Below are 56931 nucleotides of genomic sequence, written 5' to 3'. Positions count from 1 at the left end.
CCGCATGGCGTATCCGCTTTACGAGGTGATCGCCGAATACGGGTTGCCGGCTGTCTTCCATAGCGGGCATTCGGGCATCGGCAGCGGCATGCCCGGCGGGGGCGGCTTGCGCCTCAAATACTCGGAGCCGATCCATCTGGACGACGTGGCGGCTGATTTCCCCGATATGAAGGTCGTCATTGCACATCCCTCTTGGCCCTGGCAGGACGAGGCGCTCTCGATCTGTCTGCACAAGCCGAACGTGTATATCGACTTGTCGGGATGGTCGCCGAAGTACTTCCCGCCTCAGCTGGTCCAGTATGCGAATACGCTGTTGAAAGAAAGGATGCTGTTCGCTTCGGACTTTCCGTTGATCCGCCCGGATCGCTGGCTCGAAGACTTTCAGAAGGCGGGATTCAAGCCTGAGGTGCATCCGCTGCTGCTGAAGGACAACGCGGTGAAGCTGCTGGGCCTGGGCACGGGGTCGGGTGTGTCGTCCGCGCCGGCCGCTTGATTCGCCGGTCGATCCAAGCTCAAAAAGGGGAAAATCGATGGAAGCAAAAGGCCAAGCTGCGCTCGTCACGGGCGCGGCATCGGGGCTCGGCGCACAGACGGCGCGCGCACTGGTCGCGGCGGGCGCGCGCGTCACGCTGCTCGACGTCAACGAAGCCGCATTGCATGCGCTCGTGGAAGAGTTCGGGCGGGATGCGGCGTTGGCGGCTCGCTGCGATATCACCGATGCGGCGTCGGTTGCGGCCGCACTCGATGCGGGTGAGCTCGCGCATGGTGTCGCGCGGGTTCTCGTCAACTGCGCCGGTATCGGGGGCGCGAAGCGGCTCGTGGGCCGCGACGGCAATGCGATGGCGCAGGAAGACTTCGCGCGCATCGTCAATGTCAATCTGCTCGGCACGTTCAACGTCATCCGGCTCGCGGCGGCGCGCATGACACGCACCGAGCCGCTGGCCGACGGCGAACGCGGCGTGATCGTCTGCACCGCGTCGATCGCGGCCTATGACGGCCAGATCGGGCAGGCGGCCTATGCGGCGTCGAAGGGCGGCCTCGTTTCGCTGACGTTGCCGCTGGCACGGGATCTGGCGCAATTCGGCGTGCGCGTCGTGACGATTGCACCGGGGCTCTTTCTCACGCCGCTGCTCTACGCGTTGCCCGAGGAAACCCAGCAGTCGCTCGCGCAGTCGATTCCGTTTCCGAAGCGGCTCGGCAAGCCCGAGGAATTCGCGGATCTTGCTCTGCACATCGTCGGCAATACGGCGCTCAATGGCGAAGTCATTCGGCTCGACGGCGCATTGAGGATGGCCCCGCGCTGAAGCGAAGGCGCTGACGCGAGAGGAGAAAGCGATGACGTAGAACATCCGCCGCGCGATCGTGCATCGCGCGGCGGATGTTTCATTGGTTTCGTTGGATCACGCCATCCGGACGATCGGCTTGATCGTCCTACCCTCGAGCGAATCGGCGATCGCTTCGTTGATCTGATCGAGCGTATAGAACTTGACCATGCGATCGAACGGGAACATGCCGAGCTCGTGCAAGCGGATAAGCGTGGGGATGAACGTATCGGGCGTCGATTCGCCTTCGACGATGCCCATCACGCGCCGGCCGCCGCTCATGAAATGCACCGCGTCGAGCGCGATCTCGGTGCCGGGCGCCGACGCACCGAGGATGCCGCACGTGCCGCGCGGAGCGAGGCTGTCGGCGGCTTGCCGTATCACTTTGGCGTTGCCCGTGGTATCGAGCGTGTAGTCGACGCCGTAGCCCGTCAATGCCGTCAACGCCCCGACGACGTCGTCGCGCGACGGATTCAACGTATGCGTTGCGCCGACGCTGCGCGCGAAATCGAGCCGGGCATCGTGCAGGTCGATTGCGACGATCGTCGTTGCCCCGGCCACGCGTGCGGCCATGATGGCCGATAACCCGACCGAGCCGCTGCCGAAGACGGCGAACGAAGCACCCGCCGGCACACGCAGCGCATTCATGACGGCGCCGGCACCCGTCTGCACGCCGCAGGCGAGCGGACCGAGCAGTTCGAGCGGGGCATCGGCGGACACTTTGACGACGTTGCGCTCATGACACAACGCGTGCGTGGCGAACGACGACTGACCGAAAAAGTTGCCGTGGATCGGCTCGCCGTCTTTCGAGAGTGCACGCGTGCCGTCGGTGCGGGTCCCGAAGAAATTGCGCGGGAAGAATGCGTGGCAATAGCTTTGAGCGTGCGCCGCGCACGCAGGGCAGCCTCCGCATGAATCATAGGTCATGACGACGGCATCGCCCGCCGCGACCTTGCGCACGTTGCGCCCCACGCGCTCGACGATGCCGGCGCCTTCGTGGCCGAGCACGACGGGATGCGGCGTCGGCAGCAAGCCGTCGCGCACGACGACGTCGGTATGGCAGACGCCCGTTGCGACCACGCGAACGAGGATTTCATCGTCGCGCGGCTCTTCGAGGTCGAGCGTTTCTATCGAAAGCGGGCCGCCCTTCTCGCGGACCACAGCGGCTTTGATTTTCATTGCTTGTCTCCGATTCCATATAAGACAGGGGACGAGTGTGAGCACTTGACGGGCGGCCGGCGCTGCTGCCGTTCCGCCGAAGGCGACACGCCTCAAGGCCAAGACTCAGAACGGCGTGCGCTCCGCCGCGCCCTTCACCGTCACCCATTGCCATTGCGTGTATTCGTCCGGGTCGGCCGGCCCGCCCATGCTGCCGCCGTTGCCTGAATCGCCGCGGCCGCCGAACGGGTTCACGCATTCGTCGGCCACCGTCTGGCCGTTGATGTGTAGCAGCCCGCACTTGAGCCGTTCGCCGATCGCCGTCGCGCGAGACAGGGACGTTCCGATCACGGCGCAGGACAAGCCGTACTCGGTGCGGTTAGCAAGCTCGACGGCTTCATCGTCGGTGTCGAAGGGCGTCACGACGGCCACCGGGCCGAAAATCTCTTCGTCGAACGCGCGCATGCCGGGCCGGACATTCGAGAGCACGGTCGGCTTGTAGAAGAGTCGCTCGTGGGTGCCGCCGGCTTCGAGCACGGCGCCGGCTTCGACCGATGCGCGCACGATCGAATCGACGTTCTGCAATTGCCGTGCGTTGATGAGCGGCCCGAGTGCCACCATGCCGCTGGCCGGATCGCCGATCGGCAGCGTATTGGCCTTTTCGACTAGGCGCCGCGTGAGCTCCGCGGCGATCTTGCGATGCGCGACGATGCGGCCCGTCGCCATGCAAATTTGTCCTTGATGGAAGAATGCGCCGAAGGCGGCATTGCTCGCGGCGAGATCGAGATCGGCATCGTCGAGCACGATCAGCGTGTTTTTGCCGCCCAGTTCGAGCGAGACCTTCTTGAGCAAGCGGCCGGCCAGCTCGCCGACCTTGCGGCCCGCGGCCGTGGAACCCGTGAAGGCGATCATTCGGACTTCGAGCGCCTCGACGACGGCGGCGCCCGCATCGGCATCGCCGGGCACGACTTGCAGGACGCCGGGCGGCAGGCCCGCTTCCTCGAACGCGCGGGCGATCAGGAAACCGCCGCTCACGGGTGTTTGCGGATCGGGCTTGAGTACGACGGCGTTACCCAAAGCGAGCGCCGGGGCGACGGAGCGCATCGACAGAATCAGCGGGAAGTTGAACGGCGAAATGACGCCGACGACGCCATGCGGCACGCGCCGTGCATAGCTCGTGCGTCCCGCGACGGACGGCAGCACGACGCCCTGCGGCTGCAGCGGCAGTCCCGCGGCGATATGGAGCTGCGTGGCGGCTTCGGCCACCTCGAGTTGGGCCTTGGCTGGGATGCCGCCCGTTTCTCGCGCGATGTAGCGTGCAGCTTCTTCGAGATGATGCTCGAGCGCAGCCGCCGCGCGTCGCATGATCGCGGCACGGTCGCGCGGTGGGAGCGCCGCCCATGCCGGCTGGGCGGCGGCGGCGGCTCGAGCGGCGCGCGCGACGTCGGCCGTACGCGCGAGGCCGACGTTCGTGAGCCGGTTGCCCGTCGCGGGCTCGATGACGTCGCGCGTCTCGCCGGCGCTATACCAGCTTCCGTCCGTCCCTCCGAACAGGCGGCCCGTCCAAGCGTCGTGGTCGATGAGCGGATTGCGAGGAGTGTCAGCCATATCCGATGTCTCCGTGTTTGAAATCGTTTGGGTTGCTGCGAGCAAGGCCGCATTTTTTTCCCGTGCGCTTCATGCGGGCGTGGTGCATGCCGATGCCGACGCTGCGGTGTAGGTCGTCGCTACGCTGCCGCAGAAAGTTATAGCACATAACAAATATGTCGACTATCGATTTCGTCGGGAGGGCTCCGGCATGGGGCGATACGCGCGGCGGATGGCGAGAACGGAAGCCGGCCGCGTTTTTCGGTCGTAGTCGTTTACCCGAATCTTCTCGTCACGGAGCTGGCATTCCGTGGATCGATGTATACAATCTAATGCATTCAGGTCGGGACGCGGCTTCGTTTGCGGTGATTGAATTTGCAAAATACACCGTATTTTGCGCTGAAAATGCACGGATCGACGGTGCGAGTATCCGTCACGCTACAAATCCACGATCTGATTTGTATACAATGAGGAGGATGCCGATGTTCTTGAAGAACGCATGGTATGTGGCCTGCACGCCCGACGAGATCGCGGGCAAGCCGCTGGGACGACGCATTTGCAACGAGCGCATGGTCTTTTTTCGCGGGCCGGATGGCGCCGTGACGGCGCTCGAGGATTTTTGCCCGCATCGCGGCGCGCCGCTGTCGCTCGGGTTCGTGCGTGACGGCCAATTGGTTTGCGGGTATCACGGCTTGACGGTCGATGCCGCCGGCAAGTGCGCGTCCATGCCTTGCCAGCGCGTAGGCGGCTTTCCGGCCACGCGCCGTTTTCCCGCTGTCGAACGGTACGGCTTCATCTGGGTTTGGCCCGGCGATGCAGCGCTTGCCGATCCCGACAAAATCCATCCGCTCGAATGGGCCGATCACCCGGAATGGGCGTATGGCGGCGGGCTCTATCACATCGCGTGCGATTACCGGCTCATGATCGACAATCTGATGGACCTCACGCACGAGACGTACGTCCATGCGTCGAGCATCGGCCAGGCCGAGATCGAAGAGTCCGCGCCGCAGACGAAAGTCGAGGGCGACACCGTCGTGACGAGCCGCTTCATGGAAAACATCATGCCGCCGCCGTTTTGGGCAGCGGCGCTGCGCGGCAACGGACTGGCGGACGACGTTCCCTGCGATCGCTGGCAGATCTGCCGCTTCACCCCGCCGAGCCACGTCATGATCGAGGTCGGCGTCGCACACGCAGGCCACGGCGGCTATCACGCCGATCCGCGCTACAAGGCGTCGAGCATCGTCGTCGACTTCATCACGCCCGAGACCGAGACGTCGATCTGGTATTTCTGGGGGATGGCGCGCAATTTCCGCCCCGACGATCACGAACTCACGGCGCGAATCCGCGAGGGACAAGGCAAAATCTTTTCGGAAGACCTGGCTATGCTCGAGGCCCAGCAGCGCAACTTGCTCGACTATCCCGAACGCAATCTCCTGAAACTGAACATCGACGCCGGCGGCGTGCAGTCGCGCCGCGTGCTCGAGCGCTTGATTGCGCAGAGCCAACTGCCTGTCGGCGCCGTGTCCGCTGCGCCGTGAGATCGATCATGCAAGTCAGAATCTCACGCAAATTTGCCGCGGCCACCGATATTTTCGCGTTCGAGCTCGTGCACCCGGACGGCGCACCGCTGCCCGCGTTCAGCGCCGGCGCCCACATCGACGTCACGCTTCCCAATGGGCTCGTCCGGCAGTATTCGCTCTGCAACGACCCGCTCGATACGCATCGCTACGTCATCGCGGTTCTGCGCGATGCGAATTCGCGAGGCGGGTCGATCGCGATGCACGCGCTGGAAGCGGGCGGCCTGCTCGAGATCAGCGAGCCGAAGAATCATTTTCCGCTGCACGGGGAGGCACGTCACTCGCTGCTGCTCGCGGGCGGGATCGGCGTGACGCCGATCATGTCGATGGCCGAGACGCTCAGTTGTGCGGGGGCGTCGTTCGAGATGCACTATTGCACGCGCAGCGCGGCGCGCACCGCGTTTCGCGACCGGCTGGCCGACGCTCGGTTTGCGCAAAGCGTTCATCTATACTTCGACGATGCGCAGGACGGCGGGCGATTGCAACTCGACGCACTGCTCGCGCGGGCTAGCCGCGATACGCATCTCTATGTATGCGGTCCGTCGGGCTTCATCGCTGCGGCGATGGAAGCCGCCAAGGCGGCCGGCTGGGACGATGCGAACGTGCATCGCGAGTTCTTTGCGGCGGCCCCGGCGCAAGGCGGCGCGGGGGCGTTTCAGGTGAAGCTGTCGAGCACGGGCCGTGTGATCGACGTCGCGCCCGACGTGACGGTGATAGCCGCGCTCGCGCAAGCGGGCGTCGAGGTGCCCACTTCTTGCGAGCAGGGCGTGTGCGGCACCTGTTTGACGCGCGTGTTGTCGGGCGAGCCCGATCATCGCGACGTCTACTTGCTCGACGAAGAGAAATCCGCCAACGATCGGTTCTTGCCGTGTTGCTCCCGGTCGAAGTCGCCCATGCTGGTGCTGGACCTTTGACGTCCGTGCTGGCCTAAAGGCAACGCCGCCTTGCGCGCTAGCCTCCCTTCGTTCTCGGCGCGAGTGATGAAGGGGGGCCGCTCGAGCAAGCGTTGAAGGATTTGCACGAGGATGGGAATGGAGTCATACGACGGAACATCGGGCGATCCCGGCGCATCGTCAGGCGCGTCGCAAACGGTCAAGGCGCAATTGGGGCTGCGAGAGCTGATTCTCGCAGGCGAATTGGCGCCCGGCGCGCGCATCACCGAACTATGGGCCGTGGACCGCCTGGGCATGTCGCGCACGCCCGTGCGCGCGGCGCTGATGCGGCTGCAGGACGAGGGGTTGCTCGACGCCGTGCCGTCGGGTGGCTATGCGGTGCGCTCGTTCAGCAGCACGGAAATCTACGATGCGATCGAGTTGCGCGGCACGCTCGAGGGGATGGCTGCGCGGCTCGCCGCCGAGCGAGGCGTGAACCGCGCACTGATGGCCGAGCTGCACGCATGCGTCGCCGAAATCGATGCGCTGCTGGCCGCGCCGAAGATGGGCGAGGCGAAGTTTTCGCGCTACGTCGAGCTCAACGAGCGGTTTCACCGTTTGCTCGCGTCGGCTTGCAACAGCGGTGTCGTCGAAAGGCAGCTCGCCAAGGTCATGGCGTTGCCGTTCGCCTCGCCGAGCGGGTTCGTCGAGGTGCAGTCCGTGGCACGCGACGCCTATCAGGTACTCGTCGTGGCGCAGGCGCAGCATCGATCGGTACTCGATGCGATCGAGCGCCGCGAAGGCGCGCGCGCCGAAGCGCTGATGCGCGAGCACGCGCGGATCGCGCATCGCAACTTGGAAAACGCGTTGACGAACCAGGCCGCCCGCTCGCGTCTGTTCGGCGCCAAGCTGATTCGCGAGGAAGCAGCGCCCGATTGAGGTGCTGTGCTAGACGACGGCGGGGCCCTACGGCTGCGCGTCTTCCTCCCGGAAAATCCGATCGGCGAGATGGAAAGCCGAATTGGCCGCCGGCACGCCGCAATAAATGGCAGTCTGGAGCAGCACTTCCTTGATTTCGTCGCGCGTGACGCCGTTGTTTTTTGCCGCGCGTAAATGCAGCGCCAATTCCTCGCCGCGGTTGAGCGCCACCATCATCGCGATGGTCAGCAGGCTGCGCGTGTGACGCGGCAAGCCTTCGCGCGTCCAAATCTCGCCCCACGCATAGCGCGTGATGAAACCCTGGAACTCTTCCGTCAGCGCCGTGCGATTCGCGAGCGAGCGGTCGACGTGTGTGTCGCCGAGCACCGCGCGGCGCACCTGCATGCCTGCTTCATAACGTTCGTCGTCTGTCATTCTCTCGTTTCCTAGTCACCGGTCAATTCAGATTCGGATGAGCGCAAGCTCACGAGCGCGCCGCGCGATAGCCCTCTAGGACCGCATCGACGAACTGCCGTGCCTGGCCGCTGTAACGGGCGGGATCGAAGAGCCCGTCGAGTTGCTCGTTGCTGAGCACGCGCGTAACGTCGGGATCGTCGCCGAGCACTTCGCGCAAGGCGCGACCGCTGGCTACTGCTTCGCGCGCCGCATGTTCGACGAGTTCGTGCGCCCGCAGGCGCCCGATGGATGCGCCAAGCGCGAGCATCACTGCTTCGCCGAGGATCAAGCCGCGCGTCATCCCGAGATTTTCGGCGAGCCTTGTAGTATCGACATCGAGCCCGGCCGCGATTTCGGTGATGTTCGCGAGCGCGCCCGCGCACAGCCGCGCGATGTCGGGCAGCGTCTCCCATTCGGCCTGCCAGCCGCCGAGCGCGCGCTCATGCTCCTGCACCATCGCGGAAAGCATCGTCGCGACGAGTCCGGGCACGCGAGCCGCGGCCGTCAACGCGGCGGCGCAGCCGACGGGATTGCGCTTGTGCGGCATCGTCGACGAGCCGCCTTTACCCGATGCGGACGGCTCGGCCAATTCGCCGACTTCGGTTTGCATCTGCAGCGAGACGTCGCGCGCGATCTTGCCGAGCGTGCCCGTCAATAAGCCCAGCACGGTCGCGGCTTCGGTCACGCGGTCGCGCTGCGTGTGCCAGGGGACGCTCGGCAGCGGTAGCGATAGGTCGCTCGCGAGCGCTCGCGCGACCGCGGGCGCCGCATCGCCGAGGCTGGCGAGCGTGCCTGCGGCCCCGCCGAACTGCAAGGCCAGGGCACGCGTGCGCAGTTGGGCGATCCGCGTGCGATGCCGCTCGAGCGCGTCGAGCCATTGCGCGAATTTCAGCCCCAGCGTAATCGGCAGGGCTTGCTGCAGCCACGTGCGCCCGATCATGGGCGTATCGCGGTAGGCCTCTGCCTGGCGCGCCAGCACGTCGCAAAGCGCATCGACACCTGCAGCGATTTGATCCAGCGCGTCGCGCAGTTGAAGCACCATCCCGCTGTCGATGATGTCTTGGCTCGTCGCGCCCCAATGCACGTATTTGGCGGCGTCGGCGGCGTGCTCTGCGACACGCGCCGTCAACTGCTTGACGAGCGGGATGGCCAGATTGCCGGCGCTCGCTGCCGCGGCTGTTAGCGCTTCGGCATCGAGCCGATCTGCCCGGCATGCCGCCTCTATGGGCGCCACCGCATCGGCCGGAATGACACCGGCAGCCGCCAGCGCGCGCGCGAGCGCCGCTTCGACGTCGAGCATCCGCTGCACCATGGACGTCGGCGCGAAGACGGCGAGCATCGCATCGGTCGAGGTCAGCCGGTCGTTGAGTCGTCCTTCATACGCGAACATGAGTGCGAGCTTCGAAGAGGAGAGGGAAAGCGATGTTGTTCGATAATCGCACAAGAGCGTGAATATCGAACGCATCGACGTAGATCGTATGCGCAGGCCGGGGCACGGGTCAAGCGCGCGATGGCCCGTGCACACGCATCATTGAGCCATCGTCGGCGGTCAACGCGAATGTCATACACGCCATGTCCCGCATCGTGCCGTGCGGGCGCCCCGCGTCGGGTGCGGATCTTCGGTCGTCGGCCGGTGCGATGCGCTGCTTCAGCGGGGCCGCCGCCGGCTAGTCGAGCGCGCGTTCGGTTGCGCGTGCCATAGGTCGGCATGCGTCAACTCACGCAAAATCTCGGCCAGTGCCTCGACCTGCGCCGAAGGTTCGCCCGCGCTGCGTCGCAGGAGCCCCACGGGCTCCTCCGCGTTCGCCATCTGCAGCGGCAACCGAGCGAGCTCGCCGCGGGTGAGGTCGTCGCGCGCCGCGAACTCGGGCGTGATCCAGATCGCGTTGGAGCGGCGCGTCAGCAAGCGGGCGACGGACACGGATAGCGTTTCCGTGCAGTTGCCCGGCACGCGCAGCGCGTGCGCATCGAAGAAGGCATCGGTATGAAGCCGCGGCACCGTCCCTGCGGGCGCGACGACGAGCGGGTGCGCGAGCACCGCCTGCGGCGAGACGGGGGGCGCGCCGAGCAACGGATGGCGCGGCTGCACGGCCATGACGAGCGGCTCGGCGTAGAGCAGCTCGAACGAGAGGCCCTGCATGGCCGAAGGGTCCGCCATGCGGCCGACCACGCAATCGAGATGCCCGGCCTTCAGCGCGGAAAGCAGCGCTTGATTCGTCGCGGTATGGAGGCGCACGCCCGTTTGCGGCTCACGCTCGCGCAGCCGCAGCAGCGCATCGGGCAAGACGCCGCTCGCCACCGTGGGCAGCGCGCCGAGCGCGAGTATCTGGACCGGAGGCGCGACGCTGCCTTGCAAAGCGCCCGCAGCCGATTCCATGGCGTGTTCGACGCCGACCGCATAGCGCAGGAAGTGCTCGCCGGCGGGCGTCAAGCGGGCGCCGTGCCGACCGCGTTCGACGAGACGGACGTTCGCGAGCGATTCGAGCTCGGCGAGCGTTTTCGAAACGGCGGGCTGAGTCAGATTCAACTGCTGCGCGGCACGGCCGAGATGACGCTCCCGCGCGACCGCGAGAAAACAACTGACGTGGCGAAAGCTGATTCGGGTTTCCATTACCGCAGGTTATGGAACGGCGGAACAGAAGTCAATTTACGCGCGCGCCCGTGCACCATAGAGTGGTCGCTGACAACATCGGCCCTTGCATGAACCGCCCTTGCAGTGCCGAACCTATTTATTCTTGGAGGAGCGCATCGATCATGTCAGACATGCCGACGGCCGGTTCCGGCCGCATCTATGGCGATTTCGCCCAGCGCGAGACGGCCATGCATCCGCCGGCCTACACGCCGGGCTACAAGACGAGCGTGCTGCGCTCGCCGCGCAACGCGCTCATTTCGACGTTGAACACGTTGTCGGAACGGACGGGGCCGGTGTTCAGCGCAGACGAATTGGGACCGCTCGACAACGACCTCATCCTGAACTTCGCGAAGGACGGCTTGCCGATCGGGGAGCGTATCGTCGTGCACGGCTACGTGCGCGACGAGTTCGGACGCCCCGTGCCGAATGCGCTCGTCGAGGTGTGGCAAGCGAACGCGGGCGGCCGCTACCGGCACCACAACGACAAGTACATCGCCCCGATCGATCCGAACTTCGGCGGCTGCGGACGCATGCTGACCGATGAAAACGGCTACTACGTCTATCGAACGATCAAGCCCGGCCCCTATCCTTGGCGCAATCGGATCAACGATTGGCGGCCGTCGCACATCCATTATTCGCTGAGCGGCGACGGATGGGCGCAGCGGCTCATCACGCAGATGTATTTCGAGGGCGATCCGCTCATCGCCCAATGCCCGATCATCAAGACGCTGCCGAGCGAGGAGCAGGTGCGTGGATTGATCGCCCTGCAGGACCCCGGCAACAACATCGCGCTCGATAGCCGCTGCTACCGCTTCGACATCACGCTGCGCGGCCGGCGCATGACTTATTTCGAGCCGACGAAGCCTGGAGACAAATGACATGACGAATCGCGCGATTTTTTCTCCGGTTGCAGCGTTCGGCCCCGTGCGGCTGCCAGAAACCGCTTCGCAGACGGGCGGCCCCTACGTGCATATCGGCCTTGCGCCGAAGCAGGCCGGCTTCGACATCTTCGAAAACAATTTCGGCCATGAGCTTGCCAACGCGCAGACGCGGGGCGAACGCATCGCGATCGAGGGCCGCGTGTTCGACGGCTCGGGCACGCTCGTGCGCGACGTGCTCGTCGAGATCTGGCAAGCCAACGCCGACGGCAAATACGCGCATCCCGGCGATAGCCGCGACCTGCCGATCGACCCGTCGTTTCGCGGCTGGGGGCGCGCGGGCGCCGATTTCGAAACGGGCGTGTTCCGCTTCGACACGATCAAGCCGGGCCGCGTGCCGGGGCCTGCCGGCGTGCTGCAAGCGCCGCACGTTTGCCTCGTGCTGTTCGCGCGCGGCATCAACGTCGGGTTGCATACGCGGCTTTATTTCGGCGACGAGCCCGAGGCCAACCTGCGCGATCCGGTCTTGGCCGGAATCGAGTGGGAAGTGCGGCGTCGAACGATGATCGCGCCGCGCACCGAGCGCGGCGGCGTGCCCGTCTACTCGCTCGACATCCGCTTGCAGGACACGCCCGACGGCGGCCGCGAGACGGTGTTCTTCGACATCTGAGCGACGGACGGCGATCGGGGGCATCAGGGCAGGGCGGCGGGCGAACGGGAAAGTTGTTCGATAATCGCACTGATTTTCGATAATCGCCATTGACCGTCCGCGGGTGCCGCACTACATTGTTCTGCAACCGTTCAGCAACCCGAAGAGGAACGCGCTATCGCTAGCGCATCCACCGATGATCGACAAAACCGTTTCTTCGCTCGAAGCCGCCGTGTCCGGCATATCCGACGGCGCCACCGTCATGATCGGCGGCTTCGGCTCGGCCGGGCAGCCGGCGGAGCTCATCGATGCACTGATCGAACAAGGCGCGCGCGATCTGACCATCGTGAACAACAACGCCGGCAACGGCGAGATCGGCCTTGCCGCGCTGCTGAAGGCGCGGCGCGTGCGCAAGATCATTTGCTCGTTTCCGCGCCAGGCCGATTCGCAAGTGTTCGACGGCTTGTTCCGCGCCGGCGAGATCGAACTCGAACTCGTGCCGCAGGGCAATCTCGCGTTGCGGATTCAGGCGGCCGGTGCCGGACTCGGCGCGGTCTTCACGCCGACCGGTTACGGAACGCGTCTTGCCGAGGGCAAGGAGACACGCGTGATCGACGGCAAGCCGTACGTGCTCGAATACCCGATCAAGGCCGAGTTCGCGCTGATCAAAGCGCACCGCGGCGATCGCTGGGGCAATCTCGTGTATCGGAAGGCAGCGCGCAACTTCGGCCCGATCATGGCGATGGCCGCGACGACGACCATTGCGCAGGTGTCCGAGATCGTGCCGCTCGGCGCGCTCGATCCGGAAACGATCGTCACGCCGGGGATTTTTACGCAACGCGTCGTTGCCGTTCCCCAAGTAAGCGCAAACGCACGGGTCGCCTAGGAGCTTTCGATGAACAAATGGACGCGCGATCAGATCGCCCAACGTGTCGCCCGCGACATTCCCGAAGGCGCCTACGTCAATCTCGGCATCGGCTTGCCGACGAAGGTCGCCAATTATTTGCCGGCCGAAAGGGAAATTTTTCTTCATAGCGAGAACGGCTTGCTCGGGATGGGGCCGGCACCGGCGCCCGGCGAAGAAGATCCCGAGTTGATCAATGCGGGCAAAGAGCCTGTGACGCTGCTCGAGGGCGGCGCATTCTTTCATCATGGCGATTCGTTCGCGATGATGCGTGGCGGGCACCTCGACATCTGCGTGCTCGGCGCGTTTCAAGTGTCGCGCAAGGGCGATCTCGCGAACTGGCACACGGGCGCGGCCGATGCGATACCGGCTGTCGGCGGCGCCATGGATTTGGCGATCGGCGCCAAGCAAGTGTTCGTCATGATGGATCATTTGACGAAGACGGGAGAGTGCAAGCTCGTTGAGGCATGCAGCTATCCGCTGACGGGCATCGAATGCGTCGATCGCATTTATACGGACATGGCCGTGATCGACGTGACGCAGCGTGGCCTCGTCGTGACCGATATCGTTGAAGGGCTGACGTTCGACGCATTGCAGGAACTGACGCCGGTACCCTTGCTACCTGCCTGAGCGAGGAGCGTGAATCCATGGATCTGAACTACACGATGACCGGACCCGAGGGCGCTCCTGTCCTTGTGCTTTCCAATTCGCTCGGCACGACGCTCGATATGTGGGCGCCGCAAGTCGATGCGCTGTCGAAGCACTATCGCGTCCTTCGTTACGATACGCGCGGACATGGCGGTTCGTTCGTTCCGCTCGGCGCCTATACGCTCGATGAGCTGGGCCGCGACGTCATTGCCTTATTGGACGCATTGCAAATCGAGCGCGCGCACTTTTGCGGGATCTCGATGGGGGGGCTGACAGGGCAGTGGCTCGGCCGATATGCGAGCGAGCGCATCGATCGATTGATCGTGGCCAATACCGCGGCGCGTGTCGGAACGCTCGAGGGCTGGCGCGAGCGCGCGGCGCTCGTGCGGGCCCATGGCATGGCCGACGTGGCCGCCGGGGCGGCGGGGCGGTGGTTCACTGCGGATTTCGTCGCGCGCGAGCCCGGCATCGTGCAACGTTTGACGGATGGCTTGCGCGCGACGTCGGCGCAGGGCTATGCGGGTTGTTGCGATGCGTTGGCTTTGGCCGATTTGCGCGGTGAGATCGATCGGATCGCCGTGCCGACGCTCGTCGTCGCCGGCCGATGCGATCCGGTGACGACGGTGGACGATGCGCGATTCATCGCCGAACGCGTAGCTGGCGCGCATCGGGTGACGCTGGAGGCTTCGCATCTGTCCAACATCGAGGCGGCGGATGCATTCAACGCGGCCGTTCTAGCATTCCTTTCGGAAACGGGCCCGGTGCAACGCTGAGCCCCGCACCTACTCGCAATCACGATTCATGCCGCGTGCGTCAGCACGCGCACTGCAAAGCGCTCGGGTGGCCGCCCTGTCGTTGACGGGCGACGCGCCTATGGCGCTATCGACGCCAAATTCCAAACAGTTGGGAAATCTCGGGCATTAGGTCATCAGAAGGACCGTATGCTGCTTCCGAACGCTTGCAAAGTTAAAAGCGCAAGCGGACTATATAAGCCAATAAATATCCATTCGAATTGCATTCGTCTCCGGTGAGGCGAATATCGAATATCGCGAGTCGGCGAGGCGATCTCTCGCCTTGAAATTGCGGATGAGTACAGCCCTGAGTGCGAAAGCGCTGCGATTTAGGAAAAATCGCGGAGAAATTTAGCGCGCTCGTATCCCCAATGACGGTGGATGGCGAATGCCTTGCTCCGTTTCTCTCAGGACGCCCGCGAATCGCAACGATCGCAATGGAAATCCAGAAATCTGACTTTACGTGCGAGAGACAGAAAAGATGAAGCATGAATGCAAGAGCCTGCTTGTTGCCAGGCAACCGCTTTTCTTTGTCCAAAAAGATTTTCATTCGTCGAGGCGGTGGCATCGAATTGCTGCTCCGTTCTGGCGGCTCATTCCCATTGCCGCTTGGTGCCTTAGCGAATCGGCTCTTGCGTCAAATCAACAGATCACTTTTCCTACGCCAGTTTGTGCCGCCAGCCCTTGTTATTTTGCCGGCAATCCAGGCGACGGTTGGTTCAATGTGGCGGGGCAGCCGCTCAGTCTGATCGCAAACAGTGCCACTGGCGGGATCGGATTTCTCGCTCGCAACGGAGGCATCATTTCCCTGCCCGGCGGGGGACAGATCATCGGGAAGATCGGTGTTTCGACGGGCATCGGCGGGATACTTTCCGGAACGGATCTCACGCTCGTCGAGGGACAACAAGGCGTGGCTGCGGTCAGTGCCCAGGGCGGCAATCTTACGCTCAGTGGCACGACGACGATGGAATTTACCGGCACGGGGTCGATCAGCGAGTGGATATTGGGTAGCAAGGGCGGCACGATTGCGTTCAATGGTCCTGTCGACATCGCTGACATTTCGGCCGCGTTAGGGGGCGTGTACATCGGCACGGGCGACGCCAGCAACGGTCCCTCCCACATCGCTTTCAACGGCGGCGGGACGATAGAAGGGACGGCCCCCGACAGTCCCACGCTCGGCATCTTCAACTTGGCGCAGGGCTCCACGGCCACGCTGAATGCGATGTACGTCAACGTTGCGAAAAACACCAGCGGCCCTTCCTCCCGGGCGGCTGTTTTCGTGGTCAGCGGAGCTGGAAGCGATGGCACGGGACAATTCACGCTCACCGACACGACGGTGAATTTTCAGACTATCGGCGGTGGCGCAGCCTACGGCTTTCTCCTGCAGTCGGATTCCGGCGCAGCGCCTACGACGGTTTCGATGGATAACAGCTCGGTCACGATGGGCTCGTCGGGATCGGTGATCAGAGTCGAGGGGGCGAACGCCACCATCAACGTGAAGGGCGGTTCTGTTCTCACGCCTTTCGACAGCGCTGCCTCCGGCTCCCTTATCGCCGTTGGCCGGTCACCGTCGACGTCCACGAACCCGGGTGCGGGAAGCTTGACGTTCAACGCCACCGATTCGATCCTGACCGGCAACGCGCTGGCTGAAGCGCCTACCGCCAATGGCGCCAAGGCGTTGACGATGAACCTCGACGGCAGTACGTCATGGAGAGGCGACTTGGCCGTGGAAGGTGGGGCGTCGGCACAGGCCGGGCTTGCGGGAACGGCGCATTGGGCTGGCACGACCGTGGGCAACTCGGGCATCGATGTTGCGTTGCACGATGCGAGCACGTGGACAGTCACCGCCAATCCGTCCGGCCTCGAGGCGCTTTCCTTTGACGGCGGCACCGTCCAAGCCGGGGTCAATGATCTCGCTTTCTCGAGTCCCATTACGCTGGCGGGAGGTGGCGGCACATTTGATACGAATGGGTTCGACGCGAGCGTTTCGAGCGTGATTGCCGGCGCCGGGGGCTTCACCAAGACGGGCGCGGGCACGCTCGACCTGACCGCGGCCAATACCTACGCGGGTGCCACTACGATTGCCGGCAGCACGCTGGCCGTGGACGGGAGCATCGCTTCGCCCGTCACCGTGGCTGCGGCGGGCACCTTGGGCGGGAGCGGCACCATTTTCGGAAAGGTCGACAATTTCGGCGTGGTGGCGCCCGGTAACTCGAGCACGCCCGGCCAGGCGTTGACTATCACCGGTGACTACAAAGGCGAGAGCGGCAGCGCGCTGGCGCTCAAGGGGATCTTCACGGACAGCAGCGGCGCTTCGCACGTCGATCGCCTGGTCATCGATGGCGGGAACGTCAGCGGGCACACGAGCGTGTTCGTGACGACGGTGGGCGGGAACGGGGAGGAGACGCGCACGCTGGACCAGGCGATCCCAGTTGTCGTCGCGCAGGGCGGCACGACCGGCACGCAAAGTTTCGCGCTCGGCGCTCCCGCAGCGGCTGGCCCGTACGAATATCTGCTCTATCGCGGATCGGCGTGGGGAGTGAGCGACCCGGACAAAGCCAACAGTTGGTACTTGTCGTCGATCGACCCGCAAGGGACGCCCACGCCGACACCGACGTACCGCCCCGAGGTGCCGATCTTCACGGCCATGCCGGGGGTGGCGCGTCGGCTCAACATGGCGATGCTGGGCACATTCGACGAGCGAGTCGGCAACGAGGGCTTGCTGTTCGGCGATACCGGGCGGCCCAGCGCGTGGGGGCGCCTGATCCGGCAGAACACGAATGTCGCGCTCGGTGGGCCGTTGTCGCCGGATTACGACGGCTTTACCACCGGTTTGCAGACGGGGATGGATTTTTTCCGCCTTGAGCATGCAAACGGTAGTCAGGATCGCATCGGCGCTTTCTTCGCCTATGGGCAGAGCCTCGGGGAGGTCAGTGGCTTCGCGCTCGGCGAGCAGGGCTACGATGCGGGCAAGATGAACCTCAGCGCCTATTCGCTCGGCGTCAACTGGACGCATCGGCATCGGTCGGGCTGGTATACCGACGCGGTGCTGATGGGCACGAAATACGACGGGACGCCCTCCTCGAATCGAGGCATTGGTGCGAACATCAGCGGCTATGGCATCACGTTGTCGCTGGAGGGGGGATATCCGCTGCCGCTGGGCGAAACACTGACGCTCGAGCCGCAGGCGCAACTCGTCTGGCAGCATATCGGCTTGAGCGGCAGTCAAGATCGCTTTTCGAGCATCTCGTACGAAACCCCGGACGCATTCTGGGCACGCATCGGGGTCAAGCTTGCCGGATCTTTCTCCGTTGGGCGTACGGTTTTCAAGCCCTATGTGACGACCAATCTGTGGCAGGAATTCCTTGGGACGGACAAGACGATTTTTGCGCAGACGCCCCTGTCCTCTGGCGGTTCCAACGCGACCACGGCCGAAGTCACGGCGGGCCTCGTGACGCCGCTGACACAGCGCGTCGGCCTGTGGGCCAACGTCTCTTACCTCACGAGCATCGCCGGGCTTCTTCGTCGGAGTTGGCGTGTCACGGGCGGCGTGCGAGTCGTTTGGTAATGCATTGCCAGAGGGGCGCGTCGAGCGAGAGCGCGTACGCTATGTCGATGCCGCCGTGGCCGGATCGACGGATCGCATCGTGCAGCAGTTCAGTGCTGTCGTCGTAGGCCCTCGCCTGGATGCTGACGGGGCCCCGGTTTAGATATCCGCCGTCATCCGGTGAAAGTAGTCGGCCATTCCGTGTCCGGAGACCACGCAAGGTCATTCACTTGATATGTAATCAACACGCTACCCGGGTCGTGTTCGGCGTTTGCGGCATAAACACCCAATAAGCTCCTGGGGATGGTAAGTATGCCATTTTCAATGTCCCCAAACCGATGATTTCCGAGATACACGACTTTCGAAATCGGTAGCTGATTGTCATCGGCCGTGTAACCATTGAGGTACATATAAATATCTAGCACGTCATCGTCATTGATTGCTGAGGTGCCGATTGCATCACTTGCCGGTGCGTCGATGTCGACATCGATGTAGTCGTGAGATGGAATTTGGAATTGAATGGCGAAACTGCCATTTACCTTGTAAAAACTATCATTGGTCAGCTCTGTGACATCTTGTTCTTCGCCGTTTGCGTTGAGATAAATGAGATGCGGATAGTTTGGGTCGCGTATCCTCTTCGGGTCCGGCATCGCGTAAGCGGTGCCAATGGCCGTGAACTCTCCCAGGCGAGAAAGGGTCGCGTTTCCGTTTTGGTCGCAAACCAAGTACTGCATCACGTTGTCTCCTCCTACATCATCCGTGCGCATGTATCCGTAGGGGACCTCGAACCCGTGTGTGTATAGGGTTCTATATTTTTCTGACGAGTTCGTGAGCAAATACCGATTCACTACGCTATTGTCTTGGTCGCGGGTGGCCATCCAGGCTACGATGGTGTTGTCGTCATATGTACTGGATTTCGCCTTGTCTACACGCGCGGTCAGGGAGTAAACCTGTTCGTCGTCCATCGTCACGGGCTCATCTTTGAAATATGGGGCCGTATAATCTGATGACGGATTGTCTTGGATGGTGCAGAAAACGACGGATTTGGTGATGGGTCCTTCAAGGTTGTTTTTTTCGTCGAGGTCGTTTTCCGGCTCTGCGAGAATCGTGGGGAATGCCGGAGAAGCGCAGGTGGTATAGACCTCCGCTACGCCACTATTGATATCCGTGTACGTTTCAATGGCCTCGCTGCCAAGAGGGTCGCCATTCGTGTCGAAATAGTAAACGGCCTGCCGCGTGGCAGTCCATGTGACTTGCACTTGCTTCGTGGGCGGTAAGCCGGTGGTCGTATCGATCACTCGTGCCGTAAATTTGATGCAAGGCATGGTGGTCGGGTCCAATGCGGAGGGATTGCCGATCGTATTGTCGACGAAATTTTTATCGTAGGCCAAACTGATAATTTTGTTGGTCATTTTCGTTCTCTCATCACAGGGTGTCGAGCTTCCAGGGTAGTGTCGAGCTTGATCGGAGCCGTTCCGAGCGACCATTGCGACATCGGGCCGGAGGCGCTGGTTACGCGGTAGTCGGCCTGCAAGGTCCCCGGCGCGCCATAACCGGCGATATGGACTTGCGGCAAAACGAGCTTCATCGGCTTGCCCCGCATGAGCGCATCGCCGGCCGTGACCGTGTAGGACAGCGTGGCGATGTTGTTGATCGGGCGTGCCGTCAACGAATACTTCCCGGACAGATAGACGAAGAGGCTGATGACGTCGCCGGGGGTGACGTTCTTGTATGGAGGAATCATGACGCCGAGGCCGGCCACGATGTCCTTGGGTCCGATCGGAGTCGACCCGATGATGCCCGGAGCGGGAAGCGTCCGAGAAACGCCCATACGCGGGCCCGTCTGGGCCGTGCCGTAGGCTCGGAACACCTTCCTGGTTCGCTCGATGGTGCTCGTTCCGCGCTGTCTCAGATAGCAAATCGCATTGCTGGTGCGCAAGAGCGCGTAGGCGATATCGACGCCCTCGAAGAACTGGCTGGCGGGGCCGTAATAGACGACTACGCCGTTCAGAATGACCGAAACCAGATCGGTGCCGGAGACGATGTCCCAGGCGTCCGAAATATGCGCTTGGAAGGTTGGCGTATCGCTCGGCATGGGATTGAATACGCCGTTGAGCTGAACCTCCGGCAAGTTTGACTGCGCGAGGCTGTCATCGGAGGGGGCGATGCTCACTTGTGCGCTATGCGTCGAGAAGGTGCCCCCCGAGGGCGTGCCGTAGGTGGCCTGTAGCGAAAGGAGTTGAAGGTTCATCGAACCGGCTTTGAACGTCGCGACACCGCCGGAATCCGTCTTCGCGACGAACGCTGTGCCTTGCGTGGTGCTTTGCGTCTTCAGCGGCAGATTGTCTTGGCCGTACATCGCGATGTCGGCGCCATCGGGATCGGTCCATATCAGCACGTCTTTTCCGGTACGGTCGCGGCCGCTCAACAGGATTTGGCCGGTAACCACCTGATCGGGATTGCTGGGATCGACCCCCGATAGGATCGGAGGATTATGCGCAAAGGGCTTGTCGAGCATGATGCCCCGCAGACTGGGCACGTTGATCGGATCGACGAATCGCATCGATCTTTGGGCGAAATCGTAGCTTCCGGTGAAATAGTTCGGCGAACTCGCGGAGACGAGGGCCGCAACGTCGCTGCCGGTCGTACAGGTGATGTCGTTCGTCGAGTCGCCGTTGAGATCCGTCTTCGTCGGGTTGCGCCACAGGAAGTTGAACCGGTCTTGCGGATAGACTGCCCAGTAGATGTCCCGCTCCGGAAAGGGCAATCCGTCGGGCTGCTGATAGGTGGCCCGCAGGGGGTAGGAGACGCCCTCCTGATAAGCCGGCACGGTCGGTGGCGCCAAGGAGACGTTTCCCTGCGATTCCACGGCAACGAGGCGGCCGTCTTTAATGGCCACCAGCATCGTGCTCGTATCGGGCTGGAGGGTGTACGGGTTGATGGCGCGCGCCGTCACGGTAGCGATCACGAACGCTCCTGGCTCGCAACTGAATGCATTCACGGCCACGCCATTTTCATCGGTCATGGTCGGGCCGTTCGTCTGCAGTGCGATGCTACCGGCCGGTTCGACCGTCCACTGAATCGGCTGCTCGGCGAGAGCGGCGCCTTCGTTCAATCGATAGGTTGCCTCGACCAGATGCAGGAGCGGATCGGAGATCAAATCGCCATCCACGGGGCGCAATGCGATATGCGCGGTGTTCGGTGGGGGCATGCCGTACTGAAAGCTGAGCGAGGCGAGGTTGCCGATGTCTAAAAGTTCAGTGCTGTCGTTGTAGGCCCTCGCATAGACGGTGACGGGGCCTAGGTAATCATCGCCGACGGCCGTGATCGTGACCGAAGTATTGCCGTTTGAATCGGTGACGGACGGGTTGTCGCTGAATTCGAACTGACCTGACGGGAAGGCGGACCAAATTATTTTCTTGTGCTGGAAAGCATGGCCGCTGTTGGCATGCGTGTAACTCGCTGTCAGCGAGTGCGGAACGTAGGGCGTCAACGGCAACGGATCCAACGAAGTGATCGTGATGACCCCTGGGTCGCCGATTGGCTGGATGCCGCTGTTGAAAAACGCCTTGCCGAGCACTCTGTCGGGCAACCCGGATAGAGGGTTGGGAGAGGTTGCCCAGATGTTGGCCCAAAAGGAGCGATCGCTGTTGGCCCGGATTCGCACGCTGCATTTGCCGTTGCGATCCGTCGTGCTGGGATAGGGCAGCTCGAACAGGGAGTCCTTATAGGTGCTCGACAGCACATCGGCGGTCCAGTTGACAACGCGGTTCGACCATGGCGTCGATCCGTCATACTGGGTGATCGTCACGTCGACCGTATGCCAATCTTTCATCGAAAGATTCTCGCCGTCCGGGATCGACATGCTGATCCTGCCGCGCAGCGTATCAAGCGGAGGCGCACTGCCGCTGTAGAAACAGTAGGCGGTGGCGCACATATGCCAAGCGCCATCCTGTGGCGAGTAGTAGGTCCCGGTAATGCCCGCGCAGTACGCTGTCCGAGTGCTGGTGCCCGTCATCTCGGCCTTGGCTTTTCCGGCGGTCATCGAGCCCAAGGGCATCAGCTTCACTGGCGCGTAGCGAGGCTCTCGCTCCCAAGAGACCTGGTTCGTGGAGACGTTGTTGGGCGCCTCCAAGGTGAGCTGTTGCACGACACCGCTGCGGAATGGCTCTGCGCTGGACGGCGGATTCAGATAATGGGTGGCCGACTTTGCGTAGGATCCACTCGCTATTTGGTACGGATCGGAATGCCAGGTGTCCGCGCCCGCAGCGTTGGCATAGATGACGACTTGCGAGCCGGCGGGGGCCGTTGCCGTGACATACGACAGCGCCTCGCCGAAATCGTCCGCAAATGTAGTTCGGGGGCTGGTGGTCGCCGACCCTGTCGACTCGCCGGAGGAACGCGAGGCATACACCGACATCGGCATATATTTGCCGGGGGAACCGTCGCGACGCCAATACGTCACGCCCGCAAGCCGCGGCGTATCTTCCTCGAGGCGCGTAAGCGAAAGCGAGTAGTACCCTGGGCCGCCGGCTGTGGTATCGAAAGTCAGCGGTTTCGTATCGGAACATGAGTATTGCGCGCAGCTGACGGTGAGCGTGCCGGTCAGTTCGTCCGGGGCTTTTTCGGCAAGGCCGCGGCAGCGCACCCAGAATATCGCCCAGCCGTCGGCACGAGTGGTGATGGGCAATGGCGAATATTCGATTCGAGATCCGCTTCGAGAGGTGGACGTATTCACCTCGATCTTTGCGCCGGATATGCCGGTTCCGCTGTTATCGAGCAGTTGCGCGTAGACGAGCACTTCCGAATCGGCCGGCAGGATGCTGTTCGGAGCCGGGTAGCCGATCGTGAGGCGATAGGGTGCGCCGCCCGATATGGCCTCGTCGGGCGCTGCGATATGCCCGCATGTGGGCGGCGGTGCCGCTCGTTCGGGCGAGGCGGGGCAGAACATGACGGCGTGCTCGGAGCGGCAGCGCACGGTGCCGACCAGATGGGTTCTGCCATCGGGGGTTTGGACGAAGATGGGCTCGGGCTTGGCGTGCGGCTGTGGCGAGGCGATCACTTCGACGGTGGCGATGCCATCGCTATCGGTGACGGGAGAGCGGCGCTCGATGACAGGCTCCTGCCGGAACGCTGCCCATTGCAAGGGGATGAACGCTGCCGGGCTTCCGTCATCGTTCGTCACGCGAACGGCGAGCGTGAAGACTGTGCCGGCCGTCAACATATGGCCATCGGGGGCATCGAGCAGCAAGGTGATTTTCATGATCGGCGCATTCCTCGGCGCGCGCATCGCGCGCGCCGAAATAAATAGGTATGGTCAAAACCCTCGTGCATCAGCCTCGTGCGGGAAAGCAGGGATCACGGATAGTCCGTATCCGTTCCGTATTCGATGGGGTAGACGCTGTAGTCAAGCTGACCATTTCCCAAGTCGATGTAATAATCGATGTAGGAATATGCCATCTGAGACTTCGGGCCGAGCGCGTAACCGAAAATCAATGGGTAGGGCAGAACAACCTTCGTCGCCACGCCGGCCGAAATCTGAACCTGCATCGTTAGGCCCGGGGAGTCCGGGCCGCTATGCCTTTCTTGGCCGCTGAGGCCACTCTTATGGTCGTTCTTATAATAACCATTCAGATAGAACAGGACGGTGGCCGTTTTCCCGGAATATTTTCCCTGGAGTATGGGGAGATACACCCTCAGTTCGTGGTACTTGTCGATCGTATCCGTGGTGATGTTGAAGTTGGGGGACGGCGGAGCCACCTGCGCTTGATTTAGAATGCGATTGAGATTCGGAGATAGATCCGGCACGTTCCCTGCCCATTCCCCCACGCTATAGAACCTGAAGGGTGTGCTCATAGACACGCTGCCTTTCGCGTCCTGAACGAAATAGACCAGCTGATTCATGTCGGCAGGCGGGACGTTCTGGGTGATTTCCGTTAGCGGCGGCTTCAAGGCCGCGTAACCCACCGGTATCTCCGGCGGAAGCTGGGCAATCGTCGTAGTCGTGGTTGTGATCAGGCTATCGTTCATCAGGGCAAAAAATGAATCGTACTGATTTGCTTGTCTTACGTCGTCCCGAGGCTGCGCCATGAATTGGGTTTCATCCGAGCTGATATTAAGATATTCATGCCCGTTACTATCCGAGTCGATGCCGGGAACGAGGAAGCTTTTGTAGTTCGCCGTTTCTCCATCAGTTCCCGCGAAGACAACCGTCGATTGCAATGGCACGCCACTCCCCAGGACCTGGGGAGTGAGCAAATATTGATGGCTTCTGTCGTCGGCGAAATAGGCCGTCGCTTCCCCGGTCGAAGTTGCTGAAAGCGAGAATGGGATGCCGCCGTCCGTAGGCGCCTTCGTGCCCGAAGCATCCTGATAGACGTGAAGCGTGCTCGTCGCAGGCGATGTGAGCCATTGAACTTCCGCGCCTTCCACAGGATTTTCACTTGAATCGGTAACGGTTACGACCACCTTGACGATGTTCACCGCCGAGAGAATGCCATATCCGATTGACGGAGCGAATAGCTTGTCGGTGGTAAATTTGAAACTGGAAGACAGCGCTTGAAAGGAAATGGTGACTGGCGTGCTGGACTTGACCTTCACGCCGCGATACATGAGATTGGCCGTAAATTTGACGGCTTGCGCAGTCGTCGCGCGAGCCATTTGAGTTCCGGAGTTCGTGCCAACCGTGCCGTCGTCCAAAGATTGAATGACTGGTAGATCATTGTGTTCGAACACTATGCCTTTGTCGTTGGCCCACTGAACGGTGTACTGCTCCCCGGGCGTCATGCCTGTTACCGCTGCGCCGAGCGGAAAGCTGTCCGTGATGCCCCCAACGGTTGCCTTTGTGGTGATCGTGATGCCGTAAGCCATGTTTGCCTCTTTATTAACAATCGTGCGATAAAGAATGGATTAGCAATGCGGATCAAACTCGACGTTTCCTTTGATGCGCCATTCTGCTGCTCGTTGACGGTCGATTACGGAGGTATTCCCGATGTGCGTGCGCTTTCCTCGCGGCTGCGATACCGAGATAATGAAATGGGGTGCTGCGCCGGATGGTCTCCCATCGTCGCTATACTCTAGCGCATCTGGCTATTCGATTTTTTTCTAGAAAACCAGATCTTGGGAGATTGAATTGAATTCGATTACCTCGGGCATCGCAAGGGGCGCGGATATCTCGAGGGTCATGTCTTATGCAGGAACGTTCAGGCGTTTTACCCAGCAATAGGGATTTTGCTCAATCGTCTGGCGCTGCATTGGCAGGCCAGTGCTGCAGGGGGGAGCGTGCGCCCGCCGTCCGTCATCGACAGCGTTGACGCGCCGCAGCCTGCGCACTTATGCGGCGTTGCGCGCCGATTGCGCCGCCCGACGATCGGCACTGCGCTGTGCGAGGCCGGCCATCGCCCAAACCCCGAGGCCGGCGACGGCAAGCAGCGCGCCTACCCATCCCGGCGAAGTCCAGCCGAATCCACCGGCGATCGCCAGCCCGCCCAGAAATGGCCCGAGCGCATTGGCCGTGTTGAACGCCGAATGATTGAGTGCGGCGGCCAGGCTTTGCGCATCTTCGGCAACGTCCATCAAGCGGATTTGCAGCACGGTGCCGAGCGAGCCGCCTACGCCGATCAGGAAGACGTCCAGCGCGATTGTCCAGATGTTGGCGGCCGCGAGGGGGAATGCGAGCAGCGTCAAGGCGCTCCAGACGAGCAAGAGCCCTGCGGTGCGCATCACGGCGCGATCGGCGAACATCGGCACGACGATGTTGCCGATCGTCATGCCGATGCCGAACACACTTAGGACGAGCGACGCGGCGCCGATCGATGCATGCGTGACGGAAGCCAGGACGTTGGCGAGATACGTATAGACCGCGAATAGCCCGCCGAAACCGATTGCACCGATGCCGAGCGTGTACCAGACCTGCCCGCGCTGGAGGGCGCTCAGTTCGCGCAGCGGGCTTGCGCCGGCGGCTGCCGGCGTCGAGGGGGCCCATAGGCGCACACAGCTCATCGTCGCGGCACCCATCAATGCCGCGAAACCGAAGCTCCAGCGCCAGCCGAGCGCATGACCGAGCCAATTGGCGAACGGCACGCCAACGATCGTGGCGAACGTCAGCCCGAGGAACACGCGGCCTACGACGGCGGTGCGGCGGTTCGCCGGCACGAGCGAGGTTGCGACGAGTGCGGCGACGCCAAAATAAGCGCCGTGCGGCAATCCACTGATGAAACGAAAGAAGAGCATCCAGTGATAGCTCGGCGCGAGCGCACTCAGCGTGTTGCCGGCGACGAACAACGCCATCAACGCGATCAGCAGATCGCGGCGATCGAGCCGCGCGCCGAGCACGGCCAGGGCGGGGGCGCCGATCACCACCCCCAGCGCATAGGCGCTGATCACATGACCGGCTACCGGAGCACTGATGCCGAGCCCGCGGGCGAATAGCGGCAACACGCTCATCGTCGCAAATTCAGTCACGCCGATCGCGAAGCCGCCCACCGCCAAAGCGAGAATGACCCAGCCCGTTTTGCTCTTTGCCGCTTCAATCTGGTGCATTGCCGACTGCCGTAACCAAGTGGTGTTTACCCGAAAGCAGCCATTCTAGTGGCGCCGGGATAAGTTCGCTTGCAGCAACGCAGGTCCGCTTTGCGTCAGGGAGTCGACGTTTCCAACGGTGGCACCTTGGCGCCCACGTTGGCTCGCTGTCCGCTGATAGTCAGAAGCCTCGTAAATCGCCGTGTTGCGGGCGGATCACCGTAAGCGTCCATAGGCTGGCGAAATCAAGGCCCGCCGGACGACGGTGTTTCTTGCACATCAGGCGTGGGCGTCGGTGATGACCCAGCGCCTGCCGGCGGGAATCCGCCGTTTCCGTGCGGCGCCCCGTTTGCCGGCTCGCCGGAGCCAGGCGGCAAAATGGTCGGCGCCAGCTGCGGCGCCGTACCGCCCGTCGACGTTCCCGATGACGACGTTGGCGCGCCACTCGCCGGCACCCCGATCAGCGGCGGCTCGGATGCCGGCAATGGCGCCGATGCCGGCGCCGGCACGTTTGCCGAGGCCGGGGAAGCCGGTGCGGCGACGGACGCCGCCGACGAAGGCGCGGCGGACGATGCGGCAGGCGCCCTGACCGGCGGCGCATGATGCACCGGCGCGGGCGCTGCCGGCGGCTGCTTCGATCCGGACAACCACGCTATCCACGCACGCAGCTTGTCGCGGAACACGTCGAACGTGCTCGGCTGCACTTCGGTGTCGAAGCGCACGCGCGAATCGACGAGCCGCGCATGCAGCGCTCGCTGAAAGAATTCGCCGACGATCGGCAGCGCCGTATGCGCTCCATCGCTGCGGCGATTGCTGCCGAACGTCACGCGGCCGTCGTCGAATCCGACCCAGGCGCCCGCGACGAGCTGCGGATGCATCAGAATGAACCAGCCATCGGCATTGTCTTGCGTCGTGCCGGTCTTGCCCGCCACATCGGCACGGATGCCGAAGCGCGAGCGGATGCTTGCTCCGGTGCCGTGGTTGACGACGTCGCGCATGACGTCGATCAGCGTTCGGTCCGCCGCGACCGGCAGTGCTTGCTCGGGCGATGCGGCTTCGAATTGCGCGAGCACGTTGCCGTTGCGGTCGTCGATGCTCGTCACCATGCGCGGCTCGAGATAGGCGCCGTCGTTCGCGATCGTCGCATAGGCAGAGACCATTTCCTTGACCGTCACCGGGCTCGTTCCGAGCGCGAGCGAAGGGACCGGGTCGAGCGTGCTGTCGCGCACACCCATCTTTCGAGCCAAACGCGCGACGCGGTCCGGCCCGATCTGCTCGATCAACTGCGCCGTGACGCGGTTGTTCGAGTAGGCCAACGCATTGCGCAGCGTCATCGGCTTGTCGGTCGGCGGATCCTCATCGCTCGGACGCCAGATTTCGCCGCCTTTCAGGGGGATTTCGACGTTCTGATCCATGAACGTATCAGTCGGCTTCGCGCCGGCCGCGAAGGCCGCGCCGTAGACGAACGGCTTGAACGTGGAGCCGGGCTGGCGGCGCGCCTGTTGGACGTGATCGAACGGTTCGTCGGCGAAATCGCGGCTCCCCACCCACGCCTTGATTTGACCGTTGCGCGGGTCGATCGCGAGAAACCCTGCCTGCACTTCGATCTTCTGGCGGCAGAGGTCGCGCACGAAGCTGCGGTCGGCACCGAGTTGCTTCAGCGCCTGCGCGTCGGTGAGGCCTGCGCTACGCGCGCTCCGATACTCGGGCGACTCGCGCATGAATGTCTCGAACAGGTCGTTCGACGGCGAGCAGCCCGTGCGGCCGCTCCATTGCGCATTGGCGCTCGACTGCAATTGATTGGCTTGCTGCTTGACTGCCGCGGTTGCCATCGCCTGCAGGCGCGAATCGATCGTCGTATGAACGACGAGACCGTCGGAATAGATGTTGTAGCCGTTCGCATCGGCCCAGCCGATCAGCCATTTGCGCAATTGCTGCGCGAAATGCGGGGCGGGGCCGGGCGGCTCTACCTGGCGCTCGAAATCGACGGACAGCGGCTTCGCCTTCAGCTTCTCGTAGGCGGCCTGTGAGAGCTTGCCGTACTTGACCATCTGCCCGAGCACCGTGTTGCGCCGCTGCAGCGCGCGCTCGGGGTTGATCACGGGGTTGTAGTAGCTGTTGCCCTTCAACATGCCCGTGAGCGTGGCGGCTTGGAGAATATCCAGGTCGTCGGCCGATTTGTCGAAGTAGGTGCGCGCCGCCATTTCGACGCCGTACGCGTTGTAGAGGAACGGCACCGTGTTGAGGTAGGTTTCGAGAATCTGGTCCTTGCTGTAGGCCATCTCGATCTTTTCCGCCGTGATGGCTTCTTTGATCTTGCGCGTGAGCGTCGGGGCGCGGCCCACTTCGTCGGGGTATAGGTTGCGCGCGAGCTGCTGCGTGATCGTCGAGCCGCCTTGGCGGTTGCCGCCGAACGTGTGCAGGGCGGCGGACAAGGTGCGCTTCCAGTCGATCCCGTGATGCTGGTAGAAGCGATGGTCTTCCGTCGAGATCAAGGCATCGATCATGTAGGGCGAGATCTCTTTGAGCGTCACCCATTCTCGATTCGACGGCTTGAATTCGGCGAGCAGCTTGCCGTCTGCCGACAATATCTGAGCAGGCCGATCGACGCGCGCCTTGCGGATGTCGCTGATGCTCGGCGTGAACGGAATCAGCACGATCACGTACAACAGGACGAGCGCGGGTGGTGCGGCAAGCGTGAGCAGCACGCCGCGCCGCGTCGGATGGCGCATGTGGTACCAAGCGGCGGCGAGTGCGGGCTTCGCCAGTTCAGCACCGAGGCCGATCAATGCCGCGACGAGATGAAAGCATAGCGCCGCGAGCCGAGCCGCGCGGCCCGCCCATCTAATGCAAAAATCCCGTGCGGTCGTCAAAAATCGGTGCATCGCGCTGCCGTCGGCCTGTCTTGGAAAGGGTGCATGGTATCAAACAGCCGGTTGCGCCCGGTTCGCGGTTTCTCTTCTGCCCGAGGCCTAGTGCGGCGCTAACGTGCTTTGGCCCGCGGGCGTTTCTTGGCGCCGCCCGCGCGCGCCGTTTGTGCGACGGAGGACGGAGCGAGGCTCGCACCAGTCGCGGGGCCGGGGCCGCTCAGTTGCTCCATCGAAGACAGCGTCTCGGCATACGACAGAAAATGCTGGAGATAACCGGGCGACACCGCTCGCATCAGCGAGAGCGCGCGATGCATCAGGCTATGCGAATTGAGCGGGCCCGCATTGTCCGGCACCTGTTCGAGCGATTCTCGCAACTGCTTTTCGGTGTTGAACCGAGACCACGTCTCGCGGAAGTAGTCGAGCATGGGCAAGTCCGGCGAACGATCGCGCCGAAGGGGAGGCTGCACGTCGTTCGGCCCGTGGGATTCGCTTTCCGTCGCGATCGTTGGCCGGCTCGTCAGTAGGCCGACGAGCTTGGCGAGCGCGGTATGGCTCGGCGCGTTTCTCGTCGAGGTCTGGCTGGCAGGGGCCGCCGATGATCGCGCGGGATTGCCGTGGGGTGCCCCGGCTTCGACGTCGGCGTCGGTACTGGTTCCGGTAATGGTTTGGGTTTCGGGTCCGGCGTCGCGCTTGCTTTCGCTTTCACTGTCGGCGAGTTCGACCGCAGCCGCATAGTCGGCAATCCAAGCCGCGAGCCGTTCATCGAGCACGCGTCGCGCATCGCCCTCATAACGGGCCGCGCGCCGCGCCAGCGCGTCGATGAAGCGAAAGCGCATGGGGTTCACGCGGTCGGCGCCTCGTGTGCGCCATCCTTCGAGCGTCGCGCGCACGTCCGCCATGTCGGACGTGTTTTCGATACCGCCTCGCACGTCGCTACTCATGCTTTGCGGCATCGCTGGATCGTTTCGGCACCGGTGCGATTTCAACGCGGCGATTCTTCGCCCGCCCTGTCTCGTCGCCGTTCGAGCTGACCGGCTGCTGCGAGCCGAATGCGGCCGCGAACACGGATTGTGCGGGAACGCCGGCCTCGATCAGCGCGCGCGTCACAGTGAGGGCGCGCTGCGCGGACAGCTCCCAGTTGTCGGCGAAGCGCCGGTTGCCGGCGCGCACTTGGTGGTCGTCGGTGAAGCCGCTGACCATCAGAATTTCGTCGTGCGAGCGCAGATAAACGATGAGCGGACCTGCCAGCGACTTCAGCAGTTCGCGCCCTTCCGGCTGCAACTGATCGGAATTCAGCGCGAACAGCAGGGCGCCGCTGATCCCGATGCGTCCGTTCACGAGCGTGACGCGCCCAGCCGCGAGCGGGCCGGCGAGCGCCTGCTCGAGCGTCTTACGCCGCTGCGCCTCGACTTGCCGCTGCTTCACCTGGTCTTCGAGGCGTGCCGACAGTTCGAGTTGCAAGCCGATCACGCCCACCAGAATCAGCACGAAGGCACCCACGAGCACCGACATCAAGTCGGCGAAAGCGGCCCAGACCGGCGCGGTCGGCTCCGCGCCGCCGTCGATCTCGTCGCTCATGCCGTCTCGGCTCCGCTCGATGCGCGCTGCGCTGCAAGTTGCTGCAAGTCTTCGACGATCTGCTTTTGCGACAGCATGCTCAGGTCGATGACCTCGCGGGCCTGCGCCACGTAGTACGCCAGTTGCTCGTCGCTGCGCGTGAGCGACCGATCGAGCGCGGATTCGATCCGCTGCAGATGAGAGACGAGCTTTTCGTTCGATGCGCCGAATTCCATCACGGCAGCGCCGAACGCATCGCCGAGGCTCGCGACTTCGACCGCGCTGCCGGTGAGTTGCGCCGCGACGCCGCCGAGCTTGCGTGTTTCGGTATCGATCGTGTCGGCGAACTGAGAGCCGACGCGCGCGAGCAAGTCGGCCGACGTGGATACCAGTGCATCTACGGCGCCGCGCTGCTCGGTCGATGCATGGTTGACGGCATCGAGCAACGTGCCCAGCGTTTCGAGCAGGCGCGCGCGCTCGTCGAGCATCGCCGTATCGCGAACCATGCTGTCGGAGAGCTTCTGGCGCAGCTCGGCGATCACCTCGGCCGCGGCGCGCGGTGCTTCCGAGGCGGCTTGCACGAGCCGCGCGATCTCGGCGATCGTACCGGCCGCATGTGCCTCGGTTTGCGCGGCGATGTCGCGCGCGGTCCGCGCGAGCGTGTCGCAGATGGCCTGTTGGCGGGTCGCCGTGTCCTCGCCGCTTTGCCGCCAGGTATCGCCGAGCGACTTTGCCATGGCATCGACCGCGCTTGCCCATGCCTGCAGCCGCGCTTCGTCGCGGGTTGCCAGTTGCTGCTGCAGGTCTTTGTGCGATTCATCGAGCGTGCGCAGCAGCGATGCGGCGTGCTGCTCGAACGTTTCGACCGACTCGGCAAGGGCTCGTTCGTGCTGTGCCGCCAGCGCCTCGCTTGCGCATTCTTGTCGTGTCAGAGCGCTGTTCCATGCGGCGGAGACGCTGCCGACGCCGGCATCGACACGCGCCGACACGCTATCGAGCAACGCCGACGAACGTTGCTCGAACGTGCCGGTGAAGCGTTCGAGTGCCATGCGCAACTCGTCGACGAATGCTGCTTGCGCACGCTGCTGTTGCTCGAGCGCCGTGGTCCACAGGTTCGCCACGGTGGCCGTGCTGGCTTCGAAGCCGGTCGACAGACTCTCGAGCTGCTGTTGCACGGCACGCGAGACAGTCGCTCCGAGCGCCGTGACCTCGCGCGACAGCCCCTCCATCGTCGACTGCACGACGGGCTGAATCGCTGCGCTCGCACCGCGCGCGCTTTCGGCCGCGCTGTCGCGCAACGACCGGCCCACCGACGACGCGAGCGTCGTATAGGCCTTCTCGACCGCGGCATGCAGCGCTTGTTGATTCGCGAGCTGCTGCTCCTGCTGTGCGAGGCTCGTCCGTTCGATCGCGGCCATCATCGATTGCAGTCGATCGACGAGCACCGGCATGGTGTCGGCTTGGCGCTGCAGTAGCCTGAAGCTCTCCTCGCGCCGCCATGTTTGCGAATACGTGCGTAGCTTGGTGACGATGCGCTCGTCGAGTTGCCGTGCGGCCTCGAGCCGTTCATGCCGGCACAACGCCGACAGCAGCCCGAGCATCGCGGATGTCGCAACGCCGGCGATCGACGTGCCGAATGCGAAGCCCAAGCCTCTGATCGGCGCGGCCAGCGACGCGCGGATCGCCGCGAGATCCGTCGCGCTGTCGAGCGCGGCACCGGTCCCGCGCAACGTCGTCACCATGCCGAGCAGCGTGCCCAACATGCCAAGCAGCACCAGCAGCCCCACCAGATAGGGCGTCAGCGATGGTCCCGGTAACGCTGCGCGCTCGCCTTCGACGCGCAGCCGCACCGCGCCGCGCAGCGCCGGATGCAGACGTTCGAGCCACGCATCGAGGCTCGGCGGTGGTGCCGTGAGTTCTGCCACGGCCTGCACGAGGCTCGACGTGCACTGTTGGAAGCGGTGCAACTCGAGCGCGCCCGCGACGTAGCAGAGGCCGATCAACAGCGTGACCGCGAACGCGATCGGGTTGGTGATGGCATAGCCCGCGCCGATCCAGCAGACGACGCCGAGCCCGGAAAGGAAGACGAGAAGATCGAGGCGATATCTGGACATAAGGTCCTGTTAGCAGGCGCGAAGAGCCGCGCGCAGCCCTTCGACCGGTTGAAAACGAATGTCGAGCTCGGCGAACAGCACGCTTTGCATGTCCTTGCGGAACGCATCGAGCCAGGGGCCGTCCTTCACCTTTGGGGGATCGATCGCGGGCGTTGCCCGAGATGCCGCGTCCGGCACGGTGTTTTGCTGTCCGTCTTGCAGGGCGCCCGGCTCAGCTTGCGCATGCCCGTTCGTGGCCAGTTCCGCGTCGCGCAGGCGCTCGAAATGCGCAGCGAGGAGCCCCGGCACGGCGGCTAGCGCATTGTGCTCGCGCACGCCGAGCACGCGCTCCATGACCGCATCCACTTGAGCGAGCCGCGACGTCGCGCCGCCGCGCGACGCGAGCATGCCGCGCAATACGGCGCGCAGATTGCCGATCGCGGTTTCCATCTCTTCCTGTAGGGCGAGATAGCGCTGGCGAAACGCTGCGTACTCCGGTGCCACATCGGCCGCTGCATGGTCCTGACGATGGCGCGCGTGACTATGCCGCCGCTCCCGCTGCGGTGCAAGCGTGGCCTCGCGAGCGATCGCGTTGGTCAACGACGTCCGCACGCGTGCGCAGAGCGCGTCTTCGGCGTCCTCGGGCATGCGCTCGCGCGAGCAGCCGGCGGGCGCGTCGGTGCTCAGCGCGGAGGACAATGCAATTGCATCGGTCCAGCCGAGCCATTGGACCAGTCGATCGGCGAGCGGCGGCCCGGACTCCGAAAAGCGGGCGTCCGTCAGACGAGCGAGAAGGCGGATGAGTGCCGGGCCGCTGAAGGCCTGGCGCCCAGGAGCATGCACCATTGCCACGAGCAAAAAAGGCAGCAGTTTACACGCCCTGGGGGAGGGGTGGTCCACACCCCATTTAAACGGGGCAGTGGCGTCCGATGACCGTTGGCTCCCGCTAATTGGTCGGAAGGAAAGGCAGGGGGTGTCCGGCTGCGTCGGCCCACTCACCAAAGAAACGCTCCATATCTGAGCGATTCTCCCAATCCAAGACAGCGTCCGCATCGGCGCGTATCGCTGTCAGCACCTTATCTGCGGCGGGAGAGTGTGCGCCGGCCACTATCACGTAGCTTCTGAGGCCCACCGATTCCAGTTGTGTCTTCGCGTAGTGAATCGCGTAGGCCTTGCTATAGGCTGCATTCTTGTGCTGTGAGGTGACGAGATCGCGGTCGTCGGCACGCAGATCGACCGTTTGTGCGACCCGCAAGATTCCATTCTGGAGCGCGAACTCGACTTTGACGTCGGCCTCTGGGTCCGGCATGTAGTGCTCTACGACTTGGTGGTCGGGTAACGCTGCTTTGTCGTCCGCCAATATTCCAAGCAATTGAAAACGATCCCTCACATCGTAGAAGAGCCGGGAGCGGGCCTCGCGCGAGCGGCCGCGCGAAACCGGGGTCTCGCATTGGGTCGCTAAGGCAAGCTTGGCATGCTTGACGTAGTCGGCTTCCGTTTCGAACCGAAACGTTCCAAGGTGCGAAACGGCTTGGGGGCGCAGCACTCTAAGCGCTTCCAGCAGGCGAAGTGCGTCATCGCAACCAGCATCGCCGACAACCAGTGGGATGTCGTTTTCTTGGGCACGTAGTTGCTCGATACTCGCGCTCGGGGCAAGCGCTTTGATCTTACGCAAGTTGTTCGCGATATGTACCCGCACGCCTCCGGACGGCATGAATACCACTATTCCATAGTTGACATGCTCTGTCCTGTTGGGGTGCGGCTGAAACTGAAGGGTGCAGTATCGAGCGATGTACGATGTCATGGTGCTATCCCGGCTACGCGGACCAAGCGCTCATTATCCCACCATCGGCGCAGCTCATCCCGCGTGATCATGTCGAACCATTCATCTGGTGCATCGTCGACGATCGCATAGAACTCGCCGGGTTTGATGGCGGCCAGTCGCGCCTTCGCTTGGCTGAACGAGGCCGAGTCGAACTTCTTCAAGCGGCCGCGAATGATCTGTTCGATCACGACCAGGGTGCTACAGACCGGGTCGAGCGGAAGCATTCCCATCGGAATCTGATCGGCTGGCCCCGCGCGAGAGAAATCCATCGCGAGGCACATCGGCGTCTGCGCACGGCGCACGAAAAGATAATTGCCGACGTGCCGATCTGGATTGGAAAAGAATTGATCGACGGCAAAGATCGCTGAAATGTCCGAGGCGTGATCCGCAAGCAGTTCCATCGCTCGCATTGGCCCAGCGGGGCTGATTTGCTCGGCCGTGTCTTCCCAGCGCGATCCGAAAGCCAATTGTCCGTCGATGCACTCGACGACATGATATTCCGGAACCGGGATTCCACAGAGTTCGCAAAGCCGGTGGCCGATCCATTCGGAAATGGGCAGAAGCTCCCCATCTTGCACGCGCTTGATCGCGTATCTAATCCGATCCTTCGTATAGCCAATTAGTTTGAGGTCTTTGGAATCCGAGTACGGCTCCTCGTGTTCTATCGGTATCGGAAGAAAAGTACGTTGGCTCATATAAAGAATGCAGCGCAGGGGGAGCGTGCGGCGGTGATGAAGCTATCGCAAGCGTCTTGATCCAGGACGGTGTAAATGTCCGCACGTTAGCACGCCTCGATGACCGAGAGTGGTATCGATCGAAAACTAGGACCGTTGGAATGGCCTAAGTTGTGTTGCCCGCTCGGATCGCGGGACGTTCGACCGCGCGGCGATGAGCTTGGGGCGTTTAACGAGCGCTATCCACGGCAAATGCACATGGTGGAGGGTAAGCGCTGATTGTGCAGGACCGACGGTGCGGGTGATGACAGCGCCAGTTTCCTATACCGCCAAAATTCTATCGGCAATCCGGAATCAGTCCAGTTGCATCGAGGTTTTTAACCTCCAACACTCGATATCAGTCCGATGTAGCAGATAGATGTCTGGTATATCGGACGGTACGACCGAGGCCCCGCCGGTTTTCTGAAGCTTGCCACCAGGCGTCGAGGCCGACTGCCCGTCCCTGACTCTTCTTTCGCCATAAGGACTGACATGAAACTCGCCAAACGGGGCGCCCAGGCTGCCTATTTGCTCGCTGTTGCCGGGCTGCTCGCGATGATGGGCTGCACGAAGGTGTCGACGCCGGATCAAGCCGCAGCCTCTTCGTCTTCCACGCTTCAAGCCGTTCTCCAGCGCGGCACGCTGCGCGTCGGCGATTGTCTGACGTTCGCGCCGTTCGGCTTCTACGACAAGAACGGTCAGCCGGACGGCTATGACGTCGATCTCGCGAAAGAGCTTGCGAAAGAGATGGGCGTGAAGCTCGAAATCGTCAATACGACGAGTGCGAACCGCATTCCGAATCTTCAGACAAGCAAGGTCGACGTCGTCTTCTGCAACTTCACACGCAATCTCGAACGCGCGAAGGTGATCGACTTCACGACGCCATACGTCGTTGCCAGCGAGGCACTGCTCGTCAAAAAGAGTAGCGGCATTCAATCGGCAAAAGATATGGCGAATCGCACGATTGCCACCGTGAAGGGCTCGACGAACGGCGATGAAGTCCGCTCGATGGGCATTCCGGTCAAGATCCAGGAATACGACAGCTCCCAGGCCGCCATTTTGGCCGTGAAGCAAGGGCAGGCCGACGCCATGATCGAGGACAACAACTTCCTCGCCTACCAAGCCAAGCTCGACCCTGACCTCGTGGTCACGAACGAAGCACTGGTGCCGCTCGAGTACAACGCGTTCGGCGTCAAGGCCGGGGATCAGGAATGGCTCAACTATCTGAATCTGTTCCTCTTCAACATCAACGCGTCGAAGCTCAACGCGCAACTCTACAAGAAGTGGTTCGGTGTCGATCCGCACTATCCGCTGAACCCGCAGTTCTGAGGATGAAGGGTGCCGGCGCGCCGCGAACGAAGTGGAGGCTTAGATGAGTTACCAGTGGCTGACGTTGTGGGGCTATGTCCCGGAGTTCTTGCAGGCGGCCTGGCTGACGCTACAGGTAACGGTGCTTTCGTTCGCGCTCGCGGTCGTGCTCGGCTTGGCGACCGCGATCGCCGGCGCCTCGCCGATCGGTTTCATGCGGTTCATTGCCCGATGCTATGTGGAGGTCATCCGCAACACGCCCGTTCTTTTGCAGATCTTCATCGTCTTTTTCGGTCTGCCGTCGGCGGGGATTTCGCTGAACGCGTATTGGGCGGGCGTGCTTGCATTGGGGCTGAACGTCGGAGCCTATTTGTCGGAGGTGTTTCGTGCCGGCATTGCGTCGGTGCCGCGCGGACAGATCGAGGCGGCCGGCATTCTCGGCCTCGAGCCGGGGCAAATCTTCATGAGCGTGGTATTGCCGCAGGCGGCCCGCGCGGTGTACCCCGCGATCGTCAACTATCTGATTCAGCTGCTGCTCGGCACGTCGCTGCTGTCGGCCATTGCGCTGCCCGAGTTGACCGGGACGGCCACCGTCATCAATGGGCGGACGCTGCTCTACATCCAAACGTTCGCCGTGACGCTGGCCGCGTATCTCGTGCTCAGCAATGTGCTGTCTTGGCTTGCCGGTCAGCTCGGCGCGCGGGTTTTCCGCCCCCCGTTGCCGCTCCGTAAGCGCGCCCGTTTCGGCGGCTTCGCGATGCGCCGGACCAATCGGGCTTGATTGCCGCAACGGAGGAAGACCATGTCAATCGAATTGCTGAGAAGCAGCTTATCGATTCTCTTCGAGGGGCTCGTCACGACGGTGCTGCTGTCCGTGGCGTCGATCGTGGGCGGGACGCTGCTGGGCTTGATCGCAGCCGTGTTGCGCTCGTTCGGCCCGTGGGGCACGCCGCGCATCGCGCAGACGTACATCGAGCTCTTTCGCGGCACGCCGGTTTTGATCACGCTGATGTTCATCTACTTCGGCGTGTCCTACTTCGGCTACGCCATCGACGTTTTCGCGGCGGGGGCCATCGGCCTGAGCGTCTATCAGGGCGCCTATATCGCCGAGATCTTCCGCTCCGGGATCGAGGCCGTGCCCAAAGGGCAATGGGAGGTGTCGCAGATCCTCGGTCTCGGCCGCGCGCAAACGTTCGCGTTCGTCGTGTTGCCGCAAACGGGCAAGATCGTGTTGCCGCCGCTGGTCGGCCAATATCTGTCGCTCATCAAAGACACGTCGATCGTCAGCATGATCGGCATGTCCGAGCTGATGCACGGCGGCCAAGCCATCGTGGATCGGATCGGAAGGCCTGTCGAAATCTACGGGCTCGTCGCGTTAATTTACTTTGTCGTGTGCTTCCCCATTTCGCAATGGGTGCGCCACCATGATCGCAGGAGGCTGTCGTGACCGATCAAAGCCCAATCAAGCCCGTCATCTCGCTCGCGGGCGTCAGCAAGTCGTTCGGTGCGACGCATGTATTGAAGGAGATCAATCTCGAGGTGAGCCCCGGTGAAGTCGTGGTGCTCATCGGGGCCTCGGGCTCAGGCAAGAGCACGGTGCTGCGCATCATGGCCGGCTTGGAGACGACGGATTCCGGAGAGGTCTGGGTGGGAGAGGTACCGCTGCACGATGCGCGGCGCGCCAAGGAAATCCGCGGCCACGTAGGCATGGTGTTTCAGCAATTCAACTTGTTTCCGCACAAGACGGCGCTCGGCAACGTCACGCTCGCGCTGATCAAGGCGCGGCGCATGAGCCCGGCCGACGCGCGCAAACGCGGCATGGAAGCCCTCGAGCGCGTCGGTCTCGCCGATCGCGCGGAGCACTATCCGAGCCAATTGTCGGGTGGTCAGCAGCAGCGAGTGGCGATTGCGCGCGCGCTGGCGGTCGAGCCGCGCATCATGTTTTTCGACGAGGCGACCTCCGCGCTCGATCCCGAGTTGGTCGGCGAAGTCACCGAGGTCATGCGAGGGTTGGCGCGAGACGGGATGACGATGGTGGTCGTCACGCATGAGATGGGCTTCGCGCGCCAAACGGCCGACCGCGTCGTGTTCATGGACAAAGGCGTCATTGCCGAACAGGGCGACCCGGAGCATCTCTTCGTCAATCCCGCGAACGAGCGGACGCGGCAGTTCCTGCACCGCGTGCTCGATCATTGAATGCGGCGGCATTGCCGCCGTCGTGGCCGCGTCCTGCCGCGCCACGGTAAACTTCGACCGCTTGGCAAAAACTGACCGAATGAAAGCATAGACGGAGCGGATGAATGGCTGCAGCAGAATCGTCGCGGGCGAGGGGCGTGGATCGTGTCATTGCGATGTTTCGGCAATTGCATATCGCTCAACGCCCGATGAGCATGCGCGAATTGATCGAGGCGACCGGTGCGCCGCGCTCGAGCATCTACGAATTGGTCGCGATTCTTTCGGAGGCCGGGCTGCTCGAAACGACGGCGGACGGCAGCGTGTTCTTCGGACGCGAAATGCACTACTACGGGTCGGACTATTCGACGCACAACGACCTCATCAGCCGCGCGCATCAAGCGATCCTCGCATTGGTGAGGAAGTACGACGAGACGACACAGTTGTGCATGCTCGAAGGGAATAAGTATACGGTCGTGTTGTCCGAGAACAGCGCGCGGCCGTTCAACATTACGTCGGACATCGGCGTCAGGGTGCCGATTCCGTGGACCGCCACGGGACGTCTGCTGCTCGGCCATCTGAGCGCGGACGAGATCCGGGCGCTGATTCCGAGCGACGATTTCGTGCTGGACAACGGCGTGCGGATCGAGTTCGACGAATTCATGCGCGACGTGCATAGCGCAAAGGAGCACGGGTATTGCTGCACGGAAGGGCTATCGAACGCATTCAGGCTTTGCATGGCCGCGCCGATTCGCGACCGCGCGGGGTTTCCGACGGCCGCGCTTTGCTTCATGACTGCCCGCGATACGGATCCGGGTAGGCGCAGCGCCATGCTTGAGGATCTCTTGCAGTCCGCGAAGGCGCTGTCGGAAAGATGAAAAGGGGCGCCGCTAGGCGCAACCGCAACCAAAGGAGAGAGTTTGATGAAGCGTTATGGCGTAGAGGGCGGTAAGGGCACCGGCGGTCAGCACATGCCGTTCGCGCGCGCGGTGCAGGCAGACGGCTGGCTCTATGTGTCGGGTCAGACGCCGATGGAAAACGGCGAGGTCGTGAACGGCGGCATCGTCGAGCAGTCGCACAAGGCAATCCAGAATCTGTTCGCGATTCTCGAGGAAGCGGGCTATGGCGCGCAGGACGTCGTGCGTTGCGGGGTATGGCTCGACGATCCGCGCGATTTCGCATCGTTCAATAAGGTGTTCCGCGAGTACTTCGGCGAACATCCGCCCGCGCGCGCCTGCGTGGTGTCGAGCATGGTGATCGACTGCAAAGTCGAGGTCGATTGCGTCGCTTATAAGAAGCCCGCCGTTTGAGGCGGTTTGCCCGCCCACTGCGCGGCGTCCGCCCGTCGATGGGCCACGGCCGTCAGTCCTTCGTCTGCGCCTGCGCGCGTCGGCGTTGCAAAAACTTCCGCAGCGCCGGGTCGCGCTCGAGACCGATCGCCATGTCGTAGGCACCGAGCGCTTCCGCTGTGGAACCCGCACGCGCGAGCAGGTCGGCTCGCGCAGCCCAATACGGTTGATATTGCGCGAGGCGCGGATCGTTCGCGTAGGGCGCAAGCGCATCGAGCGCCGCGCGGGGGCCTTCGCATTCGGCCACTGCCAGCGCCCGGTTCACGGCAATCACCGGCGATGCCGCGATGACGAGCAGCGCGTCGTAGAGTTGCACGACCTCGTCCCAGTTCGGCCGTCGGGTCCTGCAACGGTGCACGTGCGCCGACTGCAGCGCGGCTTCCAATTGAAAGCGCCCGATTGCTTTGAAGGTGCTCGCGCGCAGCAGCAGTGCATCGGCGGCATCGATCATCGGCGCGTTCCACTGTGACGGGTCCTGCTCCGATAGCGGCACATAATCGCCCGCCGCATCGCGTCGTGCGTCGCGCCGCGCGTGCGCGAACAACATCAACGAAAGCAGGCCGAGCGCTTCCGGTTCCTGCGGCAGCAGTTCGACGAGCAACTGCGCGAGGAACAATGCTTCGCCGGCCAGATCGTGCCGCACGGTATCGCCGCCGACCGGATCGCTCCACCCTTCCGCAAATGCCGCATAGATAGCGTCGAGCACGGCTGCCAGCCGCCGCGGCAGCTCGTCGCGCTCGGGGACGCTGAACGGAACGCCCGCGTCGCGGATCTTGCCCTTTGCTCGCGCTAGGCGTTTCCCCATTGCCGCGGGCGACGTCAAGAACGCGGATGCGATCGTTTTCGCGTCGAGTCCCAGCACGACCTGCAACATCAACGGCGTGCAGATCGTCGCCTCGAGCGCGGGGTGCGTGCATGCGAAGAGCAGGGCCAAACGGCGGTCGGGCAGGGCGCTGGGATCGCGCTCGTCGATCTCGTCGGCGAGCAGCACGAATTCGGTCATCAGTTGATCGCCCACGCGCCGATGACGCGCGGCATCGATCGCACGCCGTCGCGCGACCGTCATCAGCCACGCCTCGGGATTGGCGGGGCAGCCGCGCTTGGGCCAATCGATCAGTGCGGCCGCGAAGGCGTCGGCCAGCACGTCTTCTGCCGCCGCCACGTCGCGCGTGCGCATCGCCAAGAGCGCGACGAGCTTGCCGTAGCTGCGCCGCGCCACGTCTTCGGCGACTGCCCGGGCGGTAGCGTCTGCTTCGCAGTCGCGCCCGGACATGGTCATGCGCCGGTTGGCGATTCGCAGGGAATCGTCCAGATCGGGCGGACCTCCATGACGCCGTGGCTTGCGCCCGGGCAGCGCGCCGCCCACGCGATCGCCGCATCGAGGTCGGGGGCGTCGATCAAATAGTAGCCGGCCAGTTGCTCCTTCGAATCCGAATACGGCCCGTCCAGCACGTGCGGCTTGCCGTCGACGAGCCGCACCGTGGTGGCGGTGTTCGTGTGCTGCAGCCGGTTCAGTCCGCGCACGACATCCGCGCTGCGCAACGATTCGGTATAGGCGCGATAGGCGCCGACTCTTTCTTCCCGCTCCGCGTCCGTCAGCTGGTGCCAGTCGCTTTCGTTCGAGTAGATCATCAACAGATATTGCATGCGAGCCTCCTTGGTTGGATTCCGGCGGATGCGGCGAAATCGTGCCGCCGTCACCATGACGCGCGCACGGGTGGCCAACGGACAAGCGGCGACAAAAAAATCGTCGCGCTACCTGGCGTCGTTATAGACGGTGGCGCGCGATACGCCCAGGTGCTGGGCGATCGTCTCCATCGATCGGGCCTTGCCGGCGTGCCGGCGGCCTCATGGCTCGAGGCGGGCCAACTGTCGAGGACGAGGCATGTCGCATGATGCCAGGGCTTTTTGAGGTTGACTGTTCGTATACAATTAGACACAATGTAAAGTCATCAGCCCACCGTTCAGCGATCGAACCGTCATCCCACCGACGATATGCCAACAAACGCCCAGCTCCTCCTCCTCGATCGCGACGTCGTAGCGCCGAGCCTCACCGCAGACCAGGTCATGGCGGCGGTTCGCGACGCCTTCGTCTTACATAGCCAGCGGGCGGGACGCGTATTTCCGGTCGTCCGCACGAAGCTGCAGACTGGGGGCGTGTTCGGGATCAAATCCGGCGATGTCGCCAGCCGGGACCTTTTGGGCTTCAAGGCGGCGGGATTCTGGCCGGCCAATCCGGGCCGGGGCGGCGAGCCCCATCAGGCAACGATCGCGCTGTTCGACCCCCACACGGGCCGCCCGCTCTGCATCATGGACGGCAACGCGATTACGACGGCACGCACGGGCGCCGCGGGCGGCTTGGGAATGCAGTTGCTGGCACGCCGCGAAAGCAGCAGAATCTGCGTTTTCGGCACCGGCGTGCAGGCGCGTGTCCAACTCGACTATGCGCTGAAAGTATTGCCGCATCTTCGCGAGGTGCAATATGTGACGGCCGACGGAGCGCGCTCGCCCTCGTTCGAAGCGGTATTCGAAGGCCGTTGCAGCATCGGCCCGGCGCGCGACCGCAACGATGCCGTGGCGGCCAGCGACGTCGTCATCACGGCCACCCCGGGCGGTGGTCCGCTGTTCGATGCCGTTGCCGTTCAGCCGGGCACGCACCTGACTTGCGTGGGGGCCGATACGGCCGGCAAGCGCGAGCTGCCGGCGGGCGTGTTGGAGCGCGCGCGCATCGTCGTGGACGACGTAACCCAGGCGCGCAGCATCGGCGAGTGCCAATGGGCGGCCCAGTTGCCGTGCACGGAGATCGGCGATCTTCTGGCCGCGGCGCCGGCAGCGGATCGCTCGGCAACCGACGTGACGGTATTCGACATGACCGGAATCGCGCTGCAGGATTTGACGGTTGCGCGCTTCGTGTACGAGCACGCGATCGAACAAGGGCTCGGAACGGCGGTTCCATGGCCGTGGTGAGCGACATCGACGTCGACACAAACGTCGGCATTGGCATTGGACTTGCGAAACGACCATGACTACCTACGAACTTCCCACCTATGCCGACGTCGAGGCCGCGGCGGCGCGCATCGCCGGCGTGGCCAATCGCACCCCGGTGCATACCTCGCGCACGCTGAATGAACGCGTCGGCGCCGAGGTTTTCATCAAGTGCGAGAATTTTCAGCGCATGGGCGCGTTCAAGTTCCGCGGTGCCTTCAACGCGCTGTCGAAATTTTCTCCGGCGCAGCGCAAGGCCGGCGTCGTGGCTTTCTCGTCGGGCAATCACGCGCAGGGGATCGCTCTCTCCGCAAAGATCTTGGGTATGCCGGCCACGATCGTCATGCCTCACGATGCGCCCCCGGCGAAGGTCGCTGCCACGAAAGGGTACGGCGCCCAGGTCGTGGTGTACGACCGTTATTCGGAAGACCGCGAAGCGATCGGCCGCCGTCTGGCCGATGAGCAGGGCCTCACGCTGATCCCGCCTTACGACCACCCGGACGTGCTCGCCGGGCAAGGGACAGCCGCGAAGGAACTGTTCGAGGAAGTCGGCGCGCTCGACTATCTGTTCGTGCCGCTCGGCGGCGGCGGGCTGCTCTCGGGCACGGCGCTCGCGACGCGCGCGCTCGCGCCGCAATGCGTCTTGTACGGTGTCGAGCCGGAAGCCGGGAATGACGGCCAGCGTTCGCTGCGCAGCGGCAGCATCGTCCATATCGATACGCCGAAGACCATCGCGGATGGGGCGCAGACCCAACATCTCGGCAACTACACGTTCGGCATCATCAAACGCGACGTCAACGACATCTTGACGGCGTCGGATGCCGAACTGGTGGGCGCGATGAAGTTTTTTGCGTCCCGGATGAAGATGATCGTCGAGCCGACGGGGTGCCTCGGGCTGGCCGGCGTGCTCAATTCGAAGGACGCGCTCAAGGGCAAGCGCGTCGGCGTGCTCATCAGCGGCGGCAACATCGACCTCGAGCGCTTCTGCTTGCTCGCGGCCGGGTAGGTTGCGCGAGCGGGAAACCGGGATGCGGCTCGCACGGCGCGAGGGGCCAAATCCGGCTGGGCGGCGCGCACCGGCTACAATAGCGTTTTGCGCATCGCCCGCGCCCGTTGGGGCGCGGATGCGGGGCGCGGGCTCCGGACGGCCGGTTGGCTCGATCTACTCTCCATCCTCGATTGAACGGTTTCCTTCATGAGTACTATTCTTGAAAGCCTCCCGACCGGCCAGAAGGTCGGTATCGCGTTCTCCGGCGGCCTCGATACGAGCGCCGCGCTGCACTGGATGAAGCTCAAGGGCGCCGTCCCGTATGCCTATACGGCCAATCTCGGCCAGCCTGACGAAGAGGATTACGATTCGATTCCGCGCCGTGCGCTCGAATACGGTGCCGCCGGCGCGCGGCTGATCGATTGCCGCCCGCAGCTCGTGGCCGAAGGGATCGCGGCGCTGCAGTCCGGTGCGTTCCACGTCTCGACGGCCGGCGTCACCTACTTCAACACGACGCCGCTCGGCCGCGCCGTGACGGGCACGATGCTCGTGGCGGCGATGAAGGAAGACGGCGTCAACATCTGGGGCGACGGCAGCACGTACAAGGGCAACGACATCGAGCGCTTCTATCGCTATGGCTTGCTCGTCAACCCGAACTTGAAGATCTACAAGCCGTGGCTCGATCAGCAGTTCATCGACGAACTGGGCGGTCGCGCCGAAATGTCCGAGTTCATGCGCCAATCGGGCTTCGCATACAAGATGTCGGCCGAAAAGGCGTACTCGACCGATTCGAATCTGCTCGGCGCCACGCACGAAGCGAAAGACCTCGAAAGCCTCGAGTCCGGCATCAAGATCGTCAATCCGATCATGGGTGTCGCGTTCTGGCGCGACGACGTGCAAGTCGCCAAGGAAGAAGTCACGATTCGCTTCGAGGAAGGGCGCCCCACCGCGCTGAACGGCGTCGAATACAAGGATGCCGTCGAGCTGATGCTCGAAGCGAACCGGATCGGCGGCCGGCACGGGCTCGGCATGAGCGACCAGATCGAGAACCGCATCATCGAGGCGAAGAGCCGCGGCATCTACGAAGCCCCGGGGCTCGCGCTGTTGTTCATCGCCTATGAGCGGCTCGTCACGGGCATCCACAACGAAGACACGATCGAGCAGTACCGCGACAACGGCCGCCGCCTCGGCCGCCTGCTCTATCAAGGCCGCTGGTTCGACCCGCAAGCGATCATGCTGCGCGAAACGGCGCAGCGCTGGGTCGCGCGCGCGATCACGGGCGAAGTGACGATCGAGTTGCGCCGCGGCAACGACTATTCGATCCTCAGCACGAAATCGCCCAACCTGACGTATCAGCCCGAGCGCTTGTCGATGGAGAAGGTGCAGTCGACGTTCTCGCCGCGCGATCGGATCGGTCAACTGACGATGCGCAACCTCGACATCACCGATACGCGCGAGAAGCTGCGCATCTATTCGCAAGTCGGTCTCTTGACGCCGGGCGAAGCCTCGGCGCTGCCGCAAATCAAGGGCGAAAGCGATGAGAAACATCGATAACCCGTCCCAGGATCGGGAAGTCGGCGTTGCCGATGCGACGCAGGACTCGACGCGCATCGACGACGTGCGCATCGGCGCCGTCCGTCCGCTGATTTCGCCCGCGCTGCTGCAGGACGAACTGCCGGTGCCGCAGTCGGTTCAAACGCTCGTGGAGCATGCGCGCGTCGAGATCGGCGATATCCTGCACGGCCGCAACGATCGGCTCGTCGCCGTCGTCGGCCCATGCTCGATTCACGATCACGACCAAGCGATCGAGTACGCGAATCGGCTCAAGGCCGCCGCCGACGAACTGCGGGACGACCTGCTGATCGTCATGCGCGTCTACTTCGAAAAGCCGCGCACGACGGTCGGCTGGAAGGGTTACATCAACGACCCGCGGCTCGACGGCAGTTTCCGGATCAACGAGGGGTTGCGCGCCGCGCGGCGACTGCTGCTCGACATCAACGGCATCGGCTTGCCGGCTGCGACGGAGTTTCTCGACCTGCTCGGCCCGCAGTACATCGCCGACCTCATCGCATGGGGCGCGATCGGTGCGCGCACGACGGAGAGCCAAAGCCACCGTCAGCTGGCATCGGGGTTGAGCTGCCCCATCGGCTTCAAGAACGGCACCGACGGCCGCGTGCAGATCGCGGCGGACGCGATCGTCGCTGCCCGCGCGAGCCATGCCTTCATGGGCATGACGAAAATGGGCATGGCCGCGATCTTCGAAACGCGTGGCAACCATGATGGACATGTGATTCTGCGCGGCGGCAAGACCGGCCCGAACTACGACGCGCAGAGCGTCGAGGCGTGTTGTGCGGTGCTGCGCGAGGCGGGCTTGCGCGAGCAGGTCATGGTCGATTGCTCGCACGCCAATTCGGGCAAGGCGCACGAGCGGCAGATCGACGTCGCGAACGACATTGCCGCGCAGCTCTCCGGCGGCGAGCAGCGCCTCGTGGGCGTCATGGTCGAGAGCCACCTCGAAGCCGGCCGGCAAGACTTGAAGCCGGGTGTGCCGCTCCGTTACGGCGTCTCGATTACGGATGCATGCCTGAGTTGGGCGCAAACCCAGCCCGTGCTCGAAGCGCTGGCAGAAGGGGTTCGGCGCCGGCGAGCCGCGCGCCTCAGCCTCAAATAATCAGCCGAGAAATCTTCGAGCCTTCGAGCGACACGCCGGCCATCAGGCCGGCGTTCGTCAGCACGAAGGCCTCGACGGGCTTGGTAGCCGTCGAAGTATCGATGTCGCCGTTCGCGCCCACGTTCACCACGGCGACGGTGGCATCGACTCCGGCGGCCCAGCCTTGGCTGTTCAGGAATTTATCGAGCGCCTCTTGCGTCATGAACAACATGACGATCGCCTTCGATTGCGCGCCGATCTGCAAGCCGAACGAGCCCGACGTGATGCTGTAGTAGCCGCTCGTTTGTCCGCCGACGCGCAAGGCGCCCTTCCCGTATTGCCCACCGAACCAGAAGCCCGCCGCGATGACCGACGGAAACACGAGGACGCCGCGCGCCTTCTCGACGAGCTCGCGCGAGCCGTGCACGGTCGAGTACAGCCGCGTAAGCGTCGCCTCGACGTCCGCGTCGATCGTCGCGCGCCGCCCGGCATTCGCCTCGGGCGTGCCCGACGTCGAAAGCGGCGTGGTCGTGCATCCGGTCAGCGCCAGCCCGCTCGATGCGAGCGCGGCGCCGGTCATGATGATGAATCGACGGCGTTGCATGAATCCTCCTGACGAAACTCACGAGCAAACGAAGCGGTCACGGCGCCGGCCGCCGGGACAGCGCGGTGCGCGCCATGCGCTAAAGGCAAAGACCGAGAAATCAGTGCCGGAGTTCCATGGGCCAGCCCTCGGCCCGGGGCTGGCCGCTTGTGCCCTGCCGTTCGGCGCCCGTCATGCGCGGGAGGCGGCGGCCGTAACCGCCTGCAGCCTAGCGCGGCACGTTCACGACGCCTTTGTTGACGACGATCGCATTGCCGCCGGGGCTTTGCTCGATCGCCGGCAAATTCGCGGTCGTGAGCGCGGGCGCCGCCCCCGGCGTGCCGCCGCGCGGCACCGTGCGGATCACCTGGGAAGGCGGCAACGGCGCGCCGTCCTTCAAGTGATGCCACATCAGATCGAGCGCCTGCAGATAGTAGTAATGCACGGGAATGAACCGCGTATCGAAGCCGGGCCAAGGCAAGAACGCATCGAAGTGCTGGCCGTTGAGCACTTCATAGAGCGACACCTCGCTGCGAGCCCCTTCCCGCGCGCTGTTCGCGGCGAGGTAGGCCCGCGACGCGTGGTTGATCGGCACCAAGGCATCGCTGCGGCCTTGCACGAGAATGGCCGGCTTGCCGTGCAAGTCTGCATCGACGCGAATGGCGCGCACGCTGTCCATCATGCGCGGATCGCGCTGCGTCCATAGCCGCCGCATGCAAACGGCGCCCGCGAAGCTGGCATCGGGCGTGGCGAAGCGATGATCGGCGGCGCCGTTGGTCCCATCGTCGTAGACGAGGTTGATGCCATTGGTCGGCGGAATGCCGTTGCCGGCCCCGAACACCGTGGGCATCGGCGGGGCGGTCGGCGGGACGCCCGCTGCGCCGGTTGCCGCGTTCGTCGTGCCGAAGCTGAAGCCGCAGAGGTTGTCGAGCACGCTCGATCGCGTGTAGGCGTTCGCATAGGTGACGGCCACGGCCGGCACGGCTTGCGAATCCCACATCGGCGCCTGCAGCAGATCGGAATCGGCCTCGTAGCCCGCCGCATGTAGCTGGGCGAGCGCATCGTTCGCTTGGGTTTGCAAGTCGCCGCCCTTCACGTACCCGGCTGCCGCAAGCGACGCGCAGCGCGCTTGCCGGATCGCCATGGTTCGAGCGATGGGAAGCGCGGTGAGATAGGGCGCTCCGCTGGCGGCTTGCGCGAGTGCCGCGCAAGGCTGCAGCAAGTTGGCCAGCGTGACGTAATCGGCCAGCGGCTTGCCCGCTTCCTCGATCGGCTGCCCGCCTTCCAGCACGCGAGCGCGATGCGGCATGCGCACGTTGACTTGCGGCTCGCCTACGACAACGGCCGTGATCCATCCGCGCGTGTCTTGTTCGGCCGCTTCCAGCGAGGCGCCGCCGCCGTTGCTGACCGAGGCCGCGATGGTCGTGATGGTGCCGGGTGCATAGCGGACAGGGTGATGCGCGTTTGCGGCCACCGCGCCGAATTGATGATTCAGCGCCCAATAGGCGAACTGGACGGCTTCGAGCGTGTCTTTGCCCCAGTCCTGCTCGGGGTTTTGTTGCGAATGAGCGTGCTTGAACGCATACCGATAGGGGAACGCCGCGTTGTAGCGCGCGATGTCGCCGCTACTTGCATTGACGGTGAAGAGGCTTTCTTGGCCGGCGGCGGTTGCGCCGGCGAGCTCGCCGTCCATCAGCGTGACCGTGCCGGTCATCAATTCCTGCGCGCCGTTGCCGGTGCCTTTGTCGGTGTAGGCGACCGCGCAGCCGCGCTTGAGCCCCCATTCGCCGGCCGCCGACACGGCGCCGTAGACACCGCGCGATCCCGAGGAGGTGGCTGTGACGATGCATGGATTGGCCGGATCGAATTGCGCCGGCACTTGCACCATCAGCGTGACGTTTTGTCTGCCGCTGCCGTTGTCGGCATAGGCGAGGTACTCCGTGCCTGGGATCTTGCCTTCGCCGAGCGTGTCGTTTCCGTTCAGATCGACGTTGGGGCCCCAGAAGCGGCCGTATCCGCCGTTCGGCGTCATATCGACGAGCGCCCGGTAGTTGGTCCAAATCGCCAAGCGGCGCAATTCGGCGGCGGTGGGGTGAGCGGGATTGGCGATCGCGGGAGCCGGCCCTTCGAGCCCGGTCTTGCCGAGGCCGCCGGTCAGGAGGTCATCGCTGACGCCGTCGTAGGCGTGCATTCGGAGGCTGCTTGCGACGATGAATGACGGCAAGCGGTTCAGATGCTGGCTTTGACTTTGGTTTTGGCCTTGGCCTTGGCTCGGTGGCGCATCGCGATCGTCATCGGCGCGAGCCGTGGAAAGAAACAATGCGCCGACGATTGCGGCGCCCGTCAGTAAGGCTGCTCTTCGAGTGGCAAGAGGAATGGCTTTCATCGCGTCTCCTTGCGTGAGTTGGCGCGCATGGCGCCGTTTCGATGCGAAGAACCTGCGTGACACTGCCATGACATCGACGCGAGAAGGCGAGCGCGTGCATTGTGCGCGGCTCGCCGCCGGTCGACTTCGCGATTGTGAGGAAAGTTCGCATAGCCAGCAAGCGTCGGCTATCCCCTAGCGTTTTGTTTCCCCTCTCCAGCAGCCGCTCGCTCTGGCGCAATCGAGCTAGCGCGGCAAGATTCGCTTGCGCGGATCGACACAGCGCCGCGGATCGACGGGCTCCGCATGATGATGCTGTTTCGTAGTCGTACTAGCGGAGAGCACCTGGTCGGCAAGCTTCGCGATTTCGACGAGCAGCTCGATGCCGCCCATCGGTGTCGCATGGGACGGCTCCGATACCGCTTCGAACGCGTTCGAGGCTAGCTCGGCCGTCGCCTCCAATACGTCCGCCCGTGCCCCGCTGCCTCGACGATGCGGTGTTTTCGAGCGCTGATCGCTATGCTGGTCGGCCATGTCTACGTGATCTCCTGGGGAGAATCGTCGGCGTTCGCCGTGATTCGGGTTTGACACAAATTCCGTATAAGATGTAGCATACGTAAAACTGATGACCGATCGTAGCACGAAATGACCAAAGGACTGGGCGCGCCGAGGACTGAATTGATCGATTTGCTGACGTCGCCGCTCGGCCGTATCGTCGCGCGTCGAATCGACCAAGCGCATGCCGATTCACCTTTGCCCGGATGGGACGGCCCGAGTCTCGAGCGCGCCGCGGCGCGCGTGGCCTTGCTCGTGCGTGGAATGAATCGCGATCAACTCGAGAATTGCGATGCGGAGTTGAACGTCCTTTTCGGTGCCGTGCCGTTCAGCGTGGCAATCCCCGTCGCCGTTGCGATCGAACTGAAGTGGCCGCATCACATCGACACGCTACCCGAGGCGAGCCACCGAATCGAGCTCGTGCGCAAGGCCGGCCAATATGCCGTGCTATTCAGCGCGGAGCGCGTCGCCGATGTCCTCTCGGCCGTCAACAAGCGCGAGGCGAGGGGGTAGCGTGCCATATCTGCCGTTTCCGCCGATGCCCGAGCAGACGTTCGGCTATTGCGTTGCGCAAGCCGAGCAGAAATATCAGGTCCCCTCGTGCATTCTGCAGGCCGTCCATCAGATCGAGTCCGGCGGTACGCTGCGGCCCGGACTCGTGCACGGCAACAGCAACGGCACGAAGGATTACGGCGTGACGCAGATCAACACGGTCTGGGCCAACTACTTCGAACGCAAGTTCGGCATTACAGCCCCTGAGTTGGCCGATAACGCGTGTTTGGCGGTGAACGGCGCCGCCTACATCATCCGCTACGAAATCAATGCCACGGGTAGTTTCTGGGCCGGAGTCGGCAACTACCATAGCCGCACGCCGCGCGAGCATGACCGGTACGTGGTGCGCGTCGCAAAAGCCGCCGAGGGGTACGGATGTCGGATCAGGTAAGCCCGCGCAGCTCGACGCCGGTCGTATTCATCGCCGCAGTCGGATTCGGATGCGTGCTGTTCGCGCTGTGGCAGCTAAAGCACGATGCGATCGTGCGTGCACTGATGCTCTTTTGCGATTACGAGGCGCGGCCGCTTTCGGGGTGGCTCACACTCGCGCACGTGCTGCGACAGCGATTGGCCGTCTATTTCCGCTATGCGAACGTCGTTTCGTTTCCGGAGGCGTTTGCGTTGGCGTGGCAGGTCGGGGCGTTCTACCTCGTCATGCCCGTCGCGTTCGCCGGATGGGCCGCTCGGCGTGCGATGCGCCATCCGATCGTGCGCGCCCGGCGCGTGCACAGCGTGCAGACCCTGCTCGAGGCGCAAAGCAAAAGCTTTTCGGCGGTGGCGCCGGTGTTGCAGCGCGACTTATCGAATGATCGCTCGCGCGAATGGGCGTCTTCGGTTCATCCGGAAGAGTGGACCGCGCAACATCGGCTCATCGTCGATGGCAGGCTAGACATCGACCGGGCGCGCGCACTGCTCGTCGCGCAACTCGGCAAGCCGATCGGTTCGTTCGACGCATTGACCGGCGCCGAACGCGCGCTTTTCGCGGCGTTCGGCCTAAGGGCGTTCTTCAAGGATGTGGAAGCGTCGAAGGCACTCCTGGATGTCCTGAACTACAGCGCGAGCAATCCGCAGTCGCAGCCGAACCTTGCGCTCGCCGACGAAGCGTTCAAGCGTTGCGCGGGAGCCGAGGAAGCGAAACGCTGGCTGCGCAAGCACCGATACCCGCGAACGCTGTTGATGGGGCTGCTGATCGAGGCGCGGCAACTGGGCGTGTTGCCGTCGTCGATGTTCATTTGGCTCAAACCGCTCGATCGCGCGCTCTGGTATCCGCTCAACACAGCGGGCCGGAAGGTCCCGTTCATGGAATCGGCGGGCGTGTTCAACCAATGGCAGGCTGAGCAAGTTGCGTGGGAAAGCGGCTGCATGCTGCGGGGCCCTCATGTCGAAGACGCGTTGGTGGGCTTGCGGCGATATCTCGAAGACACTGGGTTGCTGGCGACGCCGCAATCGGATCGACCATAAGGAAAATACATGCGATTGAACTTCGAACGGAGCGAGGCGCGCACGCGCGACGTCGTGCTGATTGAAACCGACGGGACGGTCTACACGTCGTTCGCGAAGACGGGTTATCTGCGCGCCGCGACGCGTACGCGCTTCGCTCGAGGCATGGCGGCGGCGACGGGCGCATTCTCGGTCTCGCGTGGTCAAGCGCAGGCGATGGAAGCGGGTGTGGAAGGCTCCGCCAATCACGGGCTGGTCTTCATCAGCGAAGTCGACGGCGAAGAGAAGCTCGCGCTAATCGAACGTTTCGCGAGCGAGGCCGACGCCGAGCGCGCGCTCGGCATGATCGAAACGGCACTTCGGCGCTCGGCGGTCGCGCAACGAGGCTTGCGGCTCTGGCGGACCTTGCTCTGCTGGGCCGGGGCACCGTTTCTCCTCTTCATCGTGTCGATGTCGGGCGTGCAATTCCTCAATTCGCACAACGCGGCGTTGGATGACTTGAACAAGCTCGCCCACTTGGCGCAGCAAAACCCGAGCGTATTCGGCATTCCGGCGGTGTCGCTGCCGGCGACGGCCGCCGCGGCGGAGCCCGCAATTCAGGCCGCACCGGGCGGATCGGCGCCGGCATTTTCGGCGGACTCGTCGTTCGCGCCCGCATCGATGAGCGTGAGCACAAGCGCGCCCGCCACGGCCGATGCCACTTCGTCGTCCGCGGTCGCGTCGGTGCAAGCGGGCACGCACGGCATGGCGCAGATTCATTTCGGACTCGAGAATCAGCCCCCGAAAAAAACGCTATACGTTTATTCGGACCCGAACTGCCCGGCCTGTCGGCGGTTCGAGTCGCACATCAACGACTTGTCTCGCGATTTCTCGATCTATGTGATACCCGTTGCTTACCAGCATGGATCGGCGACGATCGCATCGCAAATCCTGTGCGCCGCCGACGACAAGCAGAAGTGGATCGAGGCGATGAGCCGAGCGAGCACGACCGACTCGGTGCCGGGTGAGGACTGCGAGCGAGGGTATGCCGGCCTGAAGGCAAACATGGCGATGTTCAATTCGCTCGGGTTCGACTCGACTCCGCGTGTCGTCGGCGGCGACGGCACGGTGTTCCCGGCGGGAGCAACGGCCAGTGCCATCCGCGTCCGAGCGGCTGCACGGTAAGCGACGTCCATGGCGCAGCGATACGGCGCATCGCGCTGGCAGGAAATCGACCAGCAGCGGATCACGCTCGATCCGCGCACGCTGTCCGAGCGCTTTGCCGGATGGTTGCTCGAACCGCGCAACTACGCGAAGTTCCAGCTTGGAATGGCGGCGTGCGCTTGCGTGCTCGCCGTCGCATGGATGCCGATCACGATCGCGATGATATTGACCCACGTATGGTTCGCTTTGCAGCGACAGACGTTGCCGATGCGTTATCCGAAGGATCTCGGCGGCATCGACCCGACGCTCGACATCGAAAAGCCGAACCCGAACGGCAAGGGCGAACTCATCGAACATCGACCGGCGGACGGCATCCTCTATCTCGGCAATCAACGGTCGAGCGACCGCGACGAACACCTGAAGGAACTCTGGGCGACGAACGACGACGCGCGCACGCACATGCTGCTAATGGGCACGACCGGCTCGGGCAAGACGGTGACGTTGCTGTCGCTGTGCTTCAATGCGCTGTCCTGGGGCTCGGGCTTCTTCTATTCGGACGGCAAGGCCGATTCGAGCCTGCACGCGTCGGTGTGGGGATTGTGCAGGCGAGTGGGGCGGGAGGACGACTACCTCGTGCTCAATTTCATGACTGGCGGCGCGGACCCATACGGCAAGCGACGTTCGACGGAAAAGACGTCGAACGGCACGAATCCCTGGTACGAGGGCAGTCCCGACTTCTTGTCGCAATTATCGTCATCGTTGCTGCCGAAGGCGACGGGCGATGGTGCGCAATGGCAGCAGAAAGCCGTCAACATGATGGACGCGCTGATTCGCACGCTTTGCTACGAGCGCGCTGTCGGGAATGTGACGTTGTCGATCGGCGTCATCCGCGAATATCTCGCATTGCCCAACCTGGTCAAGCTGTACCTGAAAGGCAAGCGCGGCGAAATCCCGGAGTTCGCGTTCTTGCCGATCAAGGCTTACCTGGAGACGGGCCTACCCGGCTTTCGCCCCGAATATGCCGAGAAGCCCGACAAGTGGGACCAGACGGTCTGGGACCAGCATGGTTATCTGACGGGGCAATACGCGCGCACGCTCTCGATGCTCACCGATACCTACGGTGCCATCTTCAAAGACAAGTATTCCGAAGTCGACATGATGGACGTGCTGCTCAATCGCCGCGTTCTCGTGGTCATGATCCCGACACTCGAAAAGTCGGCTCAGGAAGCGGCGAATCTCGGAAAACTGATCGTCTCGAGCATCCGGCTCATGATGGCGATGAACCTCGGGCACAAGCTCGAGGGAACCTATGCCGAGGTCATCGATACGAAAGCGACACGCTCTCCGGCGCCCTACATCATCACGATGGACGAGCTCGGCTACTACTTTGCCGAGGGCATTGCGCTGATGTTCGCCCAGGCCCGCAGCCTCGGCTTCATGATGATCGCGGCGGGTCAGGATATCGCGGCGATGGCGAAGGGCGACAACAAAGAGGAAGTCGATTCGATGATCGCCAACACGAAGATCAAGTACTCGCTGGCGCTCGAAGATCCGGACAAGACGCTCGACGTGTTCAAGAAAGTCGCGGGGGAGTCGATCTCGGTGGAAGTCGGCTCCTTCGAAGGCGCGACGAGCCACTTTACGTCGGCGCACTACCGGCGCAATTTGACGGGCTCGATTCAACGGCGCGACCGCATCGACTTGCAGGAGCTCAAGGCGCTCAAAGAGATGGAAGGCGTGCTGATCTTCAAAGACCAGGTCACGCGCGCGCGCAGCTTCACGTGGTTTCATTCGGTCGAGAAGACGAAACTGCCGTTTCGCCTCAATCGATTCCTGCAAGTCGACCGACCCCGGTTGGCCGAGCTGCCGGTGCGCAGGCGCACGAGCGAGCAGGCCTCGCAAAAAGCGAGCGGAGCGGCGCGAATCGCGGAGCGATTGCGGGAGGGGGAAACGCCGGTGTACCCGAGAACGATCGATCCGATCGTGGCAGCCGTTTGCAACACCTATCGCGCGATCGAATCGAGGGATGCCGACGTATCGTCGATCGAGCGCGGCATTGCGTACTATGTGGCGGCCGTCGAGGCGATGAAAGCGAGCGGCGTCGATGAGCGGGGGCGGTATTGGCGAATCGCAGATCCGGCAACCGACTTGCAGACGTCGCAACCCGCCGCTCCCACGCCAGGGCCGGCTGCCTTTGCGCATGCCGACGCCGAGGTCCGCTCGAGCACGCGCTCCGAGCCTGCAGCGGATGTCGGCGCCGAAGCGGCAGCGCATCGCGAGGTCCAGGCGTGCACGCCCGATCCGGTGCCGGCGCACAATGAGCTCTACCAACATCCACCGTTGTGCGAAAAGGCGGCGAACGATGGGACGGGCATGACGATCGGCTTTACCAGCGCAACCCTCGATCGGCTCACGCAGGTGGAGGAGGCGCTCGGGCGACGCGATCCGGCCGGATCGGCGCGGACGATCGAAGCCCAAGTATCGTCCCAACTGACCTGGGCTCAGCGGCCGATCCCGTTGGCGGAGCGTGAATTGCATGAATTGTTGGCGCGCATCGAGGCACTGGCGGGCGCCGCGACAGGGGAGCGATCGTAATGCTCGGGCGACGCGCATTCTGCAAAGCATTCGCGGCTGCGGCGGCGATGGCGCCGTTCATGCCGCCGGCCCGCGCCGCCGAGGAAGCAGCCATCGCTCCGCCCACGCTGCTGTGGGTGCGCCGTGGATCGGACGAAGCCATGATCGACTATTCGACCGACGAGGGCTTCCGGGCAATCGCGTGGATGCTGCGCGACGTGCGCGCCGGGGTCGTCGGCGTGCCGGCTTGGCGGTTGCTCCAGCAATGGTCGTGGATGCAGGCATGGCTTGCCGAATACGGCCGGCACGTTCGCTTCGACATTCACTCGGGCTTGCGCACGAAAGAGACCAACACCTATTACGAAGGGGCGTTGGCGTCCTACCATTTGCCTGACGCGCAGCGCGTCTTTCGGGCCGGCGACTTCAGCACGCCGTCCATTCCCAGCGAGTACATGGGGCGTCTCGCCTATTTGTCGCAGCAGGGCGGGGTAGGCTTTTATGCGCGAGATTTCATTCATACCGATGTGCGAGGGCGCGTGGTTGCCTGGCGGTCGCGATGAGGCGCCTCGGCCCACGGTGGCCCATTGTTCATAGGATTTCGGCCGATTCGAATGTGCCGGCCATGTTCAATTCGCCCCCCCGGATGCGTATAATGTGCGGGATACATAATCGAACAGGGAGCGCCGGGCGCCTGCACCATGACGCAAAAAAACAGTCCGAAAACGCCGATTCTCGCGCTGGATCTCGAAA

49 protein-coding genes and 1 pseudogene (2 of these 50 only partly in view) are annotated in these 56931 nt (G+C 63.4%); 28 read left to right on the top strand and 22 right to left on the bottom strand.

Annotated features, from left to right (window positions below):
* On the top strand, positions 1-493 hold the 3' portion of the coding sequence (locus ACTHNZ_RS15105; RefSeq protein WP_440543321.1) for an amidohydrolase family protein. 416 nt of this gene lie to the left of the window's left edge; 493 of the gene's 909 nt are visible here — the last part of the coding sequence; its start codon lies beyond the left edge, outside the window; the stop codon is at positions 491-493.
* 37 nt (positions 494-530) lie between these two features.
* Positions 531-1304 (top strand): SDR family NAD(P)-dependent oxidoreductase, encoded by a 774-nt coding sequence (locus tag ACTHNZ_RS15100; RefSeq protein ID WP_440543320.1) that lies wholly within the window; start codon positions 531-533, stop codon positions 1302-1304.
* 96 nt (positions 1305-1400) lie between these two features.
* Here ACTHNZ_RS15100 and ACTHNZ_RS15095 read toward each other — a convergent pair whose 3' ends face one another.
* A complete protein-coding gene (locus ACTHNZ_RS15095) occupies positions 1401-2501 on the bottom strand; it encodes an NAD(P)-dependent alcohol dehydrogenase (RefSeq protein ID WP_440543319.1) in 1101 nt (366 codons plus the stop codon).
* 105 nt (positions 2502-2606) lie between these two features.
* Complete coding sequence (locus ACTHNZ_RS15090) at positions 2607-4088, bottom strand: benzaldehyde dehydrogenase (protein ID WP_440543318.1); 1482 nt, start codon at positions 4086-4088, stop codon at positions 2607-2609.
* A gap of 461 nt (positions 4089-4549) precedes the next feature.
* Between ACTHNZ_RS15090 and ACTHNZ_RS15085 the strand changes: the two genes are divergently transcribed.
* The 3 genes from ACTHNZ_RS15085 (at position 4550) to ACTHNZ_RS15075 (ending at position 7455) form a co-directional block, all read left to right on the top strand.
* The gene (locus ACTHNZ_RS15085) at positions 4550-5605 is read left to right on the top strand and encodes an aromatic ring-hydroxylating dioxygenase subunit alpha (RefSeq protein ID WP_440543317.1); all 1056 of its coding nucleotides are present in this window, start codon (positions 4550-4552) and stop codon (positions 5603-5605) included.
* A gap of 8 nt (positions 5606-5613) precedes the next feature.
* On the top strand, positions 5614-6558 hold the full coding sequence (locus ACTHNZ_RS15080) for a PDR/VanB family oxidoreductase (protein WP_440543315.1): 945 nt from the start codon (positions 5614-5616) through the stop codon (positions 6556-6558).
* A 117-nt stretch (positions 6559-6675) separates the two neighbouring features.
* Positions 6676-7455: a GntR family transcriptional regulator gene (locus ACTHNZ_RS15075; RefSeq protein ID WP_440543314.1), complete on the top strand. Its 780-nt coding sequence runs from the start codon at positions 6676-6678 to the stop codon at positions 7453-7455.
* A gap of 27 nt (positions 7456-7482) precedes the next feature.
* Here ACTHNZ_RS15075 and pcaC read toward each other — a convergent pair whose 3' ends face one another.
* From pcaC to ACTHNZ_RS15060, 3 genes are all read right to left on the bottom strand, one after another.
* On the bottom strand, positions 7483-7869 hold the full coding sequence (pcaC, locus tag ACTHNZ_RS15070; protein ID WP_440543313.1) for a 4-carboxymuconolactone decarboxylase: 387 nt from the start codon (positions 7867-7869) through the stop codon (positions 7483-7485).
* Between the two features lie 49 nt (positions 7870-7918).
* A complete protein-coding gene (locus ACTHNZ_RS15065) occupies positions 7919-9280 on the bottom strand; it encodes a 3-carboxy-cis,cis-muconate cycloisomerase (protein ID WP_440543312.1) in 1362 nt (453 codons plus the stop codon).
* A 258-nt stretch (positions 9281-9538) separates the two neighbouring features.
* The gene (locus ACTHNZ_RS15060; protein ID WP_440543311.1) at positions 9539-10501 is read right to left on the bottom strand and encodes a LysR substrate-binding domain-containing protein; all 963 of its coding nucleotides are present in this window, start codon (positions 10499-10501) and stop codon (positions 9539-9541) included.
* 152 nt (positions 10502-10653) lie between these two features.
* On the opposite strand from ACTHNZ_RS15060, the gene pcaH reads away from it, so the two are divergent.
* The 6 genes from pcaH (at position 10654) to ACTHNZ_RS15030 (ending at position 17960) form a co-directional block, all read left to right on the top strand.
* Positions 10654-11400, top strand: coding sequence for a protocatechuate 3,4-dioxygenase subunit beta (gene pcaH, locus ACTHNZ_RS15055; protein WP_440543389.1), 747 nt, complete (start codon positions 10654-10656; stop codon positions 11398-11400).
* A gap of 1 nt (position 11401) precedes the next feature.
* Positions 11402-12070, top strand: a complete 669-nt coding sequence (gene pcaG, locus ACTHNZ_RS15050; RefSeq protein WP_440543310.1) for a protocatechuate 3,4-dioxygenase subunit alpha — start codon at positions 11402-11404, stop codon at positions 12068-12070.
* A 175-nt stretch (positions 12071-12245) separates the two neighbouring features.
* On the top strand, positions 12246-12935 hold the full coding sequence (locus tag ACTHNZ_RS15045) for a 3-oxoacid CoA-transferase subunit A (protein ID WP_440543309.1): 690 nt from the start codon (positions 12246-12248) through the stop codon (positions 12933-12935).
* Positions 12936-12944: 9 nt separating this feature from the next.
* The gene (locus ACTHNZ_RS15040) at positions 12945-13583 is read left to right on the top strand and encodes a 3-oxoacid CoA-transferase subunit B (RefSeq protein WP_440543308.1); all 639 of its coding nucleotides are present in this window, start codon (positions 12945-12947) and stop codon (positions 13581-13583) included.
* Between the two features lie 17 nt (positions 13584-13600).
* Positions 13601-14374, top strand: coding sequence for a 3-oxoadipate enol-lactonase (gene pcaD / locus ACTHNZ_RS15035; protein WP_440543307.1), 774 nt, complete (start codon positions 13601-13603; stop codon positions 14372-14374).
* A gap of 499 nt (positions 14375-14873) precedes the next feature.
* Positions 14874-17960, top strand: coding sequence for an autotransporter family protein (locus tag ACTHNZ_RS15030; RefSeq protein ID WP_440543306.1), 3087 nt, complete (start codon positions 14874-14876; stop codon positions 17958-17960).
* Between the two features lie 152 nt (positions 17961-18112).
* Here the strand turns inward: ACTHNZ_RS15030 and ACTHNZ_RS15025 are convergent, their stop codons facing one another.
* The 11 genes from ACTHNZ_RS15025 to ACTHNZ_RS14975 form a co-directional block, all read right to left on the bottom strand.
* Positions 18113-19351, bottom strand: coding sequence for a hypothetical protein (locus tag ACTHNZ_RS15025; protein WP_440543305.1), 1239 nt, complete (start codon positions 19349-19351; stop codon positions 18113-18115).
* Positions 19348-23124, bottom strand: coding sequence for a hypothetical protein (locus ACTHNZ_RS15020; protein ID WP_440543304.1), 3777 nt, complete (start codon positions 23122-23124; stop codon positions 19348-19350). Before ACTHNZ_RS15020 ends, ACTHNZ_RS15025 begins: the two co-directional genes overlap by 4 nt.
* Positions 23125-23297: 173 nt before the next feature.
* Complete coding sequence (locus tag ACTHNZ_RS15015; RefSeq protein ID WP_440543303.1) at positions 23298-24809, bottom strand: hypothetical protein; 1512 nt, start codon at positions 24807-24809, stop codon at positions 23298-23300.
* A 462-nt stretch (positions 24810-25271) separates the two neighbouring features.
* Positions 25272-26480 (bottom strand): MFS transporter, encoded by a 1209-nt coding sequence (locus ACTHNZ_RS15010; RefSeq protein WP_440543302.1) that lies wholly within the window; start codon positions 26478-26480, stop codon positions 25272-25274.
* A gap of 224 nt (positions 26481-26704) precedes the next feature.
* Positions 26705-29344 carry a penicillin-binding protein 1A gene (locus ACTHNZ_RS15005; RefSeq protein WP_440543301.1) on the bottom strand — a complete coding sequence of 880 codons (2640 nt, stop codon included), beginning with the start codon at positions 29342-29344 and terminating at the stop codon, positions 26705-26707.
* A gap of 98 nt (positions 29345-29442) precedes the next feature.
* Positions 29443-30282, bottom strand: a complete 840-nt coding sequence (locus ACTHNZ_RS15000) for a DUF2894 domain-containing protein (protein ID WP_440543300.1) — start codon at positions 30280-30282, stop codon at positions 29443-29445.
* A complete protein-coding gene (locus tag ACTHNZ_RS14995; RefSeq protein ID WP_440543299.1) occupies positions 30263-30907 on the bottom strand; it encodes an OmpA family protein in 645 nt (214 codons plus the stop codon). The genes ACTHNZ_RS15000 and ACTHNZ_RS14995 overlap by 20 nt, the downstream gene beginning before the upstream one ends.
* A complete protein-coding gene (locus tag ACTHNZ_RS14990; RefSeq protein WP_440543298.1) occupies positions 30904-33000 on the bottom strand; it encodes a DUF802 domain-containing protein in 2097 nt (698 codons plus the stop codon). Before ACTHNZ_RS14990 ends, ACTHNZ_RS14995 begins: the two co-directional genes overlap by 4 nt.
* Positions 33001-33009: 9 nt before the next feature.
* Positions 33010-33825 (bottom strand): DUF3348 domain-containing protein, encoded by an 816-nt coding sequence (locus ACTHNZ_RS14985; RefSeq protein ID WP_440543297.1) that lies wholly within the window; start codon positions 33823-33825, stop codon positions 33010-33012.
* Positions 33826-33925: 100 nt separating this feature from the next.
* Complete coding sequence (locus ACTHNZ_RS14980; protein WP_440543296.1) at positions 33926-34783, bottom strand: DUF3037 domain-containing protein; 858 nt, start codon at positions 34781-34783, stop codon at positions 33926-33928.
* A complete protein-coding gene (locus ACTHNZ_RS14975) occupies positions 34780-35499 on the bottom strand; it encodes a hypothetical protein (protein WP_440543294.1) in 720 nt (239 codons plus the stop codon). The genes ACTHNZ_RS14980 and ACTHNZ_RS14975 overlap by 4 nt, the downstream gene beginning before the upstream one ends.
* Before the next feature lie 510 nt (positions 35500-36009).
* On the opposite strand from ACTHNZ_RS14975, the gene ACTHNZ_RS14970 reads away from it, so the two are divergent.
* The 6 genes from ACTHNZ_RS14970 (at position 36010) to ACTHNZ_RS14945 (ending at position 40307) form a co-directional block, all read left to right on the top strand.
* A complete protein-coding gene (locus ACTHNZ_RS14970; RefSeq protein ID WP_440543293.1) occupies positions 36010-36846 on the top strand; it encodes an ABC transporter substrate-binding protein in 837 nt (278 codons plus the stop codon).
* Between the two features lie 43 nt (positions 36847-36889).
* Positions 36890-37606 (top strand): amino acid ABC transporter permease, encoded by a 717-nt coding sequence (locus tag ACTHNZ_RS14965; protein ID WP_440543292.1) that lies wholly within the window; start codon positions 36890-36892, stop codon positions 37604-37606.
* 21 nt (positions 37607-37627) lie between these two features.
* A complete protein-coding gene (locus ACTHNZ_RS14960; RefSeq protein ID WP_440543291.1) occupies positions 37628-38272 on the top strand; it encodes an amino acid ABC transporter permease in 645 nt (214 codons plus the stop codon).
* Positions 38269-39021, top strand: a complete 753-nt coding sequence (locus ACTHNZ_RS14955; protein WP_440543290.1) for an amino acid ABC transporter ATP-binding protein — start codon at positions 38269-38271, stop codon at positions 39019-39021. Before ACTHNZ_RS14960 ends, ACTHNZ_RS14955 begins: the two co-directional genes overlap by 4 nt.
* Before the next feature lie 104 nt (positions 39022-39125).
* Complete coding sequence (locus ACTHNZ_RS14950) at positions 39126-39875, top strand: IclR family transcriptional regulator (protein ID WP_440543289.1); 750 nt, start codon at positions 39126-39128, stop codon at positions 39873-39875.
* A 45-nt stretch (positions 39876-39920) separates the two neighbouring features.
* Positions 39921-40307 (top strand): RidA family protein, encoded by a 387-nt coding sequence (locus ACTHNZ_RS14945; protein ID WP_440543288.1) that lies wholly within the window; start codon positions 39921-39923, stop codon positions 40305-40307.
* Between the two features lie 52 nt (positions 40308-40359).
* Here the strand turns inward: ACTHNZ_RS14945 and ACTHNZ_RS14940 are convergent, their stop codons facing one another.
* The 3 genes and pseudogenes from ACTHNZ_RS14940 to ACTHNZ_RS14930 form a co-directional block, all read right to left on the bottom strand.
* Positions 40360-41625 (bottom strand): RNA polymerase sigma factor, encoded by a 1266-nt coding sequence (locus tag ACTHNZ_RS14940; RefSeq protein ID WP_440543287.1) that lies wholly within the window; start codon positions 41623-41625, stop codon positions 40360-40362.
* Positions 41622-41993, bottom strand: coding sequence for a YciI family protein (locus ACTHNZ_RS14935; RefSeq protein ID WP_440543286.1), 372 nt, complete (start codon positions 41991-41993; stop codon positions 41622-41624). The genes ACTHNZ_RS14940 and ACTHNZ_RS14935 overlap by 4 nt, the downstream gene beginning before the upstream one ends.
* A 108-nt stretch (positions 41994-42101) precedes the next feature.
* A pseudogene (locus ACTHNZ_RS14930) lies at positions 42102-42170 on the bottom strand (helix-turn-helix domain-containing protein); the annotation flags it as partial.
* Between the two features lie 171 nt (positions 42171-42341).
* Here ACTHNZ_RS14930 and ACTHNZ_RS14925 point away from each other — a divergent pair.
* The 4 genes from ACTHNZ_RS14925 (at position 42342) to ACTHNZ_RS14910 (ending at position 46990) form a co-directional block, all read left to right on the top strand.
* Complete coding sequence (locus tag ACTHNZ_RS14925; protein ID WP_440543285.1) at positions 42342-43313, top strand: ornithine cyclodeaminase family protein; 972 nt, start codon at positions 42342-42344, stop codon at positions 43311-43313.
* 55 nt (positions 43314-43368) lie between these two features.
* Positions 43369-44337 carry a threo-3-hydroxy-L-aspartate ammonia-lyase gene (locus ACTHNZ_RS14920; RefSeq protein ID WP_440543284.1) on the top strand — a complete coding sequence of 323 codons (969 nt, stop codon included), beginning with the start codon at positions 43369-43371 and terminating at the stop codon, positions 44335-44337.
* 189 nt (positions 44338-44526) lie between these two features.
* Positions 44527-45873, top strand: coding sequence for an argininosuccinate synthase (argG, locus tag ACTHNZ_RS14915; protein WP_440543283.1), 1347 nt, complete (start codon positions 44527-44529; stop codon positions 45871-45873).
* Positions 45857-46990: a 3-deoxy-7-phosphoheptulonate synthase gene (locus tag ACTHNZ_RS14910; protein WP_440543282.1), complete on the top strand. Its 1134-nt coding sequence runs from the start codon at positions 45857-45859 to the stop codon at positions 46988-46990. The genes argG and ACTHNZ_RS14910 overlap by 17 nt, the downstream gene beginning before the upstream one ends.
* On the opposite strand, the gene ACTHNZ_RS14905 is transcribed toward ACTHNZ_RS14910, so the two are convergent.
* The 3 genes from ACTHNZ_RS14905 to ACTHNZ_RS14895 all read right to left on the bottom strand — a co-directional run bounded on the left by ACTHNZ_RS14905 (position 46983) and on the right by ACTHNZ_RS14895 (position 50451).
* Complete coding sequence (locus ACTHNZ_RS14905; protein ID WP_440543281.1) at positions 46983-47573, bottom strand: BPSL1445 family SYLF domain-containing lipoprotein; 591 nt, start codon at positions 47571-47573, stop codon at positions 46983-46985. The two genes, ACTHNZ_RS14910 and ACTHNZ_RS14905, sit on opposite strands and share 8 nt — an antisense overlap.
* A gap of 208 nt (positions 47574-47781) precedes the next feature.
* Positions 47782-49938, bottom strand: coding sequence for a D-(-)-3-hydroxybutyrate oligomer hydrolase (locus ACTHNZ_RS14900; protein ID WP_440543280.1), 2157 nt, complete (start codon positions 49936-49938; stop codon positions 47782-47784).
* Positions 49939-50163: 225 nt separating this feature from the next.
* Positions 50164-50451 carry a hypothetical protein gene (locus tag ACTHNZ_RS14895; RefSeq protein ID WP_440543279.1) on the bottom strand — a complete coding sequence of 96 codons (288 nt, stop codon included), beginning with the start codon at positions 50449-50451 and terminating at the stop codon, positions 50164-50166.
* 111 nt (positions 50452-50562) lie between these two features.
* On the opposite strand from ACTHNZ_RS14895, the gene ACTHNZ_RS14890 reads away from it, so the two are divergent.
* From ACTHNZ_RS14890 to ACTHNZ_RS14860, 7 genes are all read left to right on the top strand, one after another.
* Positions 50563-50985, top strand: coding sequence for a hypothetical protein (locus ACTHNZ_RS14890; protein WP_440543278.1), 423 nt, complete (start codon positions 50563-50565; stop codon positions 50983-50985).
* 1 nt (position 50986) lies between these two features.
* A complete protein-coding gene (locus ACTHNZ_RS14885; RefSeq protein ID WP_440543276.1) occupies positions 50987-51415 on the top strand; it encodes a lytic transglycosylase domain-containing protein in 429 nt (142 codons plus the stop codon).
* On the top strand, positions 51400-52485 hold the full coding sequence (locus ACTHNZ_RS14880) for a secretion/conjugation apparatus DotM-related subunit (RefSeq protein ID WP_440543274.1): 1086 nt from the start codon (positions 51400-51402) through the stop codon (positions 52483-52485). The genes ACTHNZ_RS14885 and ACTHNZ_RS14880 overlap by 16 nt, the downstream gene beginning before the upstream one ends.
* A 9-nt stretch (positions 52486-52494) precedes the next feature.
* On the top strand, positions 52495-53628 hold the full coding sequence (locus tag ACTHNZ_RS14875) for a thioredoxin fold domain-containing protein (protein ID WP_440543273.1): 1134 nt from the start codon (positions 52495-52497) through the stop codon (positions 53626-53628).
* 9 nt (positions 53629-53637) lie between these two features.
* Positions 53638-56202 (top strand): type IV secretory system conjugative DNA transfer family protein, encoded by a 2565-nt coding sequence (locus tag ACTHNZ_RS14870; RefSeq protein WP_440543272.1) that lies wholly within the window; start codon positions 53638-53640, stop codon positions 56200-56202.
* Positions 56202-56741 carry a D-Ala-D-Ala carboxypeptidase family metallohydrolase gene (locus ACTHNZ_RS14865; RefSeq protein ID WP_440543271.1) on the top strand — a complete coding sequence of 180 codons (540 nt, stop codon included), beginning with the start codon at positions 56202-56204 and terminating at the stop codon, positions 56739-56741. The genes ACTHNZ_RS14870 and ACTHNZ_RS14865 overlap by 1 nt, the downstream gene beginning before the upstream one ends.
* Positions 56742-56879: 138 nt before the next feature.
* A protein-coding gene (locus tag ACTHNZ_RS14860) for a hypothetical protein (RefSeq protein ID WP_440543270.1) crosses the window boundary here: on the top strand, positions 56880-56931 show its 5' portion. It continues 467 nt past the right edge of the window; 52 of the gene's 519 nt are visible here — the first part of the coding sequence; the start codon lies at positions 56880-56882; its stop codon lies beyond the right edge, outside the window.

It is taken from the genome of Trinickia sp., assembly GCF_051953955.1.
In the GTDB taxonomy this organism is placed as follows: domain Bacteria; phylum Pseudomonadota; class Gammaproteobacteria; order Burkholderiales; family Burkholderiaceae; genus Trinickia.
Note: the sequence above shows the minus strand (reverse complement) of the source record. Positions and strands in the feature narration are given on the sequence as shown.

What these genes read in the sequence shown, in the direction of transcription:
- ACTHNZ_RS15100 (WP_440543320.1), top strand. Translation starts at nt 531, where the DNA reads ATGGAAGCAAAAGGCCAAGCTGCGCTCGTCACGGGCGCGGCATCGGGG.
- ACTHNZ_RS15095 (WP_440543319.1), bottom strand. Translation starts at nt 2,501, where the DNA reads ATGAAAATCAAAGCCGCTGTGGTCCGCGAGAAGGGCGGCCCGCTTTCG.
- ACTHNZ_RS15090 (WP_440543318.1), bottom strand. Translation starts at nt 4,088, where the DNA reads ATGGCTGACACTCCTCGCAATCCGCTCATCGACCACGACGCTTGGACG.
- ACTHNZ_RS15085 (WP_440543317.1), top strand. Translation starts at nt 4,550, where the DNA reads ATGTTCTTGAAGAACGCATGGTATGTGGCCTGCACGCCCGACGAGATC.
- ACTHNZ_RS15080 (WP_440543315.1), top strand. Translation starts at nt 5,614, where the DNA reads ATGCAAGTCAGAATCTCACGCAAATTTGCCGCGGCCACCGATATTTTC.
- ACTHNZ_RS15075 (WP_440543314.1), top strand. Translation starts at nt 6,676, where the DNA reads ATGGAGTCATACGACGGAACATCGGGCGATCCCGGCGCATCGTCAGGC.
- pcaC (WP_440543313.1), bottom strand. Translation starts at nt 7,869, where the DNA reads ATGACAGACGACGAACGTTATGAAGCAGGCATGCAGGTGCGCCGCGCG.
- ACTHNZ_RS15065 (WP_440543312.1), bottom strand. Translation starts at nt 9,280, where the DNA reads ATGTTCGCGTATGAAGGACGACTCAACGACCGGCTGACCTCGACCGAT.
- ACTHNZ_RS15060 (WP_440543311.1), bottom strand. Translation starts at nt 10,501, where the DNA reads ATGGAAACCCGAATCAGCTTTCGCCACGTCAGTTGTTTTCTCGCGGTC.
- pcaH (WP_440543389.1), top strand. Translation starts at nt 10,654, where the DNA reads ATGCCGACGGCCGGTTCCGGCCGCATCTATGGCGATTTCGCCCAGCGC.
- pcaG (WP_440543310.1), top strand. Translation starts at nt 11,402, where the DNA reads ATGACGAATCGCGCGATTTTTTCTCCGGTTGCAGCGTTCGGCCCCGTG.
- ACTHNZ_RS15045 (WP_440543309.1), top strand. Translation starts at nt 12,246, where the DNA reads ATGATCGACAAAACCGTTTCTTCGCTCGAAGCCGCCGTGTCCGGCATA.
- ACTHNZ_RS15040 (WP_440543308.1), top strand. Translation starts at nt 12,945, where the DNA reads ATGAACAAATGGACGCGCGATCAGATCGCCCAACGTGTCGCCCGCGAC.
- pcaD (WP_440543307.1), top strand. Translation starts at nt 13,601, where the DNA reads ATGGATCTGAACTACACGATGACCGGACCCGAGGGCGCTCCTGTCCTT.
- ACTHNZ_RS15030 (WP_440543306.1), top strand. Translation starts at nt 14,874, where the DNA reads ATGAAGCATGAATGCAAGAGCCTGCTTGTTGCCAGGCAACCGCTTTTC.
- ACTHNZ_RS15025 (WP_440543305.1), bottom strand. Translation starts at nt 19,351, where the DNA reads ATGACCAACAAAATTATCAGTTTGGCCTACGATAAAAATTTCGTCGAC.
- ACTHNZ_RS15015 (WP_440543303.1), bottom strand. Translation starts at nt 24,809, where the DNA reads ATGGCTTACGGCATCACGATCACCACAAAGGCAACCGTTGGGGGCATC.
- ACTHNZ_RS15010 (WP_440543302.1), bottom strand. Translation starts at nt 26,480, where the DNA reads ATGCACCAGATTGAAGCGGCAAAGAGCAAAACGGGCTGGGTCATTCTC.
- ACTHNZ_RS15005 (WP_440543301.1), bottom strand. Translation starts at nt 29,344, where the DNA reads ATGCACCGATTTTTGACGACCGCACGGGATTTTTGCATTAGATGGGCG.
- ACTHNZ_RS15000 (WP_440543300.1), bottom strand. Translation starts at nt 30,282, where the DNA reads ATGCCGCAAAGCATGAGTAGCGACGTGCGAGGCGGTATCGAAAACACG.
- ACTHNZ_RS14995 (WP_440543299.1), bottom strand. Translation starts at nt 30,907, where the DNA reads ATGAGCGACGAGATCGACGGCGGCGCGGAGCCGACCGCGCCGGTCTGG.
- ACTHNZ_RS14990 (WP_440543298.1), bottom strand. Translation starts at nt 33,000, where the DNA reads ATGTCCAGATATCGCCTCGATCTTCTCGTCTTCCTTTCCGGGCTCGGC.
- ACTHNZ_RS14985 (WP_440543297.1), bottom strand. Translation starts at nt 33,825, where the DNA reads ATGGTGCATGCTCCTGGGCGCCAGGCCTTCAGCGGCCCGGCACTCATC.
- ACTHNZ_RS14980 (WP_440543296.1), bottom strand. Translation starts at nt 34,783, where the DNA reads ATGACATCGTACATCGCTCGATACTGCACCCTTCAGTTTCAGCCGCAC.
- ACTHNZ_RS14975 (WP_440543294.1), bottom strand. Translation starts at nt 35,499, where the DNA reads ATGAGCCAACGTACTTTTCTTCCGATACCGATAGAACACGAGGAGCCG.
- ACTHNZ_RS14970 (WP_440543293.1), top strand. Translation starts at nt 36,010, where the DNA reads ATGAAACTCGCCAAACGGGGCGCCCAGGCTGCCTATTTGCTCGCTGTT.
- ACTHNZ_RS14965 (WP_440543292.1), top strand. Translation starts at nt 36,890, where the DNA reads ATGAGTTACCAGTGGCTGACGTTGTGGGGCTATGTCCCGGAGTTCTTG.
- ACTHNZ_RS14960 (WP_440543291.1), top strand. Translation starts at nt 37,628, where the DNA reads ATGTCAATCGAATTGCTGAGAAGCAGCTTATCGATTCTCTTCGAGGGG.
- ACTHNZ_RS14950 (WP_440543289.1), top strand. Translation starts at nt 39,126, where the DNA reads ATGGCTGCAGCAGAATCGTCGCGGGCGAGGGGCGTGGATCGTGTCATT.
- ACTHNZ_RS14945 (WP_440543288.1), top strand. Translation starts at nt 39,921, where the DNA reads ATGAAGCGTTATGGCGTAGAGGGCGGTAAGGGCACCGGCGGTCAGCAC.
- ACTHNZ_RS14940 (WP_440543287.1), bottom strand. Translation starts at nt 41,625, where the DNA reads ATGACCATGTCCGGGCGCGACTGCGAAGCAGACGCTACCGCCCGGGCA.
- ACTHNZ_RS14935 (WP_440543286.1), bottom strand. Translation starts at nt 41,993, where the DNA reads ATGCAATATCTGTTGATGATCTACTCGAACGAAAGCGACTGGCACCAG.
- ACTHNZ_RS14925 (WP_440543285.1), top strand. Translation starts at nt 42,342, where the DNA reads ATGCCAACAAACGCCCAGCTCCTCCTCCTCGATCGCGACGTCGTAGCG.
- ACTHNZ_RS14920 (WP_440543284.1), top strand. Translation starts at nt 43,369, where the DNA reads ATGACTACCTACGAACTTCCCACCTATGCCGACGTCGAGGCCGCGGCG.
- argG (WP_440543283.1), top strand. Translation starts at nt 44,527, where the DNA reads ATGAGTACTATTCTTGAAAGCCTCCCGACCGGCCAGAAGGTCGGTATC.
- ACTHNZ_RS14910 (WP_440543282.1), top strand. Translation starts at nt 45,857, where the DNA reads ATGAGAAACATCGATAACCCGTCCCAGGATCGGGAAGTCGGCGTTGCC.
- ACTHNZ_RS14905 (WP_440543281.1), bottom strand. Translation starts at nt 47,573, where the DNA reads ATGCAACGCCGTCGATTCATCATCATGACCGGCGCCGCGCTCGCATCG.
- ACTHNZ_RS14900 (WP_440543280.1), bottom strand. Translation starts at nt 49,938, where the DNA reads ATGAAAGCCATTCCTCTTGCCACTCGAAGAGCAGCCTTACTGACGGGC.
- ACTHNZ_RS14895 (WP_440543279.1), bottom strand. Translation starts at nt 50,451, where the DNA reads ATGGCCGACCAGCATAGCGATCAGCGCTCGAAAACACCGCATCGTCGA.
- ACTHNZ_RS14890 (WP_440543278.1), top strand. Translation starts at nt 50,563, where the DNA reads ATGACCAAAGGACTGGGCGCGCCGAGGACTGAATTGATCGATTTGCTG.
- ACTHNZ_RS14880 (WP_440543274.1), top strand. Translation starts at nt 51,400, where the DNA reads ATGTCGGATCAGGTAAGCCCGCGCAGCTCGACGCCGGTCGTATTCATC.
- ACTHNZ_RS14875 (WP_440543273.1), top strand. Translation starts at nt 52,495, where the DNA reads ATGCGATTGAACTTCGAACGGAGCGAGGCGCGCACGCGCGACGTCGTG.
- ACTHNZ_RS14870 (WP_440543272.1), top strand. Translation starts at nt 53,638, where the DNA reads ATGGCGCAGCGATACGGCGCATCGCGCTGGCAGGAAATCGACCAGCAG.
- ACTHNZ_RS14865 (WP_440543271.1), top strand. Translation starts at nt 56,202, where the DNA reads ATGCTCGGGCGACGCGCATTCTGCAAAGCATTCGCGGCTGCGGCGGCG.